Below are 57,671 nucleotides of genomic sequence, written 5' to 3'. Positions count from 1 at the left end.
TGATAAACTGCCAGATCGAAACCAAAACGATCTCTAAACATGCGAACTTCAGTTCCAAATTCGATCGATCGAGTTCGTAAAGGTTGCAAATAAGGATTTACAATAACCGAAGGAATCTGAAGTCCTCCCGGATACTGTGGTCCTGAAGTTTCATAGGAAGCATCAATCATGTAAGGCCTATTGCCACCATTTCCAACACCAGATATAGAACCCCTGAGTTTTGCATAGTTAATAACGCGAGGCAATTTCCACACTTCAGAAGCAATAAAACTAGCGTTTAGGGAAGGATAAGTAAAATAAGTCCTTTTATCTGGAGCAAGAGCCGAAGCCAAAGTACTCGCCCAATCTATTCGGTAGGTACCATCTACATATAGAAAATTTTTGTATGCTGCGGTGAACAAGCCATAAAAACCATTTCTTTGTTCATGACTTTTATTAGGTAAACTGAGTATCTGCCCTTTCGCATTTGCCATTGTATAAACCCCGGGGTAGGTCAACGAATCCGCGCGCATCTCATCTCTATTGTAGCGATTATCATTTGTGCTACCACCCACTGTTGCGGAAACCTTCCAATCCTTATTGACTTCTTTATCATATTTCAATAAGAAATCTAAAGTCGTTTCATGTGAAAAAATTGACTGTGTACGATAACTACCGAAAGGCATTTTAGCACCAGCATCATAAGGTCGCTTTTGTTCGCGATTTTCATAGGCCATATCCATTGAACTACGCAACATTAAATTCCAATTTTTGTTAAACTGATAGCTTGCTTGGACGTTTCCTGTTATTCCGTTCCTATTCATCCCATTGATGAATTCCCTTGATATAGCGAAGGGATTTTCAGGGTAAGAAGAAAACGGATATTTAATTTTTTGCCCTTCCGACCCTTGTACCCAATAATCCCTTAACCAATTCATATCCGCATTGGGTTGCCAGAAAATAAACCAATACATCAAAGATTGATTGCCATATCCTGCTCCTGGTAGATTGTCAGACCATTTATTGGTATAGTTCACTTTTGCATTGATCTGTAATTTATCACTCACCTTGGAGTTTACCGATAACGCTACAGTATTTCTTTTGTATCCCGTATTTGGAACAATCCAAGTATTATTGACATTTGTCGCCGAAAATCTCGCGGAGGTCTTCTCTGTACCACCATCAATGCTTACTGAATTGGTAAATGTTTTTCCAACGTCAAAGAAAGTCTTCAAATTATCATATGGACGCCAAAGAGTCCGCTCCGTACCAACTTTTTGGGTAACTGGATCATATTGATAAAAATACTGGCCATCGAATTTTGGACCATAAGCCGAACTTGTTCCAGACGTACTAGCTCCGTCCCCTGTTGTTCCATAAGAGTAATAGTTTGACCCTGCTAATCCCTGTCCATATTCATATTGCAAGTCAGGCATGCGGTTGATTGCTTCCAGTGAAGTATTTGAATTCACCGTAACCCCAATCCCTTTTTTACCTTTCGCCCCAGATTTGGTGGTAATCATAATCGCGCCATTTGCGCCACGTTGGCCATATAATGCAGCCGCACTCGCTCCCTTCAATACCGTTACATTCTCTATATCTTCAGGATTGATATCGTCGATACCTGAGCCATAATCAGCAGGCATATTATCGGATCCAGTGCCATAAGTGCTCTCGCCCTGGTTAGCCGTTCTACGACCGCTACCATCATTTACGACAACACCATCAACTACAATTAGTGCCCCTTTATCTCCATTTAGATCCGCTTCGCCTCTCAATATAATCTTGGTCGAACCAGTAGGACCTGCATTTGAACGCATCAGATTCAAGCCTGCTACTTTTCCTGACAATGCATCGCTCCAGTTATTTGAAAGCGCATCTGTCAATTGCTCGCCTTTAACAACTGTCGCACTATATCCCAATTCCCGTTCTTGTCTTTTAATCCCCAGCGCGGTCACAACAACCTCTTCAAGCGCTTCAGATGTTGGGTTTAACGCAATTTGTAGATTGTTTTGTGTCGCTTCGAATGTCTTTGTTTGAGCTTCGTAACCAATCAATTGAAAACGTATTTTTCCACCTACCTCAACATCCACCTCAAAATTACCATTCCGATCCGTCGTACCTCTTGCCATTCCTCCTGACAGAATAGAAACTGAAGCGAGTGGCTCCTGCGTCTTGCTATCTACAACTTTTCCTTTAATTTTAATCTTCCCCTGATTAGAATTATGCATGATGCTGTAACTACTGCCTAATGGCACAGCTGCTACAGTTACATCCAGATTGCAAGCAACGATCAACGCTGCAAATAGCACTTTCGAGGATGAGTGCCTTAGATTAATTTGGATAGGGTTAATACTAAACATAGATATTAGTGTAAATTGTTAATTTTCAATTTGGGACAAAAGTATATTCTTAACAAAAAGTTTGTCTTAACTTAATGTTTTCTTTTTGTTAAGAATTGTTTCGAATATCATTTCCTTTAAGAAACATTTTTCCCGATTTACATCTTATAAAAATGCTGAAGAATCCATTTAGACAGGAATTTCACGCATTAGGTCTAAAAAGCACTTACTTTATTTTGGTTATCTATTATTATAGAATCGAAAATAATTAATATTCTATAAAAAAACGAAATAAATCGAAATTATTTAAAACAACACATTGACACAAAAACAAACAATAACTTTGATGAACATAAAGAAGAGAAATGGATATTAATGGCATATTCAACTATTTGATACATTATTAACACGACATCTGACATCCATTCCCGAGTTCAAATACTGACTTACTTATACCTACTATTCATACTCCATTAATATTTGAGTAAGCTTCAAACCCGTTTACAGTACTTTAACAATACGCTGGAATTAAAAATCACCCCCCTCTATGGGAAACAATGGACAAACTATATAAGCTTTGATTGGGTTAATTGAAGAAACCTGAGTTATTAAAAAAGCCCAAACTTTCGTTTGGGCTTTCTATTATAATTAAAACTTTGATATTAGCGTTTTTCAAAGCTCCATTTTACGTAGTTGATATTCTTATCGTCCGCCAGATACTTTTTCTCATAGTATGTCTTGATCGATAAAACATCATCAACCAAATCCGAGTGATAAAGATCCGTTGTCTCTTTATATTTCTTCAGGTTTTGCAGCTCTATTTGCTCCAGGGTATACGCATAGAAGCCATCATTATCTGTCTTCAGATTCATCATACCTTCCGGCTTCATGACAATCTTATAACGATCTAAAAATTTAGGACCTGTCAAGCGTTTCTTTTCGCGACTGTCCTGCGGCTGTGGATCCGGAAAGGTAATCCAAATTTCATCAATTTCATTTTCAGCAAAGTGCTCAAGAAGGGTCTCAATCTGTATCCGTAAAAATGCGACATTTTTGATACCATCTTCCAATGCAGTTTTTGCGCCGCGCCAAATACGGTTGCCCTTAAAATCAATACCAATAAAGTTCTTCTCTGGAAACAAGCGCGCCAAGCTCACCGTATATTCCCCTTTGCCACAGGCAAGTTCCAAAACAACCGGGTTCGTGTTTCCAAATTGCTTCTCAGCCCAATTTCCTTTATATTCCTTGCCGGCATCGAGCTGGATGACATTCTCAAAAGTCGCTACTTCGGCAAATTTACGTAGTTTATCCTTTCCCATTTTTTAATTAATATCCCGCAAAAATAACCTTATATTCCCGCTAAAAAAAATAAATCTTGATGGCGGGGAATAGACAGACAACTGCGGAACAATCATGTGTGCCATTTAATCAAAGGCGGTCGATAAAGTGCCTTATGTGGGTGAATTATATTGCATATAAAGGGCAATTTATCTAAGTTTGCAGGAATCAATAACTTATCGTGGAAAAAGACGCTAAAATTTACGTAGCAGGCCATCGAGGAATGGTCGGATCGGCAATACATCGCAAATTAATAGAACTAGGATACAATAACATCGTGACCCGTACTTCTCAGGAACTAGATCTGCGCAATCAACAGGCAGTTGCTGATTTTTTCAACGAAGAGAAACCTGATTATGTCTTCCTGGCAGCAGCTAAAGTCGGTGGAATAATGGCAAACAACACCTATCGGGCGGATTTTATCTACGAGAATATGGCGATACAGAATAATGTGATTAAATCTTCCTACGACAATGAGGTCAGGAAACTGATGTTCTTGGGGTCAAGCTGCATTTATCCCAAAATGGCGCCACAGCCTTTAAACGAAGACTTATTGTTGACTGGCACATTGGAACCTACGAATGAACCCTATGCCATCGCTAAAATTGCCGGTATTAAAATGACTGAAGCTTTCCGCGATCAATACGGCTGTAATTTCATATCAGTCATGCCAACCAATCTGTACGGCATTAACGATAATTATCATCCGCAAAACTCGCATGTCTTACCAGCTTTGATCAGAAGATTTCACGAGGCAAAAGTCAATAACTTAGATAATGTTGTGATATGGGGTACCGGGACCCCGCTGAGGGAATTTCTTTTCTCGGACGACTTGGCTGATGCCTGCGTATTTTTGATGAATAACTATGACGAAAAACAATTTGTCAATATCGGTATAGGCGAAGATCTCAGTATAAAGGATCTCGCAGAACTCATCAAAGAAGTTATAGGATATGAAGGAAACATCTCTTTTGACAGCAGTAAACCTGATGGAACGCCACGGAAACTAATGGATGTATCCAAATTACATGCCCTAGGCTGGAAACATAAAATCAATCTCCGCGAAGGAATTAAATTAGCCTACGCTGATTTCCTGAAAAAAGAAGGAGCTAATTCCTAATAGGTCTCACTATAGGAGGGAATACCATATTCATTGACCTCGTCTTTTATGGTAGCCTCACCTTCAATTTGTGAACCTTTCTTTTTCTTCTTTTTAGGTCGGATAAAATTGGTGAGTTTGCCAATCAAGCCACTGATTTTATCCTGATTGATCTGCCCAACAGCACGTTCAGATAACAACAACATAAGCGCTTTTTTCAGCATACCCGAGTTTTTCAAAAACAGCTTGTTCATCACAAAAGGAACACCTATGCGCAGAGTTTTCGTCAGCCAATCTGAATCTGGGTTGTTGCTCTTCGCAAACAGTTGTTGAATCATATTTACGCCTGGGATATTATTCTTTAATGAATTGAAAAATCGAACCGGAGCTTCAATTTTATTGTTAAGCAAAGTAAATTGTGTTTTTAAGTAAGCCTCTTGTTCATTTTTGAGCACCTTCAAACGAGCAATTTCCATCTTAAGCTCCTGTAAATTACGTATTTTAGTCTGCTTGTTATTCATTTGTAGTCCCTTCTCTATCAAATTGTTCTTTTTTCAATTCTTCCTCTTCTTCGATCTCGTCGTTCCATTTAGCCAAAAAGCGGCGAATAGAAAGATCCATAAATTTCGATTCCAACGCAGGTTCAAAAATCCGGATTACTATAATAATCACTATAAAAATACCTGCTGTTGCCAAGAATCCCAACGAATAACTTCCCAACAATTCACCTAGCCAAAAGCCCAATGCCAGACATAAGAAAAAGACGACGAACAAAGTAAGTATCAATTTGGTTGCATCCACCACCAAACTGGCAATAAGGCGTGATGAGCGCTCAATTGTCTTCAGTTTAACAAGCTTAAACTGGGAATCTACGTACTCTTTTGTTTTCTGGAAAGTACCACTAAGTGAAAATTTTTCTTCTTCCATGCATCTTAATTTTATTTAGGCTATCTCAAAAGTCCTATACGAATCTCAATTTCTTTGTATTATTAATATTCAGCCTTTTGAAATAGCCTAATATTCTATGTATCTCCACAAATTGCTCTTAAGAACAGTTTGTCTTTTATGCATGCTCGATGATATCATCATCTACAATTTCCTCGGCTTGGTTTAATTTACCTTTCAAGGTGGAGACAATTTTTTCTTTAAAATCATTCAATTGATCGAATTGTTCTTCAGCTCTCTCACGAATAGCATCACTCAAATCGCTTAATGAATCATTGATCTTATCTCTTGTATCTGATCCTTTGTCCGGAGCAAATAAAACTCCTAAAGCTGCACCTGCAGCAAGACCTGCCAACAACGCCAAAGCTACTTTACTTGTGTCATTCATTTCTTTTTCGTTTTAAAGTTCTAATTCTATTATTCGATGAATCTAGTCTTCGATAATAATACAATTTGTAAAGCAAATCGTTTGCCAAATAACGCAATTATCTATTATTTACCAGAATCCATATAATTACAATATAATCATTTTTCAACAATTCGCTATCGAATTACAATAATTCCTCAAAGCGTAATCATTTTTAATTTTATATTTAGTATCTTTAAATCAACCGATTATAAAATTCATGCTGAACAAAACTTATTGTAGCGCCGTCTATGGTATTGAGGCGTGCACCATAACAGTTGAGGTCGTTGTCTCTACTGGACTCCATTATTATATCGTCGGACTTCCTGACAATGCTGTCAAAGAAAGCCTAAGACGTGTTGAAAGTGCCATTACTTCCTGTCAACTTCACATGCCAAGACAAAAAATTGTGGTCAACATGGCACCAGCTGACATCAGAAAAGAAGGCTCTAGTTATGATCTATCGATCGCCATTGGCATACTGGCTTCCTCAGGACAGCTCAGCAATGTGTTATTGGAACATTACCTTATCCTGGGCGAATTGTCCTTAGACGGCAGCATTAAACCTATTAGAGGAGCCTTATCTATTGCCTTACAAGCACTCAATGATGGCTTTAAAGGAATTATACTTCCTCAGCAGAATGCATTGGAAGCCGCTATTGTCAGCGGAATTGATGTGATTGCTGTCGAAAATCTTACGGAAGTAGTACAGTTCCTCAATAACTCAAAAAGCATTGTTCCAACCAAAGTGGATATATCATCTTCCTTCAATGTGGGGACAAATAAGTATGAGGTAGACTTCTCGGATGTTCGTGGACAGGAAAATATCAAGAGGGCCTTGGAAATAGCCGCTGCCGGAGGACATAATGTCATTCTTATAGGTCCTCCAGGAGCAGGAAAGACTATGTTGGCAAAAAGGTTACCAACCATTCTACCACCACTCAGTATGACCGAATCCTTGGAAACAACCAAAATTCATTCGGTTTCAGGAAATCTCAAAGCCAAAGACGCATTATTAACTATACGACCATTCCGCGCGCCCCATCATACTATCTCTGATGTAGCAATGGTAGGAGGCGGTTCTAATCCGCAACCCGGCGAAATTTCACTTTCGCATCATGGAGTTTTATTTTTGGATGAACTCCCCGAATTCAAACGAAGTGTCCTTGAGGTCATGCGACAACCGCTCGAATCCCGGAATATCACTATTTCTCGGGCAAAATTAACCATAGACTATCCCGCAAGTTTTATGCTAATTGCAGCAATGAACCCATGCCCCTGTGGATATTTTAATCATCCCGAGAAGGAATGTATCTGTGGCAGTAACACCGTCCAACGCTATTTAAGTAAAATATCAGGACCTTTATTGGATCGGATCGACCTGCATGTAGAAGTCACGCCTGTTCAGTTCGACGAACTGAGTACTTCTCAACCCTGTGAAAATAGCCTGACTGTTCGCAATCGTGTCGTCCAGACAAGACAAATTCAAAAAAAACGGTTCGAATCTTATCCTGAAGTCCATTGCAATGCACATATGAGCACCAAGTTAACAAGAGACATCTGTCACGTTGGCGAATCTCAAAAGAAACTGCTTAAAACAGCTATCGATCGTCTAAATCTTTCGGCAAGGGCTTATGATCGAATATTAAAGGTTGCGCGTACTATCGCCGACATGGAAAATAGCCCCACGATTGAAAACCACCATCTCGCTGAAGCAATCCAATACAGGAATTTGGACCGGGAAACCTGGGGTGGAAAATTTTAAAACTGCGCTAAGCAATGTTTTATGACCCAGGGGAAGCAGATAATCGTCAGGATCAACCCTGATAATGCACCATAGAAATGTGCATCATGGTTAATTCCGTCTTGCGCTTTTTTGGAAGCCCAGATACAATACCCCAAAAACAGGAAGGCAAATAAATAGGCGGGCATTGGAATGATCATCATCACACCGATAGTCATCTTTGGATTAAAGAGGATGTAACTGAATAAAACGGCACAGATCGCTCCCGAAGCGCCCAAACTATAATAACCATAATTATTTTTCTGCTGAATAATGGTTGGAATGTCACTCAGCAGCAGACTGCCTAAATAAATAACAGCAAAGAGAAGATGTCCATAGATGCTTGCCTGTGCTAACATCTGCTCCAACCCAAACGCAAAATAATAGAAAGTGATCATATTGAACAGGAGGTGCCCCCAGTCCTTATGAATAAAACCACTTGTCAGTATGGTATACAAGCGTTGCTTACGGGCGATGCTATAAGGATGCAACATCAACTTGCCATAAAGCTGCTCATGAGAAAAAGTATAAATACTTGTGACAAGTGTAAAAAAGAAAATGACGCTCGCTACGGGCGTTTGTTGTAAGTAATGAGTCAGCATAGTTAGAAACGGTCCTCTAAAAGTAAAACGTATAGCTCTTTGGGGCCATGAGCGCCCAATACCAGCCTCTTCTCAATATCTGCTGTCCGCGAAGGTCCTGTGATGGTTGAGATCATTGTTGGAATCTCCTCCCCGTAACGCTTTTGCATATAAGCCAAGGAATCTTTCAGATCCCAAACCAATTGAGAAGCTTTAGCTATAACGATGTGAATCGGCGGATAGATACTCAGACGACGTCCAGAAGCATTCGCATTGCTCACCATGATACTGCCATTGCGCGCGATCAATGCTTCACATGAGGTAATGCTCGCATTGGCCGATTCGAAGTCTTTCTCTGTTTTGAAAAAAGGGAAGCCATAGGGACTCAATAGGTTTTGTATCCCCTGTTCCCAGGCATAGATATTTTTTATATTATTGACCTCTGTCAATGTAATCAAATTCTCGATGAGGCCAATTTCGCCATCACAATAAAGAAATTTGCCGCCTGCGGCAGTGAACTCACGAACAAAAACAAGATCCACCAATTCATCCTCTTGTTTGTAAAGAGGTGTTTCTTTGAAATTAGGATGTGGATTGTCATTTTTTTGAAGCAATGCCTGACGTATACGTTTTAACATTACCTCCTTCGCTGTTGCGTTCTTCACGTTCATGGCTCAATAGCACTATAAATACAGCGCTAGAAGAGCTCTAGCGCTGCAAAATCTAAATTAGTTTAAACTACCTGATTGATTATCCAATCGTTGTTCATCTTTTGAAGTAGCTTCTTCTGGATGAACATCCAATGGCAAATCAGTTTGCGGAACACCGCCACCATCGGCACCGTTAACAAACTCATCGTAAGTAGTCTTGGTATCGAAAGGACGTTTACCTAATATTTCTTCAAGATCCGATTGGAAAAGAATTTCCTTTTCTAACAGTTTCTCTGCAATCTTAATCAAGCCTTCACGTTTGTCCAATAAAAGTTGCTTTGTCCGTGCGTAAACGTCTGTGATCAGATTACGAACTTCAGCATCAATCAGCTCTGCCGTTTTGTCAGAATATGGTTTTTGGAAAGACGCTTCCGAACTGTCGCGGAAAGACACATTGCCAACTTTATCATTCATACCGTAAATGGCAATCATGGCATAGGAAAGTTGTGTAATACGCTCCAAGTCATTCTGGGCGCCTGTTGAGATTCTTCCGAAAGTAATATCCTCCGCAACACGCCCTCCCATCGTCATACACAAACTATCAACCAGCTGTTCGGTTGTATATAAGAACTGCTCTCGTGGAAGATACTGTGCATATCCTAACGCAGCTACTCCACGCGGAACAATAGATACTTTTACCAAGGGATCGGCATGTTCTAAAAACCAACCCGCAATGGCGTGTCCCGCCTCGTGATAAGCAACAATACGTTTCTCCTCGGGAGATATGATTTTATTCTTTTTCTCAAGACCACCAATCACACGATCTACAGCATCTTGAAAATCCTGCATATCTATCTCAGATTTGTTTTTACGTGCAGCAATCAACGCAGCTTCGTTACACACATTGGCGATCTCTGCTCCCGCAAAACCTGGCGTCTGTGCTGATAATTTTTTGGCATCTACCTCTGCAGATAATTTCAATGGTTTTAAATGCACTTTAAAAATATGCTCACGACCTATCAGATCTGGTTTATCAATTGAAATCTGACGGTCGAAACGTCCCGGACGCAATAAAGCTGTATCCAATACATCGATACGGTTTGTAGCGGCTAGAATAATAACGCCGGAGTCTGTACCAAAACCGTCCATTTCTACCAGTAGCTGGTTCAATGTATTTTCACGTTCATCGTTACCGCCCATCATGGAGTTTTTACCGCGGGCGCGGCCGATTGCATCAATCTCATCAATAAAGATAATACAAGGGGCTTTCTCTTTGGCTTGTTTGAACAAATCACGCACACGTGAGGCACCGACACCCACAAACATCTCAACGAAGTCCGAACCCGATAACGAGAAGAAAGGTACTTGAGCTTCTCCTGCAACAGCTTTTGCCAATAAGGTTTTACCTGTACCCGGAGGACCTACAAGCAATGCTCCTTTCGGAATTTTACCCCCTAGATTCGTGTATTTACGTGGATTTTTTAAGAAATCTACGATTTCCATTACCTCTTGTTTTGCTTCTTCTAAGCCAGCAACATCGTTAAAGGTAATATTGATCTGTGATTCTTTGTCAAATAACTGTGCTTTGGATTTACCGATGTTAAAGATCGCGCCACCGCCGCCACCTGCTCCACCACCCATGCGGCGCATCAAGAAAATCCAGATTGCTGCCAATACCAATAATGGCAACATAAATGTCACAAACCAGCTTGCCCATGGATTGGAACGATCAGCATATTTCAGTTGTACCTTAGGTGTACCCGGAGCCAGCTCATCTTGTGATGCAGCTAACTTCTTCTCCAACACCTCTGCCGAAGCATCTTTAAAGATATATTGGGGGCCTGTTTCTTCCTGACCGGCAAGACTTGGAATTGGATCACTGTTCTTGGCTACGTCTTTAAAACTGGGGTTGTCTTTCCAGCCCTTTTTTAGATAAACTTCCACCTCGACAAGATCATTTTTCTTATATGCTTCCAGACGCTCAACAGCTCCGGTTTTTAACATGCGTGTTTCAAAATCACTATAGCTAATTTCCTTAGCCGGGTTTTCTCCAAAAACATATTGCAAGGCAAAAAAACCTAAAAACATGGCAATCATAAGCCACACAAAATTGAATTTTGGCGGTTTCGGGCTTACCTTACTACTTGGGATTTTTTTCATTATATCGTAATTATATTTTCTGTATAAACTATTGTATTGAGGCTTTTATTTAGGCGCTTTGAAAATGCTGAATCTGTGCATCTCCCCACAAATCCTCAATGCCGTAATGTGCTCTCTTTTCGGTCTTAAAGATATGTACAACCACATCCACAAAATCCAAAATCAACCATTCTCCGTTTGATTGTCCTTCTTTATATTGGGGTTCTTGACCAAAAGCTTTATAGACTTCCTCCTCTACACTCTTTGCAATGGCATTAACCTGAATGTTTGAGTCGGCATGACAAATCACAAAATAATCAGAAACAGAACTGTGAAGATCTCTTAAATCCAAGCGAACAATCTCGTTTGCTTTCTTTTCCTGCATACCATGGACGATAATTTCTGATAGACGTTGCGACAATTCTGAACTTTTATTTTTACTCATTAAAAAATATGATAGTTTTGACTTAATATTTATTTAATACTTTCAGTTTGCAAAATAACAATATTTCGGGACTTATCATCGGTCAAAATACAATATATCTTGACAAAGTTGCCTCTACAAACGATTATTTAAAAGATTTATTGTCAAATTTCAAGCCACTCGCAGAGGGTACTGCCATTTTAGCAGAAGAACAATTTCGGGGAAAAGGACAGCGTGGAAGTACCTGGGTGAGCGAACCTGGAAAAAACCTGACGACATCAATTCTTTTAAAACCTCATTTTTTAGCAATTGAACAGCAGTTTGCGCTCTCAGCAACAGTAGCTATCGCTTTAGTAAAGTGGCTTAAAAGCAAAACTGAGCTACCCGTTACCGTTAAATGGCCTAATGACATTTATGTTGACAACAAAAAAATAGCAGGCATCCTGATTGAAAATAAGTTGAAGGGAAATAAAATTGAAGCTTCTATTGTCGGAATCGGCGTTAATATCAATCAAGTCAATTTTGACACAGCGTCAACAATTACCTCCTTATCTAATTTAACTAATAAAGCTGATTATGTCATAAAAGATTTGGCTGTCGAACTTTTTGCAAGTATCCAGAAGGAATATAATATACTCTTTACCCACTCTTGGCAACCCCAATTGAATTGTTATAACGAACTACTCTTTTGGAAAGACCAGGAAAAACCATTTTTGGTCGCAGGTGAGAAAAAGATGGGAATGATCAAGACTGTTGGGATCGATGGTCAACTGCAAGTACTTATCGACGACAAACTGCAGAAATTTAATATCAAAGAGATAAGCCATCTTATATCCTAATCTTTACACTAAATACAGATAAACCATTTGGGAATATGCTAAATTTGTAACGTGGTTAAATTAAACCTTTATCAGTTTTTGCTATCAAAGGTGTATAACAAACTGCAATAATTATTTAGGAAAATGAAAAAATTAGTATTGTTGATAACTGCTGTGATTTTTGCAGCTACTGGAGCCTTCGCCCAAATTCACAAACCTGTAAAATGGACTGTAGCCAGCAAAAAATTAAACAACAACGAAGCTGTTGTCTATGTCAAAGGAACAATCCAAAATGGTTGGCACATCTATTCCCAAAATGTGAAAGATGGCGGACCAATCCCAACTTCCTTCAATTTTGCTAAAGCCGCTGACTATGCGCTGGTAGGCAAAACTGCTGAGCCAAAACCAAAAGTAAAACACGAAGAAGTGTTCAAAATGGATGTTGGTTATTTTACAAATGAAGTGATCTTTCAACAAAAGGTGAAGTTGAATAAAGGTACTGCGACAGTGAAAGGCACAGTAGAATGGCAAGCTTGTGATGCATCACAATGTCTTCCTCCGGATGAATATGCTTTTGCTGTGACAATCAAATAGTAAAAATGATCATACACGGATAAAATAATAAGGCGATTCTCATCGCCTTTTTTTATTTTTGAAACTGACATCAGAAACAGATACGCATGTTAAAAAACACATTTATTCTACTTTTAATTGCTTTTTTCAGTCTTTCGCATACCTCGGCGACTTTTGCATTGCAACAAGATAGTTTGACAAGTACGGAAGGACTTCAATTTGAATCTTCACCTGATACCACACCAGTGGTAGAGGCCGTACCGGATGACCTGACTTTTTCAGACGCTCCGGATACCACGGTCAGCCAGGATAGCAGCAAATTGGATAAGGCAACAACAAATATCTCTTCCACTAACGCAGAAACCGGAAAGAAATCGCTTTGGAGTATTTTTATCGCTGGATTAATTGGCGGCTTTGCGGCGCTCCTCATGCCTTGTATATTCCCGATGCTACCTCTGACTGTTAGCTACTTTACAAAACAATCTGGCACCCGCGCAAGTGGCATCAGTAAAGCGCTACTCTATGGCCTCTTCATTATTGTGATATACGTCGCTTTAGGGATGATCATTACGATTGCATTCGGTTCTGACGCACTTAACGCACTATCGACGAATGGCATATTTAATTTCTTGTTTTTTCTATTGCTCGTGGTTTTTGCTGCTTCATTTTTTGGTGCTTTCGAAATCACCTTACCAAGCTCCTTTGTCAATAAAATGGATGCTAAATCAGATAAGGGCGGCCTTATCGGGCTCTTTTTTATGGCATTTAGTCTTTCGCTGGTTTCGTTCTCCTGTACAGGTCCAATTATTGGCACCCTACTCGTTGAAGCCGCTTCAAAGGGCGAACGTTTAGGTCCGGCGATCGGTATGCTGGGTTTTTCCATTGCCTTAGCAATCCCGTTTGGCTTATTTGCCATGTTCCCTTCATTGCTAAAGTCATTGCCAAAATCTGGCGGGTGGCTCAATTCAGTAAAGGTCGTTCTCGGATTTTTAGAACTCGCTTTAGCATTAAAATTTTTATCGAACGTAGATCTAGCTTATCACTGGAACTGGTTGGATCGTGAGGTATTTTTATCCTTGTGGATTGCCATATTTGGCCTGATGGGATTATACCTCATTGGTAAAATCAAGTTCTCGCATGATAGTGACCTTAAATTTCTGTCCGTACCACGGACGATACTTGCAATCGTCGTATTCTCTTTTGTCGTATACATGGTTCCCGGTCTATGGGGAGCACCACTGAAATCTATATCCGCTTTCTTACCGCCTTCTGCAACGCAGGACTTCGACCTCTCTGCTGGTATTGCAGGCGCTCCTGCCCACAGCGACGGCAAAGTAAAAAAATATGCGGAAATCTTCCATGAGCGCGGTACCCCGAAGGGATTTGATCCATATTACGATTATGATCAGGCTCTGGAAACCGCAAAAGAGTTGAATAAACCTGTATTGATAGACTTCACCGGCTGGAACTGTGTCAATTGCCGAAAAATGGAGGCAAATGTATGGACAGATCCCACTGTTGCGAAGCTATTAAAAGAGGAATTTGTTATGGCCGAACTCTTTGTTGATGATAAAACAGAGTTACCAGCGAATGAACAATTCGTTTCTAAATATAGTGGAAAGAAAATCAAAACGATCGGTAATAAAAACAGTGATTTTCAGGCATCGACTTTCAATAGCAATTCGCAGCCTCTATACGTGATTGTAGATGAAACGGGAACGGTATTGGTACCACAAACTGGCGCAAACTATAATATTGATCAATACAAAGCTTTTCTACAAAGTGGGATTGATGCTTTTAAAGCAAAACGATAAGCAGACTATCTAGTGGTTATCATCGCTTTTTATAATTCAAGGCTCTATTGTAAAGTTTACATGAAGTTTGATACTGATTTAGATTAATTGCACAGCAGAAGGCAATTAATTAATTGCTTTTAAGCGATTCGGAACTTTTAATAACGGAAATATAATTGTATATAAGCACAAAAATAGCTAAGTTTGAGTTCGTATGAGTAACATTAAAAAAATTGCTGTTTTGACATCTGGAGGGGATGCTCCAGGAATGAATGCGGGTATTCGTGCTGTTGTAAGAGCAGGTATCTATAACAATCTTGAGGTATTTGGTATACGCAGGGGCTATGATGGTTTGGTAAATGGTGAGATTTTCCCCATGGATGCAAAATCCGTGGCCAATATCATACAACGTGGCGGAACTATTCTAAAAACTGCGCGCAGCGAGGCATTCAAGACTGTCGAAGGACGTAAACAAGCTTATGATAACTTACGTAGCCATGAAATTGACGCGATGGTGGTCATTGGTGGTGACGGAACATTTACAGGTGCATCAAAATTCATTGACGAGTTTGACTTTCCAATTATCGGTCTACCAGGCACAATAGACAATGATCTAGCCGGAACTGATTTCACCATTGGCTATGATACAGCAATAAACACCGTTATTCAAGCGGTAGATAAAATCCGTGATACTGCAGAGTCTCACGATCGTGTTTTTATTATTGAGGTTATGGGACGTGATTCTGGCTTGATTGCCATCCGTTCTGGTATAAGTACAGGTGCTGAAGCTGTATTGGTTCCCGAGTTTGAGGTGGATTACGATGCTATCATGAAAAGGCTGGATAAAAGCCGGAAAAATAAATCTTCACGCATCATCATCGTTGCCGAAGGGGACAAAGAAGGTGGAATGGTCGTTTCGGAAAAAATAAAAGAAAATTTCCCCCATTATGATGTAAGGCTTTCTATTTTAGGCCACATCCAACGCGGTGGAAGCCCAACATGTATGGACCGTGTATTGGCCAGTAGACTTGGCGTTGCTGCAGTAGAAGCGCTTGTTGCGGGCCGTAGAGGTGAAATGGCCGGATTAATCTGTAGCGAAGTTAGATTCACTCCTTTTAAGAGCGCAATTAAACATAACGTAAAACTGAACGAAGATCTACTTCGAATCATTGAGATACTTTCCTTATAAGGAGTTCTTTTACAAGACTAATATATAAAAAACACGCATGAAATGAATTTCATGCGTGTTTTTTATATCCTAAATTAAACAATACCACTATCTGACCAGCTTTTACATTCGTTTAAAATTGCTATTTCAGTAGCTTATTGAGATATTCCTCATTTACAGCTGGCAATTGAATCGTCTGTCCAGTTTTCGCCATTGAATCTGCGAAATGGTTGGTATTTTGGATCGCCTGCTCGTAGGCTTTGATAACTTGGTCGGAAATGTATAAAGACTTTGGATCTCTGATATCTACCTTATACTGGTTATCCTTTAGGCTTACATGATGATAGAAACGATAAGCTGCAGCCTTCAGTAACCCCAGCTCCTGCTGTGACAACTCATCGATTCGCGCATTTGGTGGTAATGTCACATCTATATATTCCTTACCCTTTGCCAAAGCCTCGATGGAATGATCCAGGGGAATTGCACTAAGCGCCTCCAGGTTTACCACTGGTACACCATTTTCTTTTTTGGAATTACAGGCAAAAGCTAAAATACCTAAAGCAATCACCAGTATCAGTTTTTTTCTCATTTTTTGGGTTTTACACGCAGTTTATTATTAATAAACGCTATAGTCTATATGCCTTGCACTAAAGCAAATAATGCTTTTTGCAATCCATTAATAAATGTTTCTCTTGATATTATATACATCAGCCTAAAGAAGCTCATGCTTTTATAAAACCAATTCTTTGCCATACGAACCAATTATGCGCTTAGAAAAGCCATCTCCGCAAACAAAGATCGAGAAGCAGTACAGCTTTCACAAAAAACACCTATTTAAAATCCATCAACAAAGATAAGATTTTAAATAGGTGTTCTATATTAATCTAAGAAACTGAAAGAGCCTATTTTAATAGCTCCGCCAATTTAGCTTCCAAAGCCTCTCCTCTTAAATTAGAAGCGACAATTTTACCAGAAGGATCAATTAAGAAGTTCTGTGGAATTCCACGTACTTCATACAATTTCACAGGAGCCGATTTCCAACCCTGCAAATCAGACACATGTGGCCATTGTTGCAAATTATCATCATGAATCGCTTTTAACCAAGCATCCTTTTTACCTGGGTTGTCCAAGGAAACACCAAACACAGTAAAGCCTTTATCTTTAAATTTATTGAATGCGGCAACAACGTTCGGATTTTCGTGACGACAAGGTCCACACCAGCTCGCCCAGAAATCCAACAAGACATATTTGCCTCGCAATGAAGATAGAGACATGTTATTGCCTGTCGTATCCGGTAACGTAAAATCTGGTGCCACAGAACCTACAGCAACAGCTTTTAGTTTTTGGATACGCTCAGCCAACTCTTTTCCTTTCTCAGAATTTTTTAATTCCGGAGACAATTTTTCAAACGAAGACACATATTCATTCACGTTTTCCCCACTTACATTTTCAGCAAGCAGATCTAATGTATACCAGCTTTTTGGATTTTTGTTGATAAATTCAGCATCAGCCTTTTCCATCTTTTCAGAAATCTCGCCAGCTTGTTTTTGCAGACCTTCAATAAACTTCGGATCCTGTTTCTGTGCATCAGAAGCCGCATAATATTGTTGATTTAAGCCTTCAAATTGATCTACATAAGGTTTTACAAAAGCTTTGTATTGCGTAAAGTCATCATTGATCGCCGTACCTGTTATTACAGCATCTTTAAATCCTTTGGATGCATCTACGTTGATCACGCCTTTTGACAGATACAACTGAGCCGTTTCAGGTTGCTTTTGTGCACCCCGGAGTTCCCCAAAGGAAAGCCCTTCTGCAGAATAAATCATCACACCTTTAGTTGGTGATGCTACCTGACCGTTGAATTTAAACTCACCTTTGACCACAGCAGCTGAATCTAGCTGACGGGTACCATTATTGGCGTACTGCATAAATACTTTAGCCTTATCAGAAGCTGCATTCACTTTTCCTGTCACTGTATAGCTTTCTTGTGCCATCAATAAGGCTGGTAAAAAGCTTAAACCCATCAATATTCCCTTCTTCATAATTGTATACTTCCCATAAATGTAAAAGATTTCCGTTGCATTGACACGCTATTTAACATTATTTAGCAAAGTTGTTACCATCGTCCCGAAGCACCGCCACCACCGAAATCGCCGCCTCCAAATCCGCCAAACCCACCGCCGGATCCACCTCCAAATCCACCGCCGCCACCTCGGTTGCCTCCCCCGAGACCGTTAAGCAAAGTCCACCAAAAAATATCTGAAGAGCCACGACCATTCATCACGCGCCCGCCTCCTTTTCCACCGCCACCGCGATTTGAAAATAGCACAACTAGAAATATCACGACAATAATGACAAATATGATGGATCCCGATCCACCGCCGCTAGGCTGTTTGGGATCAGCTTTATATTCCCCTTTTGCATAGGAAATAAGAGAATTTGTAGCCTTGTCAACCCCACTATAATAATCGCCCTGACGAAATGCTGGTTTGATATCATTCTCAATAATACGATAGGCAATCGCATCGGGCACTGCTCCTTCAATCCCATAGCCGGTCTGAATGGTAACAGCCCGGTCGCCCAATGCCGCCAATAATAAAATACCATTATTGTACTTTTTATTACCAACACCCCACTTCTTCGCCAGACGGACAGCATAATCTGAGATATCATAACCTCCAGTAGAGTTCATCATGACCACAGCAATCTGTGTAGAAGTAGAATCTTCAAATGCCAACAGCTTTTGCTCCAATTGCTGTTTTTGACCGGCCGTCAATGTATTTGTATAATCATTGACAAGTTTATTGGGTGTCTCTGGAAAATCCTGTCCTATTGCAGTCATGAAGGCCAGCGCCCACAGCACCATTACCATGACTGGAATCCGAACCCGAGAAAATAATTTCGACATAAGTTTTATTTTTTATTGACTAGCGATCACCAAAAACAATATCATTTGGAAGTTCATTGATATCATCATGTTCTCTGGGAAAGAATTTCGCTAATTGTTTGCCCGCATGTTCAATTCCCTTCACCAGTCCCTCTACAATTTTATCCACACGGAATTCTTCGACCATAAGATCTTTGGTACAATTCCAAAAGTCGCTTTCCACGCGTTGATTGATCCCTTTATCACCAATGATAGAAAATTTATGATCCTCCAATGCGATGTAAATAAGCACTCCATTCTTTAGCACGGTTTTATGCATGCCCAATTTGGAAAAATAGTACGTTGCACGATCGTGAACTTCATCGGGGCAATGATTTTCTATCACAACCCGGATTTCTCCCGATGTCTCGTTTTCTGCCATATTAATAGCATGAACGATTCTTTCTTGTTCTTCTGCATTTAAAGCCATAATATTTCGTCAATGATGTCTACATTCAAGATCAGTCTGTCCGACTCTCCCATGTAAACACGTCCTTGTAAAACAATCTGTATAAAAAATGGATGACGGGCTTATACGCAAGCCGCATCATCCATCATTTCGTCCATTTCTAACAAGATGTTATTAGAATGATACAGTCGGTGCCTTATCTGAGCCAGGGGCAGCTGTAAATGTTCCTTTGGCTTTAAACCCAAACATGCCCGCCATTAAATTATTTGGGAAGCTACGTACAGTCGTATTGAATTGCTGTACAGCTTCATTATAGGATCTACGTTCCGTTGAAATACGGTTTTCTGTCCCTTCCAATTGCGCTTGCAATTCCAAAAAGTTTTGATTTGCCTTTAAGTCCGGGTAGGCCTCTACCGAAGCCAACAGACGACTCAAAGAACCACTGAACTGATCTTGTACTTTTTGGAATTTAGCGATATTCTCCTCCGATAAATCATCTGCATTGATGGTAACCGAAGTTGCCTTAGCTCTTGCTTCAACGACCGCAGTTAATGTGCTTTCTTCGTGCTTAGCAGCACCCTTTACAGTGTTCACCAAGTTCGGAACCAAATCCGCACGACGTTGGTAAGCATTTTCAACCTGTGCCCATTTCCCTTTGACGTTCTCGTCCTGAGAAACCATCGTATTGTAACCACATGAGTTTAATGATACTAATGCAAATAAACCGCATAGGGCTACTAAAAATCTTTTCATTTTCATTGTTCAAAGAATTAAATACTATTCAAATTATACGTTTACACTATCAAAGCATATACCAAGCTCCTACTAAGATAAGAATATTTTTATTTCCAAATCGGCAAACAACCAATATTCCGTAACTTTGTGGCGGTTTTGGGATAAAAACCCAGCCCTTTTATCTTATGCAAAAAGAAATTGAGATTGCGATCCTTCCGGAGAAAATCGAAGATGAGCAATATATCCTACAGCAAGGCGCAAAAATGCTACGCCTGCAACCACAACAGCTCAAAGGTTATAAAATCCGTAAACGCTCCATTGACGCCCGTAGTAAACAAGTGGTTTACAGAGCACGGGTGATTTTTTATATCGACGAATTTCCCCTACCGGAGATTTATGAAAACCATTTTAAATCTGTGCAGTCGGGAAAACCCGTCATCATCATCGGTGCTGGCCCCGCAGGTTTATTCGCCGCGATCCGCTGTATTGAGCGTGGTCTCAAACCAATTGTCATTGAGAGAGGCAAAAAAGTACAGGACCGAAGACGCGATCTTGCGAAGCTAAACCGCGAGGGCACTGTGAACCCCGAATCCAACTACTGCTTTGGGGAAGGTGGTGCAGGAACCTATTCTGACGGCAAGCTTTATACCCGCTCCAATAAAAGAGGTGACGTTGACAAAGTCCTTAAGCTTTTTGTATCTCATGGAGCGACAACGGACATTTTAGTGAATGCCCGCCCCCACATCGGCACCAACAAACTCCCTCATATTATTGAAGCGATGCGGGAGAGTGTGATCGAATTTGGAGGTGAGTTTCTTTTCGATCAACGTGTAGATGATATATTGGAATCCTTTGGTCAGGTCCGTGGAGTAAAATTAGCCAGTGGAGAAGAAATCAAAGCCGATCATGTTATTGTAGCCACGGGCCACTCCGCGCGTGATATTTTCGAACTATTTCATCGCAATAATTGGTTGATTGAAGCAAAAGCTTTTGCGCTCGGTGTCCGCATCGAACATCCACAGGCTATTATTGATCAGGCTCAATACCATTGTCAGGTCAGAAGTGAACATTTGCCGCCAGCCTATTATAGTCTGGTCGAGCAAGTCAATGATCGCGGTGTCTTTTCATTTTGTATGTGTCCGGGTGGCGTTATTGCTCCCTGTGCAACTGACCATAACGAAATCGTCGTCAACGGCTGGTCTCCTTCTAAACGGAATAATCCACACGCCAATTCAGGTACCGTCATTCAGATCAACCTCGAAGATGTACCTAATGCGCTAAATGATCCCTTTGCTTTACTTGATTTTCAAAAACAGATCGAACGCCGAGCTTTCGAAGTTGGTGGAGGAAACCTTGTTGCACCTGCACAGCGCATGGTTGACTTTGTCGAAGGCCGAGTTTCCTTGGATCTACCGGAAAACTCTTATAAACCCGGAACCTCTTCGGCCGACTTGCGAGAGGTTTTACCAACTTTTGTACATGAAGCGCTTCGGGGTGCCCTCCCAATATTTGGTAAAAAGATGAAAGGCTATTATACGAACGAAGCTATTCTGGTCGGCGTAGAATCGAGGACATCTTCGCCTATACGTATACCGCGAAACAAAGAAAACCTGCAACACCCTCAGGTCAAAGGACTTTACCCTTGTGGGGAGGGCGCGGGCTATGCCGGCGGTATTATTTCGGCTGCAATAGACGGAATTAATTGTGTCGATGCAATTGATTTAAGCTAAGATTTTTTATTTTTTCTCTTGCAGAATAAGAAGAAATGCCTTACTTTTGTAGCATCAACGCGAAAGTAGCTCAGTTGGTAGAGCACAACCTTGCCAAGGTTGGGGTCGCGAGTTCGAATCTCGTCTTTCGCTCTAAACAAAAAACGCTTCCAAAATCTGGAAGCGTTTTTTGTTTAGAATTACTTTATTTTTCCTCCTACCCCTAAGCACATAATTGACCTGTTCAAAAAAGACAGCAATCCCACCAATACAACAATAACACCAGCAATAACAAACGCCGTTGCCACTCCGATCACGTCAGCGATAAAGCCTGTAAACAGGAGTCCTATCATACTTGGTAAAATGGCGATGCTAAAATAAAGCGAGAATACACGCCCCAACATTTCTGCCGGTACCTGCTCTTGGATAATGGTCATAAATGACGCGGAGAAAATAGACATTGAAACGCCCCCAAAACCCGTCATAATAACAAATGGAATAAACCATCCGGAGGGAAACAAACCCGAGATCGCAAATGTGATTCCCAGTACAATATGCATGCTGTTAACCAACGCTACTTTGGACATCGATACCTTTGCTAATCCCAAAAAGCTCCCACCGATCAGCATTCCTATCCCCCAAATAATCTCAATAATACTCATTTCCCATTTGCCACCACCGTAGTGGCCAATTGTCAACAAAGGAAACATGATCGCAACAGGCATAATACAGAAAGTCGCTACCATAGCATACAGGAACAACATTTTCAATCCTTTATTATGATAGATAGCGCTCATTCCTTGTTTAAGGTCATCCAAAACGGCAACAATCGAGGGTTTCACATCAGATCGTGAAAGATGTGGGATAGTTACAAAAAGTAAAGATATGATGGCTACCGCAGCTCCAATGACATCCAGATACAAGACACTCGAAATGGGGAAATAGCTAATAGACAAAGTGCCCAATGCAGGACCAGCAATACTACTTACTGACTGTAGCATTTGATTAATCCCCGATACACGCAATAACTTGTCCTCGGGAACGAGCAACGGCGCAATTGCTTGCATAGCCGGCGAATGAAATGCAGACCCGATCGAACGACAGGCCATCAATAGATAGATCAGAAACATGTTCGTACCATCACTTTTTAGCACGAAAGTCATCCCTAAGGTACAGAGGGCGATAAACCCATCAGCGAAAATCATGACTTTCTTTCTATCCCAACGATCTATATAGACACCGGCAAATGGTCCGATAATCGCCTGAGGTAACAAACCAGCAATAGCGGCAAAAGCCAATATCTCAGCAGACCTGTGCGTCAAACTCAACCAGATCATGATCGAAAAGTTGACCGCTGAACTGGACAGTAAAGAAATGAATTGCCCAATCCATATATAACTATAGGTACGAAACCAGTTATTTTTTTCCATCAAATTTTAAATAAAAAATACAACAGGTGTATGATCGAGAATGATCAACACATTAAATAAAACGTTTATAACACATACTGCATCAATAATGAAAATGCTGCATGGCACACTCCCATGATCAGGCTAGCCAAAGCTGCCACTGGATACTTCAGAGAGAATCATGCTATTCATTAAGTGAATAGGTGTGTTCAATTGAGAATTTAAAAACGTAAATGAGCTATAAAACCCAAGGTTTATAAGCGTAAGTTGTATGCAAAGACATGTTCATAACGGTATAAAAGTAAGAGAAAAGAAGCAAAAACACAACTCCAAGACTGCTGACTACCTCAAAACTGTTTTCACTAATCCGAAAAATAAAATATTCATCAAAAAAAAGGCGTTTACCCATTCGGTAAACGCCTTTTTTTGTTTATATAGCTTGTGTGATTTTGTTTAATTCGTTCTTAAGCTTTCTTCCACCAATTCTTCTACATATTTTCGAACAACTTCGTTTGAAAAACGGGTCGTCACATCAAAAGCAAAGGCATGTACGAGCAGGATACGTGCTGATTCTTCACCAATTCCGCGAGCTCTCAAATAAAACAAAGCCTCATTATCAAATTGACCTATCGTACATCCGTGTGAACATTTCACATCATCCGCAAAAATCTCCAGTTGAGGCTTGGTATAAACCGCTGAATTATCCGACATCAACATGTTATTATTCTGTTGGAAAGCATTGGTTTTTTGCGCGTCTTCGCGAACAAAGATTTTTCCGTTGAAAACAGCAGTAGATTTATCCTGTGTAATATTCTTATACCATTCGTAAGATTCACAATGTGGCTTAAGATGATCCACAACAGTATGATTGTCGACGAGTTGATCACCTGCTGTCAGGTTAATACCATACAGATGACTTTCTACATTTTCCGCATCTAAACGTACATTAATATTATTGCGAATAAAAGAAGCTCCTGGAAAATTACAGTTATAGTTATTGTAAAGGCTATATTTCTCCTGGTATACTTCGGTATGGTTAAAGTAACGGCTTACTGATTCTGCCACTTGGAGATAGTAATGTTGAACTTTAGCATTCTCTTTTACTATAATTTCTGAAACTTTATTATGCACATTGCTTGCGCTACCATCTGCCGTGATAAAGCTTTCGATCAACTCAAGTTCAGCGTTGGGTTCAACAACAACCAAATTCCGTGTTTGCGCAAAAAAATCTTCTTTCCCTGTCGCTACATGGATGATCTGTATCGGTTTGTCAAGTACAACACCTTTCTTTAAGTGGATAAATACACCATTTGTAAAGGCAGCTGTATTAAGCGCCACCATGATGTTATCGGATTTATCAGCGTAATGAGCAAAATGTGCCTGAAATGCAGGTTCAGCGACAGCGTCATCCATTGGAATAACAACAAGTCCCTTTACTTTTTCCAGCTCACTCACAGCCAATACATACTGGCCGTTAACCAGAATAATACGGTACGCATCCAAATTCGGGATCTCTCCCGCACTAAAATCCAAGCCCTCGATATCCACATCTACATCAAGCGCATAGGGCTTATTGATAATACTGTGAATGTTTGTATATTTCCATTCTTCATTCTTAACTGTGGGAAAGCCTGCTGCTTCGAAACGTTCGAATGCTTGTTGACGTGCCTCCGTAAAGAAGGCAGGTTCGTCTGAAACAGGTTGCTCTTTAAAAGCTCCCAACACTTGTTGAAGTAATGATTCTGAAACTAATGTACTCATGTTATTTTTTAATCAAATCGCCAAAATTCTCTTCCACTCCTATTTTACCGGTGTAAAAGATTAAGCGTTTTGTGTATCATATTCTTTTAACCAATCGTATCCTTTTTCTTCTAGCTCTAAAGCCAATTCTTTAGGCCCTGATTTCACGATACGACCATTGTACAATACGTGAACAAAATCTGGAACGATATAATCCAACAGACGTTGGTAGTGGGTGATGACAATAAAGGCATTGTCTTTGGAGCGCAACTGATTCACACCATTTGCAACAATACGAAGTGCATCGATATCCAAACCTGAATCTGTTTCATCCAAGATCGATAATTTAGGATTCAACATCGCCAGCTGAAAAATCTCATTACGCTTTTTTTCACCACCGGAGAACCCTTCATTCAAAGAACGATTCGCTAAATTAGCCGAAAACTCAACCAGTTTTTGCTTATCCTTTACCATTTGTAAGAATTCTTTGGCTTCCATGGGAGGCAAACCTTTATATTCACGAATATCATTTACTGCTGTTTTCAGAAAATTAATATTCGATACTCCCGGGATTTCAACAGGATATTGGAACGCCAAGAATAGTCCCTCACGGGCACGATCCTCTGGAGAAAGATCCAATAAATCCACGCCATCCAAAAAAGCAGAACCTTCATTCACTTCATATGATTCGCGTCCAGCCAACACATTTCCTAAGGTACTTTTTCCAGCTCCATTAGGCCCCATAATGGCATGAATTTCCCCTGCTTTAACTTCCAGGTTTAATCCCTTTAATATTTGTTTGTCTTCTACAGACGCATGTAAATTTTTAATGCTTAACATTTTATTCGTATTGAGTATTGAGCGGTATGCTACCAATTTAGCGTGCTCAATTATTTTTATCTATCCTACTGAACCTTCTAAAGAAATAGCCAATAATTTCTGTGCTTCCACAGCAAATTCCATTGGCAACTGATTTAACACCTCTTTGGCGTAACCATTAACAATTAACCCAACCGCTTTTTCAGAATCAATACCACGTTGGTTTAAATAAAACACCTGATCTTCACCTATTTTCGATGTAGTCGCCTCGTGCTCCAATTTTGCTGTCTTATTGCGGTTTTCGATGTATGGGAATGTATGTGCACCACATCTATCACCGATCAATAAAGAATCACATTGGGTAAAGTTTCGTGAGTTATCAGCATTAGGGCCGATTTTCACCAATCCTCTGTAGCTGTTATGGCTTTTTCCCGCGGAAATTCCTTTTGAAACAATTTTGGATTTCGTATTCTTACCCAAATGGATCATCTTCGTTCCTGTATCAGCAACTTGGTAATTACGAGTCATCGCAACCGAGTAGAACTCACCGACCGAATTGTCCCCTTTTAGGATCACACCTGGATATTTCCAGGTAATTGCAGATCCAGTCTCTACTTGAGTCCAAGATATCTTGCTGTTATCTCCTCTACAAATACCGCGTTTGGTTACAAAGTTAAAAATACCACCTTTCCCGTCTTTGTCACCCGGATACCAGTTCTGTACAGTTGAATATTTAATTTCTGCATCGCGCTCAGCAATCAATTCCACAACAGCTGCATGTAATTGATTCTCATCACGCATCGGCGCAGTACATCCCTCTAAGTACGAAACATAAGCCCCTTCGTCCGCAACGATTAATGTACGTTCAAACTGACCCGTATTCTGAGCATTAATACGGAAGTAAGTTGACAACTCCATTGGACATTTCACGCCCTTTGGAACATAAACAAATGATCCATCCGAAAACACAGCAGAGTTTAATGCAGCATAGATATTATCTGTTTGAGGAACTACTGTTCCCAAATATTTCTTCACTAAATCAGGGTGCTCTTGCACTGCTTCACCAAATGAACAGAAAATCACTCCTTGCTCCTTTAGCTTCTCACGAAAAGTTGTCTTTACTGATACGGAGTCAAAAACTGCATCAACAGCAACCACACCAGCCAATATCTTTTGTTCGTCCAAAGGTATACCCAGCTTTTCAAAAGTAGCAATCAATTCAGGATCAACCTCATCCATGGAATTGACTTGTGGCTTTGCTTTAGGGGCAGCATAATAAGATAGATCCTGAAAATCAATCTCTGGAGCCCTGAAATTTTGCCAAGTAGGCATCTTTAACGTCAAGAAATGACGAAAAGCTTTCAATCTCCACTCCAATAACCATTCAGGCTCATTCTTTTTTGCCGAAATAAAACGAACCGTATCCTCTGTAAGGCCTTTGGCTGCGATTTCCATTTCGATATCTGTCGTGAACCCGTATTTATATTCTTCGAGCTCCAGCTCTTTTAATAAATCGTCGTCTTTAGTACTCATATTGCGCTCTCACGGTTTAACTAATTCGGGAGGGCTAGCCTCCACACCTATCGAACTGCAAAGTTACAATTTCAAAGCCAATAAAATACATTTTATGTATCCGCAAACAGGTATTTTTAATAAAAAAATGACATTTATCACTTCATCTCATTGAAATGCGCACATTTTAAATGATTATGACAGTCAAATGATTTTAAATCAATTAAAATTATAACATAAGGACAACACTATAGTCAAAATCTATTAATCATCAATAATTTTGTATTTTTTTAAATTTCCAAATATAATTTTGTATATTTACAAATACTATTGATTATTAAGACTTAAGATATGCCGTTTGCACCAGACAAAACAGATTTAAAAATTCTTAAACTATTACAAGAGAATGGCCGCATTACTAATTTGCAATTAGCATCAAGTATTGGACTCTCTCCGGCACCAACTTTGGAACGCGTAAGGAAGCTTGAAAATTCGGGCTTCATCAAAAGTTACCATGCTTTTGTCGACGAAGAAAAATTGGGCCTAGGTATCAAATCCTTTATACAGATTTCACTGGACTTCCACACGCACAACGCAATTCCTGAATTTGTCGCCGCAGTAAAAATGATTCCAGAGGTAACCGAATGTCATCACGTCACTGGCAATTGTGATTTCATTCTCAAGGTATACGTAAAAGATATAAAAGCCTACGAAGGCGTTATTATGGAAAAGATTGCCAAGATTCCGTTTGTAAAAACATTCCAAACGATGATGATCATGTCTACCAGCAAAAAGGAACCAATCATTCCCTTGGAATATTAAAAGATACGTATGAAAACATCATCCCGATATCAAGGTCTAGCGATAATCCTTGCTTACCCCGATCCTACCATCCGTAGGGAAGAGGTGTGGATGATGTTTTGATTTGAACGATATACACATGCCAACCGTCTTTTGGAAGTTTTTTTCGGCTAGAGGTAAATTAGTTAGTACAAACGCCAATCGATAGGAGCCTTACCATGTTCTACTAAATATTTATTTGCCTTCGAAAAGTGTTTACTTCCAAAGAATCCGCGGTAAACAGAAAGAGGAGAAGGATGTACCGATGTCAAAATAAGATGTTTACGCGCATCAATTAATACACTCTTCTTTTGTGCATAACTTCCCCAGAGAAGAAAAACAACATGTTCACATTGTTCTGAAATAGCATGGATGATGCTATCCGTAAAAATTTCCCAGCCTCTTTTTTGGTGCGAGCCGGCCAGATGAGCCTGAACAGTCAATGTCGCATTGAGCAACAATACGCCCTGTTTGGCCCAAGCTGTTAAATCTCCAGACCGAGGCTCCACAAACCCTTCAATATCATCCTGAAGTTCCTTAAATATATTTTTTAGAGAAGGAGGTAAGGCAATACCCTCCGGCACAGAAAAAGACAAGCCATGCGCCTGACCGTCATTATGATAAGGATCCTGACCTAAAATAACAACCTTAACATTGTAAAGTGGTGTGAGTTTGAAAGCATTCATCACCAGATTAGCTGGAGGAAACACTTTCGCTCCTTGGCGCTCTTCTTGTACAAAGGAAGACAATTGTTTCATATAAGGCTGACTGAACAAAGGTTTCAGCACCGGAGCCCAAGAGTCATCATACAGTTTTTCCATACATCAAACTTAGATAAAGTTGCATGCAATGGCAAATTTTATTCACCTCTACGTATTCACATCGCCTTTAAAGCTGCGGCATCACCTATGGTTCAATAGCTTCTTTGACCACTAACATCTGAACGAAAAAAATATAATTTTACAAAATAACCACTTGAACAAGTTGCTTAAACGACGAAATTAACGGATATTTGCAGAATTAAATTGAACACAAATATTTTTTAAACAAAGATTTATGTCAAATCTCGTTAGAATCATCATTTGCAGTGCATTGCTGATTGGGACAGTTGCTTTATTTTGGACAGGAAATTGGGGATGGGGAATTCTAGGCATCTTGATCACAATCCTTGGCTTTGTCACTGTATTTTTCCATGAATACATGCTTATCGCGCAGTGGTATATGCGCAAACAAGATATGGCTACTGCCGAAAAATGGTTAAGAAAAATCACGAATTATGAAAAACAGTTAATTCCGCAACAACACGGTTATTACAATATGTTGATCGGATTGATTGAATCCCAACGTGCCCCAATGCAATCCGAAAAATATTTCAAAAAAGCATTGGCACTCGGTCTTCATATGGATCACAACATCGCATTGGCAAAATTAAGCTTAGCTGGTGTAGCCATGGCAAAACGAAACAAACGTGAAGCGGAGAAGCTACTTCAAGAAGCAAAAAAGGCAGATAAAAATAAGTTGCTGGCTGACCAGATAAAAATGATGAAAGATCAGATGGGCATGCTGGACAAACAACAAATCCGATATAATCGTTAGTTTCGGACTGAATATTATCGAGAGCTAAAAAGAGCGCTGTAATCCTTTAGGATTCAGCGCTCTTTTATTTTATATCATCTGTCCGCTATTTATTCAGTATGATAGGCACATCCAGGAATTTGCCTTCCTCTTCACTACTTTCAAAAACAAGCTTTACACTGATGGGTTTATCTGTTTTTTTCCAGTCCTTCACGATAACTTGGATATCTACAGGCTTATCCTCCTCAAGCAAGTAATGCAAATAGTTCTGTTTATCTTCAAATCCAATCCGGACGTTCCCCATCTGAATCGACGAAAAGAAATGGGCTTGTTTCTTTTGATCAAAGATCTGTGTTGAGAACGTATTCATTTTATATTCCCGGGGAGTTCTGCTATAAGATATTGCAAACAAATTAATAACCAGCTCGTTTGTGGCTTTATCTATATTATACCCTTTTACATCAAACTGAATATCATCAACCACCAGTAATGAATCCGCAGACTGGGCTTGAATGGTACCACCTGCCAAGCAAAGAAAAAGCAGGGCAGCGGCATAACGGAAAAATTTAGTCATATATTATTTCATCTAAAAAGCCACGTTAAGCGTGGCTTTTCTCTATTAAAAATCCTGTTAATAAAAATTATGCGCGCAAACGGTCAGCTGAACGAATCAATTTCTCGTCCCGACGTACCCCTCCCAATGCTAGCGCACAAAAAATAATTGATATTGGTAGTAAAAAGAAGCCTACCCCAATATTTCCTGCGCCCAAGAACTGACCAACTGTAGCCAGATGTGTGCTTGCCGAAGAGTAAAGCCAAATTGCGAAAAAGATAACCGCCACAATCTCTACCCATATCAACAAAAGCTGTATCTTACGTTGTTTGAATTTGAATATCGTAAAGATCGGGAGCAAGCCTAATAGCGCTGTCACGATGGTCTGAAGGATATAACCAAAACCACCTTCATGTACAGGCTGTCCGGCGGCAACACCATAGACCCCTGTCACCTTTACATTCTTTCCCAAACCTACTAAATCACTGTAATTTACATAAGGGAATAAAAATAAGCCGAATATAATTAATCCTGCTACGAGTAAATAAACAGTTTGGATGCGTTGAATCATATTTTAATTTTTGTATATCAACAAATATAATAAGCTTTCTTTCTTTTTAGAAATCACAACAATCGAAAAGGCTATTTTGTTGCGACTTTTAAAACATAATTATGTTCATCAATTCAGCATGGGCATGAATGTCTATCCTCGAGTATTGCTAAAAGCGACTGTATGGAGTTCTTTTCAGAAAGCATTATCTTTGCACAAATTTAAAAGATCATGTTATATATATATGGTGCAACTGCACATGCGAAAACAGCAGTGGATGTTGCCGAAGATTTGGATATCGAGATAGGAGGGCTTATTGACAAGTCGTTGTTAATTGAGGATTTATTTGACTACGAGGTCCAACTCCACCATCAGATTAAAGATGCAACAGAAAACTTCTTCATTGCCGTCAAAAACCCGGGACTACGTGAAAGGATAGTATCGGAAAATCCTGAATGGAATTTTCAATCTTTAATCCACCCCAAAGCCCATGTCTCCAAAAGAGCTGAAATCGGCGAAGGATGCATTATTCTTCCGGGAGCTATAATTGCCCCGGATGTACAGATTGGGGATCATTGTGTCATTTCAAGTGCAGCAGTCATTGAAAGCAATACAATCATTGAGGACTTTGTGAACATTGGGCCAAATGTTTCCATCGGAGCCAATGTACTCGTAGGTAGAGGATCAGAAATCAAAGCGAATACACATATTGAAGACGAAGAAACCGTCCCCAAAGAGAGTGTCATTTAATGATTAAATTCCCGCAGAATGAAACTGTAGATCGTATAGCTTTTTATAGTAACCATCAAAAGATAAAAGCTCTTGGTGTGTTCCGATTTCCTTAATTTCACCTTTGTCCAAAACAATAATCTTGTCCGCCTTTTGAATGGTGGACAAGCGGTGGGCAATAACAATTGATGTCCTTCCCCGCATTAAATTATCGATCGCGCGCTGAATCATTTCCTCTGTTTCGGTATCAACGGAAGAAGTAGCCTCATCCAAGATCAGAATTCTCGGATCATGCACCAATGCCCGAATAAAAGAAATTAATTGCGCCTGACCCGCTGACAGTGTTGCCCCTCTTTCTTTAACATCGTAGTCATATCCGCCTGGAAGTCGCATAATAAAATCATGCGCCCCTACTTCTTTGGCCGCTTCGATTACTTGCTCCCGAGAAATTGAAGGATCACCCAAGGTGATATTATTGATGACAGTATCTGAGAAAAGAAATACGTCTTGCAACACCGTCGCTATGGTATTTCTCAAATAATCAAGATCGTAGTCACGAATATTTTCATTATCCAACAAAATTTCACCTTTATTGATTTCATAAAACCGGCTTAAAATATTAATCGTAGAGGATTTTCCCGCACCAGTAGCGCCGACCAAAGCCAATGTTTCACCAGGCTGTACACTGAAATTCACATCTTTTAGTACCCAACTCTCATCGTTATAAGCAAACCACACATGGTTGAATGTAATTTCCCCTTTAATATGTCCAGGTATCAATGTACCTAAGTTTGGGGTCATCTCATCGGTATCTAGGACTTCAAAAATACGTTCAGCACTCACCATCCCCATTTGAAGGGTATTGAACTTATCGATTAGTTCACGGATAGGCCTAAAAATCATGTTGATATACATGATAAATGCAACGACTACACCTGGTGAGATCACGTCGCCCATAATCTGCTTGGCTCCAAACCACACCAACAAACCCAATGAAATCGCCATAATAATTTCTAAAACAGGAAAAAAGATAGAAAAGTACCAATTCGTACGGATATGAGCGTTTCGATGCTGCGCATTGATTTCTATAAATTTATCCATCTCCTGCTTTTCTCGTGCAAAATATTGGATAATACCGACCCCGGTGATATGCTCCTGCAAAAAAGTATTCAAATTGGAGACCCATTTCCTGACATCTATAAAAGCAGCTTTCATCGCCTCTTTAAAAACATAGGTTGCAGCGATCATCAACGGCATAGGAATAAGTACGATTAAAGTCAATTTCCAATCGGAATAGAACATCACCCCCAATATCACGGCCAACTGCAATAGATCACCAATAATCTGGATCAATCCTTCAGAAAAGATGTTGGAAAGTGTCTCTAGGTCGGATATCGTCCGTGTAATCAATTTCCCTAAGGCAGTACGATCAAAATATCTAAGACGTAATTGTACAATATGGTTAAATACCTGAATTCGAATATCCCGAATAACAGACTGTCCCAGCGTATTTGTCATCAGGGTATGATAATAACGAATCAAGGTCTGCACAATCACTAATGCCAACATTGCAATCAACATATACGATAACCCTGCCGTGTCGAAATTTAAGATATAGCTATCTAAGGTATGCTGAATAAGCATCGGTAGCGCTGGGGCCACGGCTGCCAATAGTATTGTTAAAGCTACGGATATCCAAAATGCAGTATGATAAGGTCGCATATAGCGGCCCATTCTTCGTAACAAATTGACATCGTAGGTTTTACCTGTTATTTTATCTTGACTCACGTTAATATTTTATATATAAGGGTACGCTACTTCTGTTAAATATAATCCATGCGCAGGAACCGATACTCCTGCTTTGCCGCGGCTTTTGCTTTTGATAACTTCCCGCATAAAAGACGCTGGTTTCCCCTTCAGCCCGATCTCCAAAGATGTCCCTACTATAGCGCGCACCATATTGCGCAAAAAACGATCGGCGGTAATATGAAACACGAGTTTCTGCTCGTCGTGCCATAACCATTCCGCTCTACGAATATCACAAATATTTGTAAATACTTGGGTATGGGACTTGCTAAAGCATTCAAAATCCTGCTTACCCAGCAAAAACTGAGCAGCCTCGTTCATTTTGTCCACATCAGGGCGGTCGCGCATGAAACAAGAATAGGGATAAATGAACGGATCCTTATGGAAGTGAAGATGATACTCATAAGATCTATGGGTTGCATCGAATCGGGCATGCGCCGTATCTGCAACTTCGATCAAATTTTTAACCGCAACATCAAATGGAAGTAAGGCATTAAGTGAATGAATAAAACGGTCTGAATTTGCTAATATCCCTCTAGGAGCAGCATCAAAATGTACATACAACTGCTTCGCATGCACACCGGTATCCGTTCTTCCTGCTCCAGTGGTCTCGACAGGCTCCCGTAGCAAAGTTTCCAATGCTTTATTCAATACTTCCTGTACCGAAATAGCATTGTTTTGAATCTGCCAGCCATGATAAGCTTGTCCAAAATAGGCTATTTCCAAAAAAAAACGTCTTTTATCCATGATACGACACAAAGGTACATTTTTCCAAATGAGCTGCATTTTTTGGCAGGAGGTTTTTGCTCATTTTAGTCAATATTTAATCCTTACATGACAAAACTTTAGGTGCGTTTGGTTTTGATTCATACCTCAATAAGGAAATTAGCCTGTACGAACTTATCATCAATTTTGTTAGATCATATGATGAAACCTTGTTAAGGTCATATTTTTAAGTGCGCTCAATGTGAAAACATTGCACGAACATGCTGCGCAGAGACCAATTTAAAATCCAGTCCTTATAAAAAGGAAAAGTACCTATAATAGGTCTATCAGATTTTCAAAAGCCATGCCGCGTGATGCTTTTAATAATACAGTAGCCCCTACAATTGGATTTTCCAGTAGAGCGACCTTCGCTTCTAAAGTATTTTCATAAAATTCAGCATCATCATTTCTATGTTCGAAGAATGCCTTGCCGACAAGAATCTTACGATCTACAAACATGCTTTTAACGTTATCTACGATTTTTCTATGTTCTTCAAAGGATTCAGCGCCAAGCTCAAACATATCCCCAAGAATAACAGCCTTCCTCTCCGCTTCGATAATCCGAATATTATCCAGAGCAGCAGCCATACTCGTTGCATTCGCATTATAATAGTCACAGATCACTGTATTTTTTGCCGTGTTCATGATTTGCGAGCGATTGTTTGTCGGCGTATAATTTTCAATACCCGAATTGATGGCTTGCGGAGCAATGTTGAAATGTAAACCTACCGCGATGGCAGCCAAAAAGTTCTCCGTATTGTATGCCCCTGTTAGTTGCGTATCAATAATATAGGCGTGCTGATCCTCCTTTCTCTTCCAGGAGATCTGTAACAATGGAGTCGCTTTCAACAATTTACCGATGATGTCATTATTCTCAGAAAATCCATATGTTACAATATTAGCTATTTGGCGGGCAGCAGCCATTTCCCTTAGATGCGCGTTATCCGCCTGCAAAAACAAGACTCCATGGTGATCTTGAAGCCAATCGTACAGTTCGCCTTTTGTTTTTTTAACGCCTTCAAAAGAACCAAAACCTTCCAAATGAGCTTTCCCAACATTGGAAATTAATCCGTGAGTTGGTTCAGCAATTGCGCACAAAAAGGCAATTTCTCGTAAATGGTTAGCACCCATTTCGATAATGGCAACTTCAATTGACGCATCGATAGCCAATAATGTCAATGGAACACCAATATGGTTGTTGAGGTTCCCTCTCGTGGCATAGGTCTTATATTTCTGAGAGACAACCGAGTATAATAATTCTTTTGTCGTTGTCTTTCCGTTGGTTCCCGTCACACCGATTATCGGAATGTTTAATTGTTTCCGGTGATAATTTGCCAGGTCCTGCAAAGCTTTAAGCACATCGTCAACTAAAATATATTGTTCGCTTTTTTTATAAATTTCCTCATCAATGACCACATACCTTGCACCGATCTCCAGCGCCTGTCCTGCAAATGTATTTCCATTGAAATTTGCCCCTTTCAAAGCAAAAAATATACTATCCTTCTCAATTTTACGTGTATCAGTTGTAATGCTTGGATACTTTTTATAAACCTGATATAAAGATTGGATGTCCATATTTAGAAATTTGATGAGCAAATATAACCATTCTGCCCGATTTCGAATAAATAGGCAGAAACATATCAAATAATTTAATTCACGCAAACGTCACCGATAACGTTTGCGCATTTATTTTAAAGGATTTTCTTTAACGAAGGTTTTAATATTGGTAATTTCATTGACCAATTTAACAGTTTGAAAATGCGGGCGATTATACTTTTTCTTTTTTCACTTCCTATCATGCTTTTTGCTTCAGCAGCGAAAAATTATGATTTTGTAGTAGCAAAAGATGGCTCGGGCGATTTTCAAACAATCCAAGAAGCGATCAATGCCGTCCCCGATTTCCGCAAAAACGAAACGACTATATATGTTAAAATCGGTCAGTATCAAGAGAAGATCATTATTCCGGCAAGTAAACAACATATTACATTGATTGGCGAGGATAAATTCAAAACGACGATTAGCTATAACGACTACGCACAAAAGAAAAATCGCTTTGGCGAAGAAATGGGCACTTCTGGTTCGGCAAGCTTCTATAGCTATGGCGAAGATTTCACAGCGATTAATCTTACGTTCGAGAACAGCTCAGGTCCTATAGGTCAAGCCGTATCCGCCTGGATTTGCGGAGATCGCAGCCTATTTATCCATTGTCGCTTTTTAGGGTTTCAAGATACCTTATATACCTATGGCAAGGGAGCAAGACAGCTCTATTATCAATGTTATATCGAAGGTACGGTAGATTATATATTTGGCTCTTCTACGGCTTGGTTTGAACAATGTGAATTACATTGCAAAAACAGCGGTTATATCACCGCAGCTTCTACTCCTGCTGACATCGACTATGGCTATATCTTTAATAATTGCAAGATCACCGGCAACCAAGATAGCAAAAGTTTTTATTTAGGACGTCCGTGGCGCCCTTATGCGAAAGTAATCTTTATGCACTGTCAACTCCCGGAATTTATTGAAGGCGCCGGTTGGCACAACTGGGGCAAGGAATCAAATGAAAAAACAGCCTTTTTCGCAGAATATAAAAACACAGGAGCAGGCTCCTTGTCACAAAATCGTGTCAAATGGTCTCATCAATTGACCGACACTACTGCTGATAACCTTGATTTACACCGTGTATTTAAGGATTGGACACCAAATCTATCACTTGATCGATAAATTATGGCCGGTAACGATTGCATAAGTTTTCCATCGAAATTAAGAACAAAGAATGTACAATTGCTTTTACAAATAACCGTTTTTAAACCAAAATGCAAAAAAATGAATTCGTTTAAAAAGCACTTTTCCCATACATTCAGGTTCGCTATTGGATTGTTTCTTGTACTACCACAGCTGTGTATGGCCCAAGAACCTACCCGTCCAATCATACAACAAGTAAGCTTTAAGAATGACACCTTAAATATCATCAGTTACGGAGCCAAAGGGGATGGTCAATTTCTCAATACAACCGCGATCAATAAAGCGCTCCGTACATGTAGTGAACAAGGTGGCGGCGTGGTATTGATCCCTGCGGGGCTTTGGCTTACTGGACCTATTGAAATGCAGAGCAATGTAAATCTGCACCTCAAACGCGACGCTGTTTTGCTCTTCACCAAAGATTTTAATCAATATAAATTAGTTGAATCAAACTGGGAAGGTGAGCCTGCCTGGCGCAATCAAAGCCCGATATCAGGTAAAAATTTAAATAATATTGCTATTACAGGAAATGGTATCATTGACGGGAACGGTGATGCTTGGCGAATGGTCAAAAAAAGCAAATTAACAGCATCGCAATGGAAAACCCTTGTTGCATCCGGCGGGGAGGTAGACAGCAACAATGATATCTGGTATCCATCCAAAAGTTCGCTGCAGGGGGCAAAAGAAAAAAAGGCGGGTGTAATCCGTCCAGGAACAACAGTCGATGACTTTAAAGATGTTAAGGATTTTTTACGGCCCAATCTTTTGGTATTTACTAACTGCAAGAAAGTACTGCTCGAAGGCATAACCATACAAAATTCACCAGCTTGGAATCTGCATCCGCTAATGTGTGAGGATCTGACCTTGCGCAAACTAACAGTTCGCAATCCATGGTATGGTCAGAATGGTGATGGCGTGGACGTGGAGTCCTGTAAGAATGTACTCATCGAAGACTGTACATTTGATGTAGGCGATGATGGGATATGTATCAAGTCGGGACGGGATAAAGCCGGACGGGAGCGTGCAATGCCCACCGAAAATGTGATTGTCCGTAATAATGTCGTTTATCATGCGCACGGCGGCTTTGTCATCGGAAGCGAAATGAGTGGCGGCGCACGTAATATTTGGGTAGAAGATTGTTCTTTTATCGGTACAGACATTGGCCTTCGGTTTAAAACAACAAGAGGCCGCGGTGGAATTGTAGAGAACATCTACATCAACAATATCAATATGGTCAATATTCCAGGAGAAGCGATTCTCTTCGACATGTATTATGCAGCGGTAGATCCGGTTCCGATGGCCGGTGAGAAAAGAACCGCCGTAAAAACCGTTACACTTCCAGTCACTGAAGAGACGCCACAGTTTAGGAATTTTTATATTAAAAATATTATGGCAAAAGGAGCCTCAAAAGGCATCTTCTTCCGTGGCCTGCCTGAAATGCATATTCAGAACATTTGGATTGAAAATGCAACGCTGGAAGCCAGCAAAGGGATCGAAATTATTGAAGCTTCTCATATAAATTTAAAAAACATATCATTAAAGACGAAGGAAAGCAATCCTTTAATTTCAATAGAGAATGGCAGCAACATAAATCTAGATAATATTCAAGCTTTGGATATACCCGAGCTGTATATACAGGTCGCCGGAGAGAAAAGCGCCGATATTCGTTTATCGAAATCCAATGCAAAAACGGCGAAAACAGTCAGCCAATTTACGGCGGGAAGTACAAACAAATCCTTAACAATCAAAAATTAGGAACCTGATGAGAAAGCTATTTTTAATTCTTTTAAACCTTACAGCGCTTGTTCCATTTTCGGGATTTGGACAACAAAAACCCCTTTCCGAACAAATGGCCAATACTGTACTTGATCAACTCTATCCAGATTCCCTGTTTAATAGGACCGATAAGTTTCCAAAATGGTCTTATGACATGGGCGTTATTTTCGAAGGACTAACAGATGTGTGGCGCAATACCGCAGATGCAGATTATTTTAATTACATGCAATCGCGCATGGATGCCTATCTCAGTATTCCAGATTCTATCAAGAACTACAATGCTACTGATTTCAATATTGACAACATCAAAAATGGCACAGCTCTCCTGACGCTTTATAAGGTAACAGGTAACGAAAAATATCTGAAAGCTTGTCATCAATTGTATGCTCAGCTTCAAAAACATCCACGAACAAATGAGGGTGGCTTCTGGCATAAGAAAATTTATCCTTACCAAATGTGGTTAGATGGCCTCTATATGGGGCAACCGTTTTATGCCGAATATGCTACTTTGATGAATATTCCAACAGCTTTTGATGATATTGCCAATCAGTTTAGCTACATGGAAAAAAATGCGCGCGACCCAAAAACGGGCCTTCTCTACCATGGTTGGGACGAATCAAGAAAAGAACGCTGGTCTGACCCAAAGACAGGGCTATCACCGCACTTTTGGGCAAGAGGTATGGGTTGGTATGCCATGGCACTTGTAGACGTACTGGATTATTTTCCCGAAGACCATCCACGTAGACAGGAATTAATTTCGATATTAAACAGAACGCTATCAGCAGTCATCAATTATCAGGATGCAAAAACGGGTGTCTGGTATGATATCGTGGATCTGGGAACAAGAAAAGGAAACTACCTAGAATCTTCCGCTTCAAGTATGTTTGTTTTTGCATTGGCCAAATCATTGCGTAAAGGCTATATCCCGGCCTCATTTCAAAAAAACCTGGATCGCGGATACAAAGGTCTTGTTAACGAGTTTATCTCTACTGCGGGCGAAAACCGTGTCAATCTTAATAAGACTGTACAAGTATCAGGCTTAGGAGGCAAAAAATACCGGGATGGAAGTTTTGACTATTATATGAGCGAACCCGTCATCACCAATGACCCCAAAGGAATTGGTGCCTTTATCTTAGCTGCCTCTGAGGTAGAATTTTTACAGGTACAAAAGGGTAAAAAAAGACGCACTGTTACCCTGGACAACTATTTCAATAATGAATACAAAAAGACCCCATCGGGTGCACTTAAGCCTTATCATTACCTTTGGGATGGCTATGACAACAATGGGTTCTCTTTATTAGGCCATATTTTTGAAAAAAATGGCGGTATATTAACAACACTCCGCTCTGCCCCAACCAGTCAAAATCTGGCCAAGTCCAGTATCTACATCATCGTCGATCCGGATACAGAGAAAGAAACTGAACAACCCAATTTTATGAATGAAACCGATGCGCAACAAATTGCACAATGGGTCAAACAAGGCGGGGTTCTGGTTCTTTTCTTAAATGATAGTGGCAACTGCGAAATAGCCAAATTCAACACGCTTGCGAAAAAGTTCGGCATCACCTTCAATGAAGATAGCCGCAACCGAGTTAAAGGAAAAGAATTTCAAACGGGCGCAATCCAGATCCCAAAAGGCAATTCGATTTTTCCAAATACAGCTAAAATCTATGTAAAAGAAATCTCTACGCTACAAGTAAATCCTCCCGCCCGATCGGTGATCAAGGACAAAGGAGACAACATCATCGCAACAGCCAGGTATGGAAAAGGAACTGTATTCGCTATAGGGGATCCTTGGTTATACAATGAGTATACAGATGGGCGAAAACTTCCAAAGGAGTATGAAAATTTTACTGCGGCAAATGATTTAGTGCAATGGTTATTCAAGCAAACTAATAAATAGGTCGCATGAAAAAGATATATATTATAAACATCATTTTAGCCGGGCTGTATTACTCTTATTGTAATGCACAGCAATCGGTTTCAAAAGATACGTTGGCCGAAAAGATGTTAATATATCAATTATCCAATGGGGCATGGCCTAAACAGTTAACCGACCAAAGTGTTGTAAATTACCAACTCCCTTTGACCGAAGAACTGAGGCAAAAAATTAGAAATACCGGCACAGACCATGCAACATTAGACAACAATGCGACAACACGAGAAATTAATAGCCTGATCCAAGCTTTTAATGCTACAAAAAATCGTGACTATCTCATCGCAGCGGAGAAAGGGGTTGACTATCTCTTAGCTGCACAGTATGATAACGGTGGTTTCCCTCAGTATTACCCGAACAAATCGCTTTATAGAGCTGAAATAACCTATAATGATAACGCGATGATCAACGCCTTGATTGTATTAGACAATATTGCCAAAGCCAAAAAGGGCTTTGAAGAGGTTGCTCCGCATTATAAAACGAAAACACAAAAAGCCGTATCCAAAGGTATTTCTTGTATATTAAAAACACAGATTATCCAAAATGGGCAGCCTAGTATATGGGCGGCACAGTACAATGAGAAGAGTTTAACACCCGCCCAAGCGAGAAAGTTTGAACCGGCCTCTTTAAGCACAAGCGAATCCGTCGCGATCGTGCGTTTTCTCATGGCACAAGATGCTACTGCCGAAATCCAAAATGCTGTTACACATGCGATAGTCTGGTTTCAGCAAAATGATATCGAAGGTTATCGATTCGATCGGGCGCTAAATAATAAAACAGGAGCATACGAACGAAAACTCATCACCGATAATCAATCGGTTATCTGGGCCCGTTTTTATGACCTCAAAGACAACAGGCCATTATTCGGTGATCGTGATAACTCAGTCAAGTATAATTTTGAAGAATTATCTGAGGAAAGAAAAAATGGATATGCCTGGTTTGGAAACTGGCCTGAAAAACTAATTCAAAAAGATTATCCAAAATGGAAGAAACAACATCAAATTCAATAATACAAAATAGCAATCAGATGCTGCTAACAAGAAATACATTACAAACGATTACCGCTGATCTTGTCAACAAACCGACAGCGGCCTCTTACCTATACCCTGAGAAAATACTTCAGTTCGGCACTGGAGTGTTACTTCGCGGGCTCCCGGATTATTTTGTTCATAAAGCAAATCAGCAAAACCTATTTCAGGGAAGAATTGTAGTTATCAAATCAACAAGTGCGGGTGCCACCGACGCATTTGCCCAACAAGACAACCTGTACACCTTAGCTATTAAAGGATTAGAGGAGGGAAAGGAAATATCGAGTTACGAGATTAATAATAGTATATCACGTGTGCTGACAGCAAACCAGCAGTGGAAAGAGATCTTGAAAAGCGTAGAGAATCCTATGCTTGAGATTGTTTTCTCTAATACGACTGAAGTCGGTATCGTCATGAGCAATGACCTTATCGATGATAATCCCCCGGCCTCTTTCCCTGGAAAACTTTTAGCCCTATTATATCATCGGTTTGTTCATTTCAACGGCGATAAGGATAAGGGGTTGACAATTGTTCCGACTGAACTAATCTCCGATAATGGAAGTAAGCTCAAGAAAATTATATTCGATCTCGCCTTACATAATAAGCTGTCAACAGACTTTCAAGAATGGCTTGCTTCTGCTAATGATTTTTGCAATACTTTGGTTGATCGGATTGTTCCTGGAGCGCTTTCCCCAGCGGACTATACAAATACTACCGCATTGTTAGGTTATGAAGACCAATTGATGATTATGGCTGAGCCATTTCGCTTATGGGCCATTGAAACCACTTCTGAGCGCGTAAAACAACGGCTTTCATTTGCTGCTGCAGACTCAAACGTTCTATTGGTTCCTGCTATCGAAAAGTATAAAGAGATCAAACTTCGATTACTTAATGGAACGCATACGTTAAGCTGCGCAATTGCGCTGTTGGCAGGATTTAAAACAGTAAAAGAGGCAATGCAAAATTCAGCATTCAATCAATTTGTTCGCCTTTTAATGAATGATGAGATTGGGCCATCTATTCTAAGTAACACAATCTCTGCTACGGATATCAATGATTTCTCTTCAAAAGTGATCGATCGTTTCGCTAACCCCCATTTAGCGCATAAATGGGAAGCTATAGCCTTAAATTACAGTTCCAAAATGGCCATGCGAAATATCCCTCTTTTGGAGAAATGGTATTCCAAAACAACGGAAGCCCCAGCACTTTTTGCACTAGGATTTGCCGCATATCTTTATTTTCTTAAATCAGATAAGACAAACGGACAGTATACCCGAACAATTAATGGGCACACTATTGAGCTGCAAGATGATTCGGCTGCTTTCGTATTTGATGCTTGGCAAGCGCCTGAACATACCGTAGTAAAGGTCTTGTCAAACGCCGATCTATGGGGAAAAGATTTAACAAAATATCCTAATTTCAAAGAAGCTGTAGCCCAAAAATTAGAATTAATCATGCATGATGGAGCCATCAATGCCCTAAAAACGTTGGAGTATGAAAAGTAAAGTATTAAAGATTCACCCGAAAGATAATGTGTTGGTTGCCTTGCAAGACCTCAAAAAAGGCGATGCAATATCGTTTGAAGGCATACATTACATCCTACAGGAGGATATTCCAGCCAAGCACAAATTTTTTATGCAAGAAATGCACTTTGGCGACGAGATTTATATGTATGGCGTACTTGTGGGGAAAGCACAATTTGATATTCCACAGGGAAGTATCATGAATACTGACAACACGAAACATGCAGTTGAACCTTATCATTTTAGACCTTCGCATTATCATTGGGAAAAACCTGATATTTCACGATTTGAAGGCCGGACCTTTAATGGTTATGTGAGGGAAGATGGTCGAGTCGGTACAGCTAACTACTGGCTTTTCATCCCGACAGTATTCTGCGAGAACAGAAATTTAGATGTTATCAAAGAAGCACTTTATAATGAACTTGGCTACTCGGTTACCGGAAAATATAAGAGTTTCACGCATCAGCTATTGAAAGCGTACGAAAAGGGCGAAGCATTGGATATATCCTCATTGGAGAAATTAAATAATGTTTCTGATCAAGCGAATCGTACTTTTGAGCATGTTGATGGCATTAAGTTTTTAAATCATCAGGGAGGCTGCGGGGGCATCCGCCAGGACGCAGCGATATTAAGTAAATTATTGGCTGCGTATGCTGATCATCCCAATGTTGCGGGTGTTACTGTGCTAAGTCTAGGTTGCCAAAACCTACAGCTAAATGACCTAATTAACGATATCAAGCTTCGTAACCCCAACTTTGATAAACCACTGTACCTCTTTGAACAACAGCAATCAAAGAGCGAGGAGCAATTGATCAAAGAGGCTATCTTGCAGACTTTCATTGGTTTGACCGAAATCAATAAATTTGCCAGACAACCCGTACCCTTAAGCAAATTGACTTTGGGCGTCAAATGTGGTGGCAGCGATGGATTTAGCGGAATATCTGCTAATCCTGCGGTTGGTTATACGGCAGACCTTTTGGTTGCATTGGGGGGTAAGGTTCTCCTAGCGGAATTTCCAGAACTATGTGGAGCGGAACAGAATTTAATAGACCGTACCCTGGATCCAAATGCTGCCAACAAATTCATTGATCTAATGACAGCATATAGCAATGCCGCAGAAGCTGTGGGTTCTGGATTTTATATGAATCCATCGCCTGGAAATATCCGCGATGGACTCATTACAGACGCAATCAAAAGCAATGGAGCCGCAAAAAAAGGAGGTACATCACCAGTTGTAGATGTCTTGGATTATACCGAGGAAGCAACAAAAGCAGGTCTCAACCTCGTTTGTACACCAGGCAATGATGTCGAAGCCACTACAGGGAAAGCCGCGGCCGGCGCTACCTTAATTTTATTCACAACTGGACTGGGAACGCCTACCGGAAACCCAATATGCCCAGTTATAAAAGTTGCTACAAATAATGTTTTAGCAAACAAAATGGCCGACATTATCGATATCAACACAGGTCCCATTATCGACGGAGATAAATCTATCCAAGAAATGGGTGAAGATATATTAGAGTATTGTATCAAAGCAGCCAGTGGCGAAATAACTCCCAAGGCTGTTCAACTAAACCAAGATGACTTCATACCATGGAAAAGGGGTGTGAGTTTATAAATAGTATATAGTATGAAAGCTTTTTTAGACGACAATTTTTTATTGAACACAGAAACAGCAGTAGCGCTGTTCCACAATTATTCAAAACACCTGCCCATTATTGATTATCATAATCACTTGATTCCTGAGCAGATCGCAAACAACGCCAAGTTTGAAAATATCAGTCAGGTTTGGCTTTATGGTGATCATTACAAATGGCGAGCAATGCGCACCAACGGCATCAATGAACGATATATCACAGGCGATGCGTCAGATGAAGAAAAATTCATTAAATGGGCTGAAACAGTCCCCTATACATTACGTAATCCATTACATCACTGGACTCATCTGGAATTGCAAAGATACTTCGGTATAACAGATTTGCTATCTCCAAAAACTGCATCGAAAATATATGCTGACGCAAGCGCTCAACTGCAACAGGATACACATTCAGTACGCGGGTTGTTAAAAATGATGAATGTCGAGGTCGTTTGTACAACTGATGACCCTATTGATAGCTTAGAATTTCATCAGCAATTTGCAAAGGAAAATGAATCGTTCAAGATGCTTCCGGCATTTCGTCCGGATAAAGCCATGAACTCCGATGATATACCAGCACTGAATCAATATATTGACAAGCTAGAGGAGGTCAGCAATAGCCACATTGGTAATTTGGGAGACTACCTGAAAGCATTGAAAGCTAGGCATGACTTTTTCGCTGCCAATGGCTGTAAGGTATCCGATCACGGTCTGGAGCAAATCTATGCCGAGGATTATACCGAACAGGAAATCACAGCTATATTTGACAAAATTCGAAGCAAGAAAGAAATATCTTCTGCTGAAAATATAAAGTTCAAATCAGCCATGTTAGTTTATTTCGCAGAATGGGATCACGAAAAAGGCTGGGTACAACAGTATCATTTGGGCGCCCTACGCAATAATAATGCGCGTATGCATCGTTTGATCGGTCCGGATACAGGTTGGGATTCGATCGGAGATTTTAGCCAGGCGCGCGCATTGTCAAAATTTTTAAATAAATTAGACAATCAAGATAAGCTAACCAAGACAATCTTGTATAATCTCAATCCAGCAGATAATGAGCTTATTGCTACAATGATCGGGAATTTCAATGACGGTTCTATAAAGGGAAAAATTCAGTTTGGCTCCGCTTGGTGGTTTTTAGACCAAAAAGATGGAATGACAAAACAGATCAATACACTATCAAATATGGGTTTATTAAGCCGTCTTGTAGGTATGTTGACCGATTCGAGAAGTTTTCTTTCTTTTCCGAGACATGAATATTTTAGAAGGTTGCTATGTGACATTTTTGGACAAGACATTGAGAAAGGTGAAATACCGAACGATATCGAATGGGTGGGAAAAATCATACAGGATATCAGCTATAATAATGCAAAAGAATACTTTGAATTTTAATAAATATGCAGGGTAAAGTTTTAAGCTTTGGAGAATTGTTGTTGCGGATCTGTCCCGACATCGAACAGGATTGGATTGAACAGCATCAATTACCCTTCTATATCGGTGGGGCAGAATTAAATGTGGCCACCGCCTTGGCGCTGTGGAATGTACCTTCATCTTATTTATCTGCCATTCCACAAAATGCCATTTGCGAGGGCATCGATCATTATCTACAGCGGAGGAATATTGATACGTCTGCCATGCGATGGACAGGTGATCGTTTGGGGATCTATTATCTTCCTAAAGGAAAAGACCTTAAAAATGCAGGCGTGATCTATGATCGTGCCAATTCCGCATTTGCAAACCTTAAGGTAGGCAGTATAGACTGGGATGCGGCATTTTTGGACGTCAAATGGTTTCATTTTTCTGCCATCTGCCCCGCAATTAGCCAGGATATAGCAAATCTCTGCCTAGAAGCAGTAAAAAAGGCGCAGGAAAAGAGCATTTTCGTATCCTTGGATCTTAACTACCGCTCCAAGCTCTGGAAGTATGGCAAGGCCCCAAAAGAGATCATGCCCGAAATTGCCAAACACTGCAATTTAATCATGGGTAATATCTGGGCAGCACATCAAATGCTGGGCACACAGTTGGATGAACGCTTTCTAACTCATTCTTCTGGATATAAAGAAGAAGATCTACAGGTGCAGGCAGATCAAACAAGTCGAGAGATCATCGCCACCAATCCGCTTTGTCAATATGTCGCCAATACATTCCGTTTTGACCATCAAGACAAAGGAATAAAGTATTACACAACCTTATTCGATAAAGATAGTTTGATCAAATCAACGGAATACGTTGCCGAAGAAATTTTGGATAAAGTAGGCAGTGGTGATTGCTTTATGGCGGGACTGATTTATGGCTTATACTCCAACCTATCGCCAAAGGAAACCTTAGAATTTGCAACACTCGCTGCTTTTGACAAACTATTTATTGCCAGCGATGCCACCACAAGCACAGTGGAAGATATAAAAAAAAGAATGATAGCATGAATTTGAAAGAGATAGTACTAGAGAAAATCATTGAACAGGGGACACTTCCTCTTTTCTTCCATCACGATAAGGAAGAAAGTATCGACATTTTGCGTACATTATACCGTGCAGGTATACGTGTCTTTGAGTTTACCAATCGAGGGCCTGAAGCACTTGATGTATTTGAGCGTTTGGTAACTGTTAAAAATCTTGAAATGCCAGACCTTTACCTGGGTATTGGCACAATTAAATCTGTCGAGGAGGCTCAACAATTTCTACAAGTAGGTGCAGACTTTATTGTCTCACCCTTGGTGAATCCGTTGGTCGGATCTTTAGTGCACGAACAGCACAAGCTATGGATTCCGGGTTGCATGACTCCTACAGAAATATATGCTGCACAACAACAGCAGGCTGCACTTATTAAATTGTTTCCGGCAAATATCCTTGGTCCAGCTTTTATGTCTTCTATACGCGATCTTTTTAAAGGTCAGAAATTTATGCCTACCGGGGGTGTAGAAATCGAGATGGAAAATTTAAAAGCCTGGTTCAAATCTGGGGTATGTGCCGTCGGGATGGGCAGCAAACTTATTGACCCGAAAGATACAAGCAATTTATTTGAGAACACCAAAAAGGCACTTGAATTTGTCTCGAAAGCACGATAAATAATAAATAAACTATAAAACCCATTATGATGAATACGGAGAAAAAGGGTAATTACCGTTGGGTAATATGCTCCCTGCTATTTTTTGCTACTACGATAAACTATCTAGACCGCCAAGTGTTGTCATTGACCTGGAAAGATTTCATCAGTCCAGAATTTCATTGGACTAATACAGACTACGGCAATATCACGGCCTTGTTTTCCATTTTTTATGCCGTCAGCATGCTCTTTGCAGGACGCTTTGTGGATTGGATGGACACAAAAAAAGGATTTCTGTGGGCGATAGGAATCTGGTCCATTGGAGCCATATTACATGCATTTTGTGGTATAGCGACTTCAGGGATCGTGGCTGGCGAATGGTTTGTTGGATTTGAAGGAGCAAAAGAAGCTATTTCTCATGTCAACAACGTGGGTTTGGTAATCAGTGTCAGTGTCAACTTATTTATATTTGCGCGATTTGTACTAGCTGTAGGTGAAGCGGGCAATTTTCCGGCGGCAATCAAAGCTACAGCAGAATATTTTCCAAAGAAAGACCGCGCATTGTCTACCAGTATCTTCAATTCGGGCGCGACAATAGGCGCTTTGGCTGCACCGTTGAGTATTCCCGTTATCGCTGCTCAATGGGGCTGGGAAATGTCGTTTATCATTATCGGAGCTTTAGGTTTTGTCTGGATGGGATTTTGGATCTTTCTCTATAAAAAGCCGCACGAAAACCCAAAAGTAAATGCTGCGGAATTGGCCTATATCAACCAAGATGACCACGAAGAGCAGCCGGCAAATAGCGGAGATACAAAACTGCCAAGAACAACTATTTCAGAATGTTTGAAGTACAAACAAACCTGGGCATTTGTCTTTGGTAAATTTATGACAGATGGTGTTTGGTGGTTTTTCTTGTTCTGGATGCCAGCCTACCTTTCCGCAGTATATAATATAAAATCATCAGATACCGAAGGACAGTTGGCTATTTTTGTACTCTATGCGATCACTATGCTTTCTATATATGGCGGTTGGCTACCCACTTATTTTGTAGAAAAAAAAGGTATGAATGCCTATGAAGGACGTATGAAAGCCATGCTGCTATTTGCTTTTGTGCCCCTTGTGGTGCTGTTTGCCCAACCGTTGGGACACATCTCCTACTGGATTCCTGTTATCTTAATTGGTTTTGCCGGGGCAGCGCACCAATCTTGGTCAGCTAACATCTTCTCAACAATTGGCGATTCTTTTCCAAAACGTTCCATAGCAACTGTTACAGGAATCGGTGGACTTGCCGGCGGTGTCGGCGCATTTATTATCAATAAAACTTCGGGTGTATTGTTTGATTATGCAAAAGAAACTCAGATGACTTTTATGGGCTTTAAAGGGGAGGAAGCGGGATATTTTATTATCTTTTCTTTTTGCGCCATAGCCTACCTAATTGCATGGGTTGTAATGAAAAGCTTAGTACCTAAACTTATTTTAATAAAAAATTAACAAATATTGCGAAATTTATATTATATTAGCAATATCTTTATAAATATCAATCTAAACCATTTTTAAAAACAATGAGCTTAAACTTAGAAGGTATCTTCTACGAGGAGAAAGACATTCCCGCAGAATTTACACTGGACGAACAGGTCGATCAAAGAGAGTTCCTTTCCAATGGAGAAATGATTTCTTGGACGGGTCAAGTAAACGAAGTTTTTTCACCAATTTGTGTGAAGACCAAGGATGGCTTGAAACGTAAACGTATCGGTAGTTTCCCTGTTTGTACTGAAAAAGAGTCCATGGAAGCCCTAGAAGCAGCTGTAAAAGCATACGACAATGGGCGTGGAGAATGGCCAACAATGAGTGTTGCCGATCGTATTACTTGTGTTGAAAATTTCACACAAAAGATGATTGCAAAGAAGGACATTGTAGTCAAGCTTATTATGTGGGAAATTGGCAAATCCTATGCTGACTCTGTAAAAGAGTTTGATCGTACCGTAGAATACATCTATGCAACGATCGATGCATTGAAAGATATAGACCGTGATTCTTCTCGTTTTCAAATCGAACAAGGTATCATTGCCCAGATCAGAAGATCCCCATTGGGTGTGGTCCTTTGTATGGGACCTTTCAACTATCCTTTGAATGAAACATTTACTACCCTGATTCCAGCATTGATCATGGGAAATACAATGTTATTCAAACCACCTAAACACGGGACTTTATTACACTATCCGTTATTAGAAGCTTTTAAAACAAGCTTTCCTAAAGGTGTTGTCAATACCATTTATGGCCGTGGAAATAAGATTGTCCCAAGTTTGATGCAATCAGGAAAGATTAACGTCTTGACGTTGATCGGTTCCAGCCGTGTTGCTGATGAGCTTAAAAAACTTCATCCAAAAGTCAACAGACTTCGTGCAATCCTTGGACTCGACGCCAAAAATGCAGCGATCATTACAAAGGACGCAGATTTAAATCTAGCTGTCTCCGAAACTGTATTGGGCTCCCTTTCATTCAATGGACAGCGTTGTACCGCATTAAAAATTGTTTATGTACACCGCAGTTTAGCACAAGAATTCTTAAAACGTCTTTCAGCGGAAGTTGCGAAATTGAAATATGGAATGCCTTGGGAAAAAGGAGTGTCTTTAACCCCTCTTCCTGAAGTTAATAAGCCGGCTTATTTGACAGAATGTATAGAGGACGCAAAAGCCTATGGCGCAAAAGTAATCAATGAAAATGGTGGCCAGGTAGCTGAATCGTTCTTCTATCCAGCGATAGTTTATCCGGTCAATTCTCAAATGAAACTTTACAGAGAAGAACAATTTGGGCCAGTTATCCCCGTAGTTCCTTTTGACGATCTCGAAGAGCCAATCGAATATTTAATTGGTTCATCACATGGGCAACAGGTCAGTATTTTCAGTAATAATGCTGCTGTAGTCTCTTCTCTGATTGATCCATTGGTGAATCAGGTAAGCCGTGTCAATATCAATTGTCAATGTCAACGCGGTCCGGATACATTTCCTTTCACAGGAAGAAAAGACAGTGCCGAAGGAACATTATCTGTTGTAGATGCATTGCGCTCGTTCTCCATCCGTTCTTTGGTTGCGGCCAAGTTCACAGAAGAAAACAAAAAATTGCTGAATGAGATCGTTAGCGAAAATGAATCCAACTTCTTAAGTACAAAATACATTTTCTAACTCGTATTATTCGTTAAAAAAAGCGACATTGGTTGTTGGGATTAACCCAACAACCAATGTNNCGCTTTTTTATGCATTTGCTGAATCACTCCGCTATTACATTTTTTTTCAAATAGGTAGCTTCAAATCGCGAATCCCCTCAACAACCATTTTAGCAACTTCCATTGCTCCAAAAGTATTCAGGTGTGTGTTATCTTGTTTGCCATTTGGATAATTCTTATCTCCTTTTTCCACATATAGGAACAAATGTTTACTCTTTTCATCACCATAAGATGTTAGAAGTTTTGTTGTTTTATCTTCCATGTCAATGCAAGGTACCTGTTTATCCGCCGCTACTTTTTTTGTTATCATAGGATAGTTTCCATGCGTCGGGACCAGCTTTCCATGCTCGAATTTACGGCGAGCAATAGGCGTAAGTAAAACTGGAATTGCGCCCTTTTCTCTTGCTTGATCTATATAAAAAACTAAATTATGTTCAAATTCAGATAGAGAAGTTCCCACATTTGGCTTATCAATTTTTTCGTCATTATGACCAAATTGTATTAACACATAATCGCCAGGCTTCAGATTGTCAAAAATAGGCTGCCAGTGGTTAACAGTATCCATATTTTTCCCGATATCCTGTTTAAAAGATTTAGAGCTCCTACCATTTAGGGCTTTATTTTCTACTCTTACTTCGCCACTCAATAATTCAGCAAAAGCCATTCCCCATCCGGTCTCGGGGAACACTCTTTCTTGCTTATTAGCAGCTGTAGAGTCTCCGATAATATAGATTGTCGTGGGATCCTTAGCTTTAAATGCGGATAGGATCGCCAGAATTACGATACATGATATCAAAATAGATCTTTTCATACTATAATTTTTATTCTGTTAACGGGCTGCTAAATCTGAGACCACTATAAGAAGCTTAACAGCTATAAAAATAAAGCGCCATAAATACCAAATCTGGCGCTATACCTCCAGTTATTCACTATTAATTCGTATTCAATTTAGAATGTCATTATGTCAAAAGGTTCTTTTCCTATTTTTTAACTGTCATTTATATTGACCAAACTTCATATGCAATACGCTTACCGCATTTAATTGGTTATCATATAATCAAGTTTACAAAGTATATTTCATTTTAGCTATCGACATGCTATAAAAAATTACGCAAACGTTACCGGCAACGTTACAACAATCAGAAAATTAGGTTTTGTAGTTTTTTTTAGCTAATATTATATTCTATTTTGCCAGTTATGAAATTCGAAAACTATACGATCAAAGACATTGCTAAAGCCCTCAACTTATCGACTTCAACGATTTCTAGAGCTCTTAGAGATAGTTATGAAATAAGCCCTGAGACGAAAAAGATTGTATTGGAATATGCGGAAAAAATAAACTATCGAGCTAACCCCATTGCGAGAAGCCTAAAAGAGCGTCGAAGTCATTCCATTGGTATCATTGTAAGTGAAATCGCCAATAATTTCTTTTCTCAGGTCATAAATGGAGTGGAATCCATTGCCTATGATAAAAATTTTCAAATCATTATTTCGCAGACGCATGAGTCTTCGGAAAGAGAGCGTTTAAATGTTGAATACCTCACTTCCAGATCTATTGACGGATTGCTGATTGCATTATCTTCGGAAACGGAAGATATTTCGTATCTCCATAAGTTGAAAGAGCGGGGATTTCCCATCGTCTTTTTTGATCGGATCCCACAACAATTTGATACACATAAAGTCATTGTAAACAATCAACAGGGTGCTTACGATGCTACGCAACATCTCATAAAGCTCGGAAAAAAGCGTGTAGCCCACTTAACCAATTCCAAATCACTTTCCATCACAAAGGATAGATTGGAAGGTTACAAAAAAGCTTTGATGGCCAACCATATTGATTTTGATCCTAATTTGGTTAAATATTGTCAATACGGTGGTCTACACTTAGATGAGATTGAAAAATCGATCGAAGAACTTATTCTCGTAGGCTTTGATGCGATCTTTATCTCCGGAGACAAGCTGACGACAGGTTATTTACATGTAGTAAAAAAAAGAAACATAGAAGATCTGAAGCATGTTGCTATTGCTGGATTTACAAATTCGAATGTTGTAGAATTATTCTCGGCCAATATCACTGTGATCAGACAACCTGCTTTCGAAATGGGAAAAATTGCCACCGAATTATTAATCAAACTGATCGAATCAACCTATCCGATCACTGACTTTGAGACACGGATACTCCCTACACAACTCATAAAAAGCAATTAAAACATCCCAGACTAACGCCTAGGGAAAATTTCCCCAGGCGTTAGTCTAATATCAACCGTAATTTTCTTATTGAGCCCGTTCCTTCTCTTCGTTACTTGTATCTTTCTTACGATAATTATTTTTCAAATTTCCAAATTTGTACGAATAAGTCAATCTTATCACCCTGCGATCCTGATACTGCCTGATGCTCGAATCAAAGGGACCAAAATTGGTGGTGAGATTTTGATTTCCCGTATTGAACACATCACTTACGGCCAACTTCAATGAGCTGCGCTGATCCTTAAATGTTTTGGTAGCACCTAGCTCCATATCCCATCTGCTTTCTAGGTCATATACATTATATTTAAAAGGAGAGAAATAGCGCAGATTGACATTTGTGGAAAGACTCTTGCTCAATTTGAGCGTATGCATGGACATCGCTTGCAAAAGAAATGATTTCCTTTTAACCGGAAGACCAGCAATCATGCCATCAAAATCAAAGTATATACCTGTCATATTGTTATTCATGCTCCAAACCTTAGACACCGTAACCGGAATATTGAGATTGACATAAGAAGTTAAGTTCTTACCCAAATTCTCTCGGATTACCCAGGTTGTACCCTTTACCGAATCTTGCCCCATACTTTCTACAATCGCATCTCTGACATTGTTGACACCTAGTGTTACATTATAACGCTGCAAGAGCGTATAACTCAATGTAAATTCATTGGAAAATTGGGGATTCAGATAAGGGTTTCCGCGCTCAAACGTTAATTTGTCAATATAGTAGTCAAATGGATTCAATTGTCTATAATTTGGACGGGTTACTTTTCGTGTATAGCCTAACGACAAAATATGGTTCTCATTTAATGAATACGTCAGGTTAGCATTGGGAAAGAGTTCAAAATAACTACGCTTCACACGTTTACTCATCGTCAAGGAATTACCATCCGAAAAAGTATATTCTCCTCTTAACCCTGCCTTTAGTGACCATTTTCCAACGGTATTATTATAATCCAGATAACCTGCCGCTATCTGTTCTTTATATACAAAATGATTGGTCCGTGTAACATCGTTTGTCCACAGGTTATTTTCGAATATCTCAAATAACAAATCGTTGTCAGATTTGACATTCGAATATTTTGTCCCCATTTCAAGCTTTGAATTTTTAGATAACGGATGCTCATAATCTAGTTTTGCTACGTAAATATCAATCCCGATCGGCATACCGCTGCGCTCCAACTCTAGTGGTGCAATCGGTTTCATACCGGGATTAAAATATTGATTGCGATAGTCTACCCCTTTGCTACTCTTGAATTTGCTCCAATCCAAATCAACGGTGAGCTTCCGCCCATTGGAGTCTATCCTGAACTCATTGTTTAGATTAGCAGAATAACGGTTGAATAATTCTTTGAAAGTAGATGACGAGATTAATATCGTGTCATAAATAGATACAGCTTTTCCAATATTGGTTCTACTGTTATTATCATTATATTCGGTATTATTGGAACCGTTGAATTGCACAGTCAACGTATTTCTTGACGATGTTTTTTGTTCGACACCAAAACGGTAAGAATGATTGCGTTCTTCTTCATTCAATGTTGACTTTTGTTCGAAATATTTCTTTTTACCGTCATTCTGAATAACACGATCCAAATAAAGCTTTCGATCAAATTTTTCATCAGAATAGGCATAGGATCCGAATAACGTTGTATTGTTCTTTTTGTAATTTAGTGATAAAGAGCTGTTTCCCCTAAACTTTTCCCCTCGTCCTGCCGTGAGATTGAAGCTCCCGTTAAATCCCTCCATTCGATTCTTTTTAAGGACAATATTGATCGTGCCGACAGCTCCTTCTGCATCATCTTTTGCCGATCTGCTCGTAATCACTTCTACGGATTTAATTTGATTGCCGTCTGTACTTTTTAAGAAATTCAACAGCTGTTCACCGGACATATAGGTTTGCCGTCCATCAATCGTAACCGCTACACCTGATTGCCCCATCAACTGTAAATTATTATTGTTATCCAGACTAACACCCGGTGCCCGCTGTACGATATCCAAAGCATTGTTACCCGCTGCTAGGGGCGAATTTTCTACGTTTAGAATCAGCTTACCCGGTTTACTTTCAACCATCGGGCGCCTACCTTCAACTGTAACTTCTTGCAATTTTCTGTTATCAGCATCCAAATGAATTACTGCAAGCGAATGGTCGGACTTATTAATATCAAAAGGCCCACTTCGGTTTGAGGTATACCCCACCATCTTCGCTTCAACAAGGTAGCTTCCTGGGCCCACATCCAAAAATTGGTATTCTCCAGCTTCATTGGTCACAACGGCTTTTAGGACAATAGCAGAGTTAGCTTTCATCAGGTATGCGGTTGCTAAGGGTAAAGGTATATTATTCGTCGTATGCACCTTTCCCGAAACCTTCACTTGAGCTTGGACAAAGGAAACAATTAAAAAATTTAAGAGTAGAAAGTAAAAACACTTTTTCATTAGGATAATCTTTTTAAAGGCTATGACGCTTCTATGTGGTATGTCCATGGTTTCACAGGGCCGCTTAACCACATGATAGTTTCATAATTGTATTGGCTTAAATCATTTGTCTTCCGCCCAAGATGGACGGAAGACAAGGTTAGTATTGCATGCTATTTTTTCTGAATGGTGATCCCATCCTTTTTTACATTGATGATCGTATCCCGACGAATGACAATCGAAGTATCAGTGACTACGATCCCGTTACTATCGGCATCTTCTTCATCATCATCATTTGATATTTTCGGAAGGAGTACGCATTTTAATCCAAGTGAAGTCACGACAAACTCGACGTCCTTTACATCCTCGTTATAACGGTCACGGCACTCATAAAAGGAAATATCCCTTAATTTATCCTCTAGCCTATCGTTGATGACCAATTTTGTACCCACCGGCAAGAACAAGGTAATATTTACTTCCTGATCCCGATAACGCTCACCTTCGGTCAATTGAAAAGCATTATCAAAGACCAGTGAACTCGAATCCTGTGTCAATGCATAGTTAATTTTTGCAGCTCTATCTGTGGCCATCTTATAGGTGCTGCCTTTTGCAGAATATTCATAACGTACATAAGGCGCCTGCAAAGAGTCGATACGTTCTATGCGGATCCGGATATTGCGTTTCAGATGCGAGGAAAGATTTTCGCTTTTTAATCCCATACTGCTCTTAACACCATTTTTCAGACGGATTACCCGCACATCATTTTCCTTCAGATAATATACAGCCTGCTTTTGTAGCGGTTTTTCTTCCACGATCGTGCTCGATTCTCTAAATTCTTTCGCTACCGAAGTTGAGTAATAAATAAGTGCTCCGACAGACAGTAACCACACAACAAACAGTGTCGTTGTCAGATAATTACTCATTGGCTTCTTCTCAAATAGCACCCGAAGAAGTAAGTAAAACAAACCGGCAAAAGGAATAAATACAGATAAAAAGCCAGCTATCAGTGCAAAAGGGACCTCACTAGGATTCATCAGATAAAATGGTCCGGAATCGTCCATCACATCCGGAATAACATTCACGATGGCCAAGGCAAAGAAAATCAGGCCAATAATCAAGCCTATAAGCATTAACCCGACGACAATAACAAAAAATACTCCGATCACTTTGACAATGATTTGCAGCAATTTCGCTACACCATCACCTGTGCGGTCCATGCCCCGCGAAAATGTATCCTTCACACCACTCATTTCTTCATCAAAAGAACGCTTGAAATTTTGGATATTAGGCGCCTCACCACGCATTTCCATTTTATCTGCCCTAGTGATAGCCGGCGGCATCACAATCCAAAGTATCACATAAACCAATAGCCCCGATCCACCGATTATGACAAAAAGTGCAAAAAGTAATCTGACCCATTTGGCTTCAATCCCAAAGAAATGGCCAAGACCACTACAGACGCCACTGAAAACGCGATCGTCGGGATCCCGCATTAATTTCTTACCGACCTTAAAACCATTGGTATTCGTTTCATGGCGAAAGGAGCTATAGTCATCCTGGTCTTCCGACTCAAAGTCACTAACCCTCCCCATTTGATCAATAACTGCATTTACATCTTCCATATTGAGCACTTCTTTACTTCCCGCCTGGATCTTTTCTGTAAACATCTCAGAAATACGGTTCTCAATATCCTGCAAAATCTCACGGCTGTCTTCGGATTGACCAAAATGCCTCTGTATATCAATCATGTACGACCGCAGTACTTCATAAGCATCTTCCTCAATATGAAAGACGATGCTATTTATGTTGATAATTATTGTCTTATTCATCGCTATTGTCTTTAACTGGTTTAGTTGAATCATCGTTTCTACCCACCAATGATGTGTTTACAGCAAACACCAATTCATTCCAGGTAACATCCAATCTTGCAAGGACATCAAGCCCTTCTTGCGTAATTTCATAATATTTTCTCGGCGGACCTGAAG

49 protein-coding genes and 1 tRNA gene (1 of these 50 running past the window's edge) are annotated in these 57,671 nt (G+C 40.0%); 23 read left to right on the top strand and 27 right to left on the bottom strand.

Going from position 1 to position 57,671, the window contains the following annotated elements; all coding sequences use genetic code 11:
• A protein-coding gene (locus B4A24_RS19425) for a SusC/RagA family TonB-linked outer membrane protein (RefSeq protein WP_293946638.1) crosses the window boundary here: on the bottom strand, window positions 1–2,342 show its 5' portion. Its footprint begins 925 nt before the window's first position; 2,342 of the gene's 3,267 nt are visible here — the first part of the coding sequence; its start codon is at window positions 2,340–2,342; its stop codon lies off the left edge, out of view.
• 641 nt (window positions 2,343–2,983) lie between these two features.
• On the bottom strand, window positions 2,984–3,640 hold the full coding sequence (gene trmB, locus B4A24_RS19420; RefSeq protein ID WP_293946637.1) for a tRNA (guanosine(46)-N7)-methyltransferase TrmB: 657 nt from the start codon (window positions 3,638–3,640) through the stop codon (window positions 2,984–2,986).
• 200 nt (window positions 3,641–3,840) lie between these two features.
• On the opposite strand from trmB, the gene fcl reads away from it, so the two are divergent.
• Window positions 3,841–4,779, top strand: coding sequence for a GDP-L-fucose synthase (fcl, locus tag B4A24_RS19415; RefSeq protein WP_293946636.1), 939 nt, complete (start codon window positions 3,841–3,843; stop codon window positions 4,777–4,779).
• Here the strand turns inward: fcl and B4A24_RS19410 are convergent.
• From B4A24_RS19410 to B4A24_RS19400, 3 genes are all read right to left on the bottom strand, one after another.
• Window positions 4,776–5,279, bottom strand: a complete 504-nt coding sequence (locus B4A24_RS19410; protein ID WP_288812812.1) for a hypothetical protein — start codon at window positions 5,277–5,279, stop codon at window positions 4,776–4,778. The two genes, fcl and B4A24_RS19410, sit on opposite strands and share 4 nt — an antisense overlap.
• Window positions 5,272–5,685 carry a hypothetical protein gene (locus B4A24_RS19405; RefSeq protein ID WP_293946635.1) on the bottom strand — a complete coding sequence of 138 codons (414 nt, stop codon included), beginning with the start codon at window positions 5,683–5,685 and terminating at the stop codon, window positions 5,272–5,274. Before B4A24_RS19405 ends, B4A24_RS19410 begins: the two co-directional genes overlap by 8 nt.
• A gap of 136 nt (window positions 5,686–5,821) precedes the next feature.
• On the bottom strand, window positions 5,822–6,091 hold the full coding sequence (locus tag B4A24_RS19400) for a YtxH domain-containing protein (protein ID WP_172396004.1): 270 nt from the start codon (window positions 6,089–6,091) through the stop codon (window positions 5,822–5,824).
• A gap of 238 nt (window positions 6,092–6,329) precedes the next feature.
• Here B4A24_RS19400 and B4A24_RS19395 point away from each other — a divergent pair, with 238 nt between their 5' ends.
• Window positions 6,330–7,874 (top strand): YifB family Mg chelatase-like AAA ATPase, encoded by a 1,545-nt coding sequence (locus B4A24_RS19395; protein ID WP_293946634.1) that lies wholly within the window; start codon window positions 6,330–6,332, stop codon window positions 7,872–7,874.
• Here the strand turns inward: B4A24_RS19395 and B4A24_RS19390 are convergent.
• The 4 genes from B4A24_RS19390 to rsfS are packed head-to-tail and all read right to left on the bottom strand — an operon-like array spanning window position 7,871 to window position 11,707.
• The gene (locus tag B4A24_RS19390; RefSeq protein ID WP_172396002.1) at window positions 7,871–8,494 is read right to left on the bottom strand and encodes a rhomboid family intramembrane serine protease; all 624 of its coding nucleotides are present in this window, start codon (window positions 8,492–8,494) and stop codon (window positions 7,871–7,873) included. The genes B4A24_RS19395 and B4A24_RS19390 overlap by 4 nt on opposite strands.
• Window positions 8,495–8,496: 2 nt before the next feature.
• A complete protein-coding gene (locus tag B4A24_RS19385) occupies window positions 8,497–9,144 on the bottom strand; it encodes a LutC/YkgG family protein (protein ID WP_293946633.1) in 648 nt (215 codons plus the stop codon).
• Between the two features lie 57 nt (window positions 9,145–9,201).
• Window positions 9,202–11,283 carry an ATP-dependent zinc metalloprotease FtsH gene (gene ftsH / locus B4A24_RS19380; protein WP_293946632.1) on the bottom strand — a complete coding sequence of 694 codons (2,082 nt, stop codon included), beginning with the start codon at window positions 11,281–11,283 and terminating at the stop codon, window positions 9,202–9,204.
• A gap of 49 nt (window positions 11,284–11,332) precedes the next feature.
• Entirely contained in the window at window positions 11,333–11,707 is a 375-nt protein-coding gene (rsfS, locus tag B4A24_RS19375; protein ID WP_077437259.1) for a ribosome silencing factor, read from the bottom strand.
• Between the two features lie 47 nt (window positions 11,708–11,754).
• On the opposite strand from rsfS, the gene B4A24_RS19370 reads away from it, so the two are divergent.
• The 4 genes from B4A24_RS19370 to pfkA all read left to right on the top strand — a co-directional run bounded on the left by B4A24_RS19370 (window position 11,755) and on the right by pfkA (window position 16,059).
• Window positions 11,755–12,525 (top strand): biotin--[acetyl-CoA-carboxylase] ligase, encoded by a 771-nt coding sequence (locus tag B4A24_RS19370; protein ID WP_293946631.1) that lies wholly within the window; start codon window positions 11,755–11,757, stop codon window positions 12,523–12,525.
• A 123-nt stretch (window positions 12,526–12,648) separates the two neighbouring features.
• Entirely contained in the window at window positions 12,649–13,098 is a 450-nt protein-coding gene (locus B4A24_RS19365) for a protein-disulfide reductase DsbD N-terminal domain-containing protein (RefSeq protein ID WP_288812824.1), read from the top strand.
• An 86-nt stretch (window positions 13,099–13,184) separates the two neighbouring features.
• Window positions 13,185–14,891, top strand: coding sequence for a protein-disulfide reductase DsbD family protein (locus B4A24_RS19360; protein WP_293946630.1), 1,707 nt, complete (start codon window positions 13,185–13,187; stop codon window positions 14,889–14,891).
• Window positions 14,892–15,084: 193 nt separating this feature from the next.
• Window positions 15,085–16,059 (top strand): 6-phosphofructokinase, encoded by a 975-nt coding sequence (gene pfkA, locus B4A24_RS19355; protein WP_293946629.1) that lies wholly within the window; start codon window positions 15,085–15,087, stop codon window positions 16,057–16,059.
• 121 nt (window positions 16,060–16,180) lie between these two features.
• On the opposite strand, the gene B4A24_RS19350 is transcribed toward pfkA, so the two are convergent.
• From B4A24_RS19350 to B4A24_RS19330, 5 genes are all read right to left on the bottom strand, one after another.
• Window positions 16,181–16,627 (bottom strand): hypothetical protein, encoded by a 447-nt coding sequence (locus tag B4A24_RS19350; protein WP_293946628.1) that lies wholly within the window; start codon window positions 16,625–16,627, stop codon window positions 16,181–16,183.
• 313 nt (window positions 16,628–16,940) lie between these two features.
• On the bottom strand, window positions 16,941–18,080 hold the full coding sequence (locus B4A24_RS19345; RefSeq protein ID WP_293946627.1) for a TlpA disulfide reductase family protein: 1,140 nt from the start codon (window positions 18,078–18,080) through the stop codon (window positions 16,941–16,943).
• Window positions 18,081–18,154: 74 nt separating this feature from the next.
• A complete protein-coding gene (locus B4A24_RS19340; protein WP_409456481.1) occupies window positions 18,155–18,910 on the bottom strand; it encodes a TPM domain-containing protein in 756 nt (251 codons plus the stop codon).
• 55 nt (window positions 18,911–18,965) lie between these two features.
• Window positions 18,966–19,394 (bottom strand): TPM domain-containing protein, encoded by a 429-nt coding sequence (locus B4A24_RS19335; RefSeq protein WP_312400058.1) that lies wholly within the window; start codon window positions 19,392–19,394, stop codon window positions 18,966–18,968.
• A gap of 153 nt (window positions 19,395–19,547) precedes the next feature.
• Window positions 19,548–20,126, bottom strand: coding sequence for a LemA family protein (locus B4A24_RS19330; protein ID WP_108635100.1), 579 nt, complete (start codon window positions 20,124–20,126; stop codon window positions 19,548–19,550).
• A 167-nt stretch (window positions 20,127–20,293) separates the two neighbouring features.
• Between B4A24_RS19330 and B4A24_RS19325 the strand changes: the two genes are divergently transcribed.
• Both B4A24_RS19325 and B4A24_RS19320 read left to right on the top strand, forming a co-directional pair.
• A complete protein-coding gene (locus tag B4A24_RS19325) occupies window positions 20,294–21,838 on the top strand; it encodes an NAD(P)/FAD-dependent oxidoreductase (RefSeq protein WP_293946626.1) in 1,545 nt (514 codons plus the stop codon).
• Between the two features lie 59 nt (window positions 21,839–21,897).
• A tRNA-Gly gene (locus B4A24_RS19320) sits at window positions 21,898–21,970 on the top strand.
• 47 nt (window positions 21,971–22,017) lie between these two features.
• Here the strand turns inward: B4A24_RS19320 and B4A24_RS19315 are convergent.
• The 4 genes from B4A24_RS19315 to sufB form a co-directional block, all read right to left on the bottom strand.
• A complete protein-coding gene (locus tag B4A24_RS19315) occupies window positions 22,018–23,247 on the bottom strand; it encodes an MFS transporter (protein WP_293946625.1) in 1,230 nt (409 codons plus the stop codon).
• Window positions 23,248–23,679: 432 nt separating this feature from the next.
• The gene (gene sufD / locus B4A24_RS19310) at window positions 23,680–24,987 is read right to left on the bottom strand and encodes a Fe-S cluster assembly protein SufD (protein WP_293946624.1); all 1,308 of its coding nucleotides are present in this window, start codon (window positions 24,985–24,987) and stop codon (window positions 23,680–23,682) included.
• A gap of 60 nt (window positions 24,988–25,047) precedes the next feature.
• Window positions 25,048–25,806, bottom strand: coding sequence for a Fe-S cluster assembly ATPase SufC (gene sufC / locus B4A24_RS19305; protein WP_108635099.1), 759 nt, complete (start codon window positions 25,804–25,806; stop codon window positions 25,048–25,050).
• A 60-nt stretch (window positions 25,807–25,866) separates the two neighbouring features.
• Window positions 25,867–27,318 (bottom strand): Fe-S cluster assembly protein SufB, encoded by a 1,452-nt coding sequence (gene sufB / locus B4A24_RS19300; RefSeq protein WP_172395990.1) that lies wholly within the window; start codon window positions 27,316–27,318, stop codon window positions 25,867–25,869.
• A gap of 330 nt (window positions 27,319–27,648) precedes the next feature.
• Between sufB and B4A24_RS19295 the strand changes: the two genes are divergently transcribed.
• Window positions 27,649–28,119 (top strand): Lrp/AsnC family transcriptional regulator, encoded by a 471-nt coding sequence (locus B4A24_RS19295; protein ID WP_028071042.1) that lies wholly within the window; start codon window positions 27,649–27,651, stop codon window positions 28,117–28,119.
• A gap of 164 nt (window positions 28,120–28,283) precedes the next feature.
• On the opposite strand, the gene ung is transcribed toward B4A24_RS19295, so the two are convergent.
• Window positions 28,284–28,958 (bottom strand): uracil-DNA glycosylase, encoded by a 675-nt coding sequence (ung, locus tag B4A24_RS19290; protein WP_293946623.1) that lies wholly within the window; start codon window positions 28,956–28,958, stop codon window positions 28,284–28,286.
• A gap of 235 nt (window positions 28,959–29,193) precedes the next feature.
• Here ung and B4A24_RS19285 point away from each other — a divergent pair, with 235 nt between their 5' ends.
• A complete protein-coding gene (locus B4A24_RS19285) occupies window positions 29,194–29,733 on the top strand; it encodes a DUF2892 domain-containing protein (protein ID WP_293946622.1) in 540 nt (179 codons plus the stop codon).
• Window positions 29,734–29,818: 85 nt separating this feature from the next.
• Here B4A24_RS19285 and B4A24_RS19280 read toward each other — a convergent pair whose 3' ends face one another.
• On the bottom strand, window positions 29,819–30,286 hold the full coding sequence (locus B4A24_RS19280; RefSeq protein ID WP_293946621.1) for a hypothetical protein: 468 nt from the start codon (window positions 30,284–30,286) through the stop codon (window positions 29,819–29,821).
• 67 nt (window positions 30,287–30,353) lie between these two features.
• A complete protein-coding gene (locus B4A24_RS19275) occupies window positions 30,354–30,836 on the bottom strand; it encodes a DUF4293 domain-containing protein (RefSeq protein ID WP_293946620.1) in 483 nt (160 codons plus the stop codon).
• A 210-nt stretch (window positions 30,837–31,046) separates the two neighbouring features.
• On the opposite strand from B4A24_RS19275, the gene B4A24_RS19270 reads away from it, so the two are divergent.
• The gene (locus tag B4A24_RS19270) at window positions 31,047–31,565 is read left to right on the top strand and encodes a hypothetical protein (RefSeq protein WP_293946619.1); all 519 of its coding nucleotides are present in this window, start codon (window positions 31,047–31,049) and stop codon (window positions 31,563–31,565) included.
• Window positions 31,566–31,568: 3 nt separating this feature from the next.
• Here the strand turns inward: B4A24_RS19270 and B4A24_RS19265 are convergent, their stop codons facing one another.
• The 3 genes from B4A24_RS19265 to B4A24_RS19255 all read right to left on the bottom strand — a co-directional run bounded on the left by B4A24_RS19265 (window position 31,569) and on the right by B4A24_RS19255 (window position 35,690).
• A complete protein-coding gene (locus tag B4A24_RS19265) occupies window positions 31,569–33,332 on the bottom strand; it encodes an ABC transporter ATP-binding protein (protein ID WP_293946618.1) in 1,764 nt (587 codons plus the stop codon).
• Window positions 33,333–33,341: 9 nt separating this feature from the next.
• The gene (truA, locus tag B4A24_RS19260) at window positions 33,342–34,136 is read right to left on the bottom strand and encodes a tRNA pseudouridine(38-40) synthase TruA (RefSeq protein ID WP_293946617.1); all 795 of its coding nucleotides are present in this window, start codon (window positions 34,134–34,136) and stop codon (window positions 33,342–33,344) included.
• A gap of 252 nt (window positions 34,137–34,388) precedes the next feature.
• Window positions 34,389–35,690, bottom strand: coding sequence for a UDP-N-acetylmuramoyl-tripeptide--D-alanyl-D-alanine ligase (locus tag B4A24_RS19255; protein WP_293946616.1), 1,302 nt, complete (start codon window positions 35,688–35,690; stop codon window positions 34,389–34,391).
• Window positions 35,691–35,873: 183 nt separating this feature from the next.
• Between B4A24_RS19255 and B4A24_RS19250 the strand changes: the two genes are divergently transcribed.
• The 11 genes from B4A24_RS19250 (at window position 35,874) to B4A24_RS19200 (ending at window position 50,983) form a co-directional block, all read left to right on the top strand.
• Window positions 35,874–36,839: a pectinesterase family protein gene (locus tag B4A24_RS19250; RefSeq protein WP_293946615.1), complete on the top strand. Its 966-nt coding sequence runs from the start codon at window positions 35,874–35,876 to the stop codon at window positions 36,837–36,839.
• Between the two features lie 102 nt (window positions 36,840–36,941).
• Complete coding sequence (locus B4A24_RS19245; protein WP_293946614.1) at window positions 36,942–38,612, top strand: glycoside hydrolase family 28 protein; 1,671 nt, start codon at window positions 36,942–36,944, stop codon at window positions 38,610–38,612.
• Window positions 38,613–38,619: 7 nt separating this feature from the next.
• Entirely contained in the window at window positions 38,620–40,536 is a 1,917-nt protein-coding gene (locus tag B4A24_RS19240) for a glycoside hydrolase family 88 protein (RefSeq protein WP_293946613.1), read from the top strand.
• A 5-nt stretch (window positions 40,537–40,541) separates the two neighbouring features.
• The gene (pelA, locus tag B4A24_RS19235) at window positions 40,542–41,579 is read left to right on the top strand and encodes a pectate lyase (RefSeq protein WP_293946612.1); all 1,038 of its coding nucleotides are present in this window, start codon (window positions 40,542–40,544) and stop codon (window positions 41,577–41,579) included.
• 17 nt (window positions 41,580–41,596) lie between these two features.
• Window positions 41,597–43,102 carry a tagaturonate reductase gene (locus tag B4A24_RS19230; RefSeq protein WP_293946611.1) on the top strand — a complete coding sequence of 502 codons (1,506 nt, stop codon included), beginning with the start codon at window positions 41,597–41,599 and terminating at the stop codon, window positions 43,100–43,102.
• On the top strand, window positions 43,092–44,738 hold the full coding sequence (locus tag B4A24_RS19225; RefSeq protein WP_293946610.1) for a UxaA family hydrolase: 1,647 nt from the start codon (window positions 43,092–43,094) through the stop codon (window positions 44,736–44,738). The genes B4A24_RS19230 and B4A24_RS19225 overlap by 11 nt, the downstream gene beginning before the upstream one ends.
• A 12-nt stretch (window positions 44,739–44,750) precedes the next feature.
• The gene (uxaC, locus tag B4A24_RS19220) at window positions 44,751–46,151 is read left to right on the top strand and encodes a glucuronate isomerase (RefSeq protein WP_293946609.1); all 1,401 of its coding nucleotides are present in this window, start codon (window positions 44,751–44,753) and stop codon (window positions 46,149–46,151) included.
• Between the two features lie 5 nt (window positions 46,152–46,156).
• A complete protein-coding gene (locus tag B4A24_RS19215) occupies window positions 46,157–47,182 on the top strand; it encodes a sugar kinase (RefSeq protein ID WP_293946608.1) in 1,026 nt (341 codons plus the stop codon).
• Entirely contained in the window at window positions 47,179–47,823 is a 645-nt protein-coding gene (locus B4A24_RS19210; protein WP_293946607.1) for a bifunctional 4-hydroxy-2-oxoglutarate aldolase/2-dehydro-3-deoxy-phosphogluconate aldolase, read from the top strand. The genes B4A24_RS19215 and B4A24_RS19210 overlap by 4 nt, the downstream gene beginning before the upstream one ends.
• A gap of 29 nt (window positions 47,824–47,852) precedes the next feature.
• Entirely contained in the window at window positions 47,853–49,292 is a 1,440-nt protein-coding gene (locus tag B4A24_RS19205) for an MFS transporter (protein WP_293946606.1), read from the top strand.
• Window positions 49,293–49,363: 71 nt separating this feature from the next.
• Window positions 49,364–50,983, top strand: a complete 1,620-nt coding sequence (locus tag B4A24_RS19200; RefSeq protein ID WP_172395974.1) for an NADP-dependent glyceraldehyde-3-phosphate dehydrogenase — start codon at window positions 49,364–49,366, stop codon at window positions 50,981–50,983.
• Window positions 50,984–51,091: 108 nt separating this feature from the next.
• On the opposite strand, the gene B4A24_RS19195 is transcribed toward B4A24_RS19200, so the two are convergent.
• Window positions 51,092–51,835 (bottom strand): rhamnogalacturonan acetylesterase, encoded by a 744-nt coding sequence (locus tag B4A24_RS19195; protein WP_293946605.1) that lies wholly within the window; start codon window positions 51,833–51,835, stop codon window positions 51,092–51,094.
• 386 nt (window positions 51,836–52,221) lie between these two features.
• On the opposite strand from B4A24_RS19195, the gene B4A24_RS19190 reads away from it, so the two are divergent.
• A complete protein-coding gene (locus tag B4A24_RS19190) occupies window positions 52,222–53,232 on the top strand; it encodes a LacI family DNA-binding transcriptional regulator (RefSeq protein WP_293946604.1) in 1,011 nt (336 codons plus the stop codon).
• A gap of 66 nt (window positions 53,233–53,298) precedes the next feature.
• Here B4A24_RS19190 and B4A24_RS19185 read toward each other — a convergent pair whose 3' ends face one another.
• Both B4A24_RS19185 and B4A24_RS19180 read right to left on the bottom strand, forming a co-directional pair.
• Window positions 53,299–55,707, bottom strand: coding sequence for an outer membrane beta-barrel family protein (locus B4A24_RS19185; protein ID WP_293946603.1), 2,409 nt, complete (start codon window positions 55,705–55,707; stop codon window positions 53,299–53,301).
• 152 nt (window positions 55,708–55,859) lie between these two features.
• Entirely contained in the window at window positions 55,860–57,515 is a 1,656-nt protein-coding gene (locus B4A24_RS19180) for a PspC domain-containing protein (protein ID WP_293946602.1), read from the bottom strand.
• Window positions 57,516–57,671: the final 156 nt, after the last annotated feature.

This window comes from Sphingobacterium sp. UBA7249 (assembly GCF_002472835.1).
In the GTDB taxonomy this organism is placed as follows: Bacteria; Bacteroidota; Bacteroidia; order Sphingobacteriales; family Sphingobacteriaceae; genus Sphingobacterium; species Sphingobacterium prati.
The sequence above is the reverse complement of the archived record's forward strand: the minus strand, read 5'-3'. Positions and strand labels throughout refer to the sequence as shown.

Bases quoted from the DNA above. Each gene is read 5' to 3' on its own strand.
- uxaC (WP_293946609.1), top strand. From the start codon at position 44,751: ATGAAAGCTTTTTTAGACGACAATTTTTTATTGAACACAGAAACAGCA.
- pfkA (WP_293946629.1), top strand. From the start codon at position 15,085: ATGAGTAACATTAAAAAAATTGCTGTTTTGACATCTGGAGGGGATGCT.
- trmB (WP_293946637.1), bottom strand. From the start codon at position 3,640: ATGGGAAAGGATAAACTACGTAAATTTGCCGAAGTAGCGACTTTTGAG.
- B4A24_RS19245 (WP_293946614.1), top strand. From the start codon at position 36,942: ATGAATTCGTTTAAAAAGCACTTTTCCCATACATTCAGGTTCGCTATT.
- B4A24_RS19295 (WP_028071042.1), top strand. From the start codon at position 27,649: ATGCCGTTTGCACCAGACAAAACAGATTTAAAAATTCTTAAACTATTA.
- ung (WP_293946623.1), bottom strand. From the start codon at position 28,958: ATGGAAAAACTGTATGATGACTCTTGGGCTCCGGTGCTGAAACCTTTG.
- B4A24_RS19350 (WP_293946628.1), bottom strand. From the start codon at position 16,627: ATGAGAAAAAAACTGATACTGGTGATTGCTTTAGGTATTTTAGCTTTT.
- B4A24_RS19255 (WP_293946616.1), bottom strand. From the start codon at position 35,690: ATGGACATCCAATCTTTATATCAGGTTTATAAAAAGTATCCAAGCATT.
- B4A24_RS19280 (WP_293946621.1), bottom strand. From the start codon at position 30,286: ATGACTAAATTTTTCCGTTATGCCGCTGCCCTGCTTTTTCTTTGCTTG.
- B4A24_RS19390 (WP_172396002.1), bottom strand. From the start codon at position 8,494: ATGCTGACTCATTACTTACAACAAACGCCCGTAGCGAGCGTCATTTTC.
- B4A24_RS19190 (WP_293946604.1), top strand. From the start codon at position 52,222: ATGAAATTCGAAAACTATACGATCAAAGACATTGCTAAAGCCCTCAAC.
- B4A24_RS19330 (WP_108635100.1), bottom strand. From the start codon at position 20,126: ATGAAAAGATTTTTAGTAGCCCTATGCGGTTTATTTGCATTAGTATCA.
- truA (WP_293946617.1), bottom strand. From the start codon at position 34,136: ATGCAGCTCATTTGGAAAAATGTACCTTTGTGTCGTATCATGGATAAA.
- rsfS (WP_077437259.1), bottom strand. From the start codon at position 11,707: ATGAGTAAAAATAAAAGTTCAGAATTGTCGCAACGTCTATCAGAAATT.
- B4A24_RS19400 (WP_172396004.1), bottom strand. From the start codon at position 6,091: ATGAATGACACAAGTAAAGTAGCTTTGGCGTTGTTGGCAGGTCTTGCT.
- B4A24_RS19335 (WP_312400058.1), bottom strand. From the start codon at position 19,394: ATGGCTTTAAATGCAGAAGAACAAGAAAGAATCGTTCATGCTATTAAT.
- sufC (WP_108635099.1), bottom strand. From the start codon at position 25,806: ATGTTAAGCATTAAAAATTTACATGCGTCTGTAGAAGACAAACAAATA.
- B4A24_RS19275 (WP_293946620.1), bottom strand. From the start codon at position 30,836: ATGATTCAACGCATCCAAACTGTTTATTTACTCGTAGCAGGATTAATT.
- B4A24_RS19385 (WP_293946633.1), bottom strand. From the start codon at position 9,144: ATGAACGTGAAGAACGCAACAGCGAAGGAGGTAATGTTAAAACGTATA.
- B4A24_RS19410 (WP_288812812.1), bottom strand. From the start codon at position 5,279: ATGAATAACAAGCAGACTAAAATACGTAATTTACAGGAGCTTAAGATG.
- B4A24_RS19195 (WP_293946605.1), bottom strand. From the start codon at position 51,835: ATGAAAAGATCTATTTTGATATCATGTATCGTAATTCTGGCGATCCTA.
- B4A24_RS19340 (WP_409456481.1), bottom strand. From the start codon at position 18,910: ATGGTAATGGTGCTGTGGGCGCTGGCCTTCATGACTGCAATAGGACAG.
- B4A24_RS19405 (WP_293946635.1), bottom strand. From the start codon at position 5,685: ATGGAAGAAGAAAAATTTTCACTTAGTGGTACTTTCCAGAAAACAAAA.
- B4A24_RS19185 (WP_293946603.1), bottom strand. From the start codon at position 55,707: ATGAAAAAGTGTTTTTACTTTCTACTCTTAAATTTTTTAATTGTTTCC.
- B4A24_RS19285 (WP_293946622.1), top strand. From the start codon at position 29,194: ATGTCAAATCTCGTTAGAATCATCATTTGCAGTGCATTGCTGATTGGG.
- B4A24_RS19360 (WP_293946630.1), top strand. From the start codon at position 13,185: ATGTTAAAAAACACATTTATTCTACTTTTAATTGCTTTTTTCAGTCTT.
- sufD (WP_293946624.1), bottom strand. From the start codon at position 24,987: ATGAGTACATTAGTTTCAGAATCATTACTTCAACAAGTGTTGGGAGCT.
- B4A24_RS19200 (WP_172395974.1), top strand. From the start codon at position 49,364: ATGAGCTTAAACTTAGAAGGTATCTTCTACGAGGAGAAAGACATTCCC.
- B4A24_RS19365 (WP_288812824.1), top strand. From the start codon at position 12,649: ATGAAAAAATTAGTATTGTTGATAACTGCTGTGATTTTTGCAGCTACT.
- B4A24_RS19215 (WP_293946608.1), top strand. From the start codon at position 46,157: ATGCAGGGTAAAGTTTTAAGCTTTGGAGAATTGTTGTTGCGGATCTGT.
- B4A24_RS19315 (WP_293946625.1), bottom strand. From the start codon at position 23,247: ATGGAAAAAAATAACTGGTTTCGTACCTATAGTTATATATGGATTGGG.
- B4A24_RS19180 (WP_293946602.1), bottom strand. From the start codon at position 57,515: ATGAATAAGACAATAATTATCAACATAAATAGCATCGTCTTTCATATT.
- B4A24_RS19230 (WP_293946611.1), top strand. From the start codon at position 41,597: ATGCTGCTAACAAGAAATACATTACAAACGATTACCGCTGATCTTGTC.
- B4A24_RS19270 (WP_293946619.1), top strand. From the start codon at position 31,047: ATGTTATATATATATGGTGCAACTGCACATGCGAAAACAGCAGTGGAT.
- B4A24_RS19210 (WP_293946607.1), top strand. From the start codon at position 47,179: ATGAATTTGAAAGAGATAGTACTAGAGAAAATCATTGAACAGGGGACA.
- B4A24_RS19205 (WP_293946606.1), top strand. From the start codon at position 47,853: ATGAATACGGAGAAAAAGGGTAATTACCGTTGGGTAATATGCTCCCTG.
- B4A24_RS19250 (WP_293946615.1), top strand. From the start codon at position 35,874: ATGCGGGCGATTATACTTTTTCTTTTTTCACTTCCTATCATGCTTTTT.
- ftsH (WP_293946632.1), bottom strand. From the start codon at position 11,283: ATGAAAAAAATCCCAAGTAGTAAGGTAAGCCCGAAACCGCCAAAATTC.
- pelA (WP_293946612.1), top strand. From the start codon at position 40,542: ATGAAAAAGATATATATTATAAACATCATTTTAGCCGGGCTGTATTAC.
- sufB (WP_172395990.1), bottom strand. From the start codon at position 27,318: ATGAGTACTAAAGACGACGATTTATTAAAAGAGCTGGAGCTCGAAGAA.
- B4A24_RS19395 (WP_293946634.1), top strand. From the start codon at position 6,330: ATGCTGAACAAAACTTATTGTAGCGCCGTCTATGGTATTGAGGCGTGC.
- B4A24_RS19325 (WP_293946626.1), top strand. From the start codon at position 20,294: ATGCAAAAAGAAATTGAGATTGCGATCCTTCCGGAGAAAATCGAAGAT.
- B4A24_RS19240 (WP_293946613.1), top strand. From the start codon at position 38,620: ATGAGAAAGCTATTTTTAATTCTTTTAAACCTTACAGCGCTTGTTCCA.
- B4A24_RS19345 (WP_293946627.1), bottom strand. From the start codon at position 18,080: ATGAAGAAGGGAATATTGATGGGTTTAAGCTTTTTACCAGCCTTATTG.
- B4A24_RS19225 (WP_293946610.1), top strand. From the start codon at position 43,092: ATGAAAAGTAAAGTATTAAAGATTCACCCGAAAGATAATGTGTTGGTT.